Here is a 57,671-nt window from a genome sequence, read left to right as displayed (position 1 = left end):
CGGTAATCGAGGCGCGCAGGGATATCTTGCCGTGGATGGTCGGGGTGCTGAAGCCCTCGACATCACGATCGACGATAAACCCCTTGATCTTGTCGTCATGGGCGTCGGATTTCGCCCAGACGATGGCCAGGTCAGCGATGGGGCTGTTGGTGATCCACATCTTCTGGCCGGTCAGACGGTAACCGCCGTCGACCTTGCGTGCTCGGGTACGCATGCTGGCCGGATCAGAGCCGGAATCCGGTTCGGTGAGGCCGAAACAGCCCACTAATTCGCCGGTAGCCAACTTGGGCAGATAGTGCTGTTTCTGCTCTTCGCTGCCGTAGGCCTCGATGGGGTGCATCACCAAGGATGACTGCACGCTCATCGCCGAGCGATAGCCGGAATCGACCCGCTCGACCTCTCGTGCGATCAGGCCATAGGCGACATGGCCGATGGCGGAGCCACCGTATTCTTCAGCCACCGTCGCGCCCAGCAGGCCCATTTCACCCATCTCGTTGAGAATCTCGCGATCGAAGCGCTCTTCACGAAAGGCCTCGAGCACCCGTGGTTGCAGCCGCTCCTGACAATAGGCCTGGGCAGCATCCTGGATCTGGCGCTCGTCATCGGTCAGTTGCTGCGACAGCAGCAATGCATCATCCCATTGGAATCCGCTCATCGTTCTCTCCTCATTCTGTTCTGGCTCTACTCGCCGGTCAGCGTCTCGGGCGCGAGACATGCCAAAGAGTGTTCGAAATATTCAACTCCAATTTACACCACTCCCGGGTCTGCGCCCAGCCTTCCCGACATGAATTCGACCCGGCATTCATTTTCCATCGGCAACGCCATGACATATGCTATTTTTTGCATTCTCACATTGCCGCCACGCTCTGTTCATAAGCATAGCGTAGCAGCCCTGCTGGTTCGTCCGCTGCAAATACAACCACAAGGAATGGATACCATGTTCAGAAAGACCCTGCTATCTCTCTCCATCGCCACCATTACCCTTACCGCCCAGGCGCAGACCACGGTGGTCGACAACGCCAACGGCTATGGTTTCGATGCCAATCGCCAGCTCGTCACCTTTTCTACCCTGATTATCGAGGATGGCAAGGTGGTGGCCCGGGGCGGCGAACAATTGGCCGCGGACTATCCCCAAGCCGAGAGCACCCTCGACGCGGAAGGCAAGACACTTCTGCCAGGGCTGATCGATGCCCACGGCCATTTCATGGCGCTGGGTTACAGCTTGCTGGAAGTCGATCTGCGCGATCTCGAATCGGCCCAGAGGAGCGCGGACAAAGTGGCCGAATTTGCCTCACAAAATTCCAATCTCGAGTGGATTCGCGGCGGCGGCTGGAACCAGGTGCTGTGGGAGGAGCAGGAATTTCCCACCGCCAGGACGCTGGATGCGACGATTGCCGAGCGCCCTGTCGTGTTGAGCCGGGTCGACAAGCACGCCATCTGGGTCAACAGCAAGGCCATGGAACTGGCGGGTATCGATAAAGACACCCAAGCGCCGGAAGGTGGCGAGATCCTGCGCGACAACGACGGTAATCCCACCGGCGTGTTCATCGACAATGCTCAGCAATTGATCACCGATCAGATCCCCGAACGCAGCCAACAGGAAATGGCCCAGGCCTTCGATACCGCCGTTGAACATCTTCAGGAAGTCGGCATCACCGGCGTGCATGATGCGGGCGCCAGCGCACGGGAACTCGACCTATATCGGGGGCGGGACGAGGCCGGACAACTCGGTGTACGCCTGTACCCGATGATCGCCTCGAGCGATCCACAATTCGACGCCCTTCTCGACAAGGGCCCCCAGGATGATCCCGAGGATTGGCTCGATATCCGCAGCGTCAAGATTTACGCCGATGGCGCACTGGGCAGTCGCGGGGCCGCCCTGCTCAAGCACTATAGTGATCGCCCTGACTCAAAGGGCCTGATGCTGCAGGACAGGGAATCTCTGCAGACACTGGTCGACAAGTCCAGTCGCAACGGCTTTCAGGCCAATATGCACGCGATCGGCGATCGCGCCAATCGCATCGCCTTGAACATCTACGAGGAAAATCTAAAAAACGACCCGGACGCTCGGAAATTGCGTCACCGCATCGAGCATGCTCAGGTCGTGAACGTCAATGATATTCCACGCTTCTCGGCGCTCGGGGTCATTCCGTCGATGCAGCCGACCCACGCCACCAGCGACAAGAACATGGCGGGCGATCGTCTGGGCCAGGAACGGCTCGCCGGTGCCTACGCCTGGCGCTTCTTCCTCGACAACGGTAGCCGAATCGCTGCGGGTTCCGACTTCCCCGTCGAGCCGGCGGATCCCTTCTATGGCCTGCACGCCGCCGTCACGCGAGAAGACCGCGACAATCAGCCCCAGGGCGGTTGGCTGCCGGGCCAGAAACTTACCGCTACGGAAGCGCTGCGCGCCTTTACCCTGGATGCGGCCTATGCGGCCTATCAGGAAAAGAGTCTGGGCGGGCTGATGCCGGGGCAATGGGCGGATTTCATTCTGGTGGATACCGACATCATTCGCACTGATCCGCGGAACATCTGGCAGACTCAGGTCGCAGAGACCTGGATTGCGGGTGAGCAGGTATATGCAGCAGACAAGGCGGACTGATGGCGCCATCGCCATGACGACATGGTCATATTCCCGACCGGTAAAGCCTGAGATGCGGCGCTCGAGTCAAGGTGATGAGACATGAGCGCCGCGCGCAAGACGATCGTCATGATCCACGGCATGTGGGGTGGCGGCTGGTATTGGGACAACTACCGGCGCTTTTTTGAAGCCAAAGGCTATCAATGCCTGGCGCCGGATTTGCGCTACCACGATATGCCGGCAAATCAAATGCCCTTGGCCAAACTCGGCGCCACAGGCCTGCTCGATTATGCGGCGGATCTTGAAATCGAGATCCGCGCGCTGCCTGAGAAACCGATCCTCTTCGGGCATTCCATGGGTGGGCTGCTCGCGCAGATTCTCGCCAGTCGCGATTGCGCACAAGCGGCGGTCTGCATCACGCCGGCAGCCCCCGCCGGCATTCTCTCGCTGCGCTATTCTGTGCTCAAAAGCTTCTTCGGCATCTTTACCCGTGGGGCATTCTGGAAACACGCTCACCAGCTGGACTACGAGCGCGCCGTCTACGCAATGATGCACAAGCTCCCCGACGCCGAGCGCCGCGCCATCTACAACCGCTGCGGCTGGGAGTCCGGCAGGGTGATGGCCGAGATCGGTCTCTGGCCGCTAGGCTTTAAAGGCGCGCAGGTTGATGCTAGCCGCGTAACCTGCCCGATGCTCATCGTGGCGGGTGCTGAAGATCGCATCACCCCAGCCAGTGTGGTACGCAAGGTCGCGCAGAAATACCAGCCGCGAAGTACTTATATGGAATTCGCCGGGCACGCACACTGGATACTGAAGGAACCGGGCTGGGAAAAACCCGCGGCGCAGATCGCCGCCTGGCTGGAGGCGCAGTAGATCGACTAGCCCTAAAACCCATTGATGAAGATTTTCCCGATGCCGATGCAGGCCTTGCTAATCTGGATGACCCCTACTTGTAATACGGCCCAGGCACTTTCAAAGAATCTGACGGTCGTCACGGCCAACACCAATGAATTCAAGCGAGTTCACGGTCTGCGGGTAGAAAATTGGCTGGCATGCTGAATCCTGAGCGCTCATCTTCCTTTTCTACATCCCCCTCTCGCCACTCACTCTCATCGAAGCACAATTCGAGCTGTCGCACCTTTTGGCTCATATCATCGTAGAGGGCCTGTATCGCCAACGCCCTGAGCTCATCACGCCGGGGCAGGTGTGAAACGAGAATGGAGTAAGCGAGCAGGTAGGTGGTGGCGGGCAGTACCCACATCAACAGATTGGTATGGTCCAGGGACAGACGCAGGCAGGTAAGCGCGATCAGAATGGTCGGCCCGGTAGCGGCGATCCCGTGGGGTAGTCCAAGAAAGCGATTTTCCTTGAATATTTCGCGCTCGTAATCGCGTATTGAAGTGGCAGTCGGTTTCACGGTCGGCGTTCACAGTCGGAAGTGTTGCTGGCAGAATCCATGGCAAGGCCGAGCTCATCAAACCGTCTGTCATCGAGCGCGTGGTGCCAGTTCCATTCTCCAGTCCTATCTATTGCATCGACCGATTACGATAAAGCTTTATATGGAACGTTAGTTAAAGGCAAATATTACTTTTAATATGAAATTCGATCTCATTAACGCTGACGTCAATATCCGGAATTTGATCTTCATCCTGATAAATCGCCATGGCCATGAGACTCTCCCTTGGAATCGAGCAGGATGGTCGACAAAGCCAGTGCTTGTTCCAGCAGCTGGGCGATATGAATCGCCTGGCGGCCGCTGCCGTCTTGAATCTGGTGTCGACAGCTGGTGCCATCCGCGACCAGCACGGAGTCATTCTCCGCTTCACGGATTGCCGGCAGCAGTGACAGCTCGGCCATCTGCATCGAGGCATCAAAGTGCTCGACTTCATAGCCGAAGCTGCCCGCCATGCCGCAGCAGGAGGATTCGATGGTCTTGACTTCGAGGTCGGGAATCCAGGCCAGCACCTGCTCGATGGGCCGTACCGCATCGAAGGCCTTTTGATGACAATGGCCATGCAGCAACGCACGTCTGTGTTCTAACGGCTTGAATTTGAGAGGCAACTCATCCGCTTCCCGAGCCTTGACCAGAAACTCCTCGAATAGATAAGCGGACTCTGCGAGTGCTTGAGCCTCCTCGCCGAAACCGTATTGCAGGAACTCGTCCCGCAGCGTCAACAGGCAAGAGGGTTCGAGCCCGACGATCGCCACACCGCGTTCCACGAAAGGCATCAAGGCATCCAGGGTGCGGCGGGCCTCGGCTTTGGCCTTTTCAAACTGCCCCGAGGATAGATAGGTGCGACCGCAGCACAGCGGCCGCTCGCCTTTTCGCACGTTGAGATGCACTCGATAACCGGCCGCTTCCAATACCCGCTTGGCGGCACGCGGATTGTCGACTTCCATGTAGTTGTTGAAGGTATCAACGAACAGCAGCACCTCGCGAGACGCTAGCGACTGGATATCCTGAGCCTCGCGCAGAAAATCACCTTCAAAGACCGGTAACGAGCGCTGCGGCGCCAGCTTCAATGTGTGCTTGATGCGTCGCGATAGCCAAGGCCGGCCTTCCAGGGTATTGACCATGCCTCTGAAACGGCTGGCCCAGGGCGCATAGCGCGGCAGTTCGCCCACCATGCGATCTCGAAGCGACAACCCCTTGGTCTTGGCGCGGGCCGCTCGGGCCTCGATCTTGAACTTGGCCATATCGACACCGGTCGGACACTCTCGCTTGCACCCCTTGCAAGAGACGCACAGGTCCAGCGCCTCCTTGATCTCATCACCGGCCAGGCCTTTCTCACCCAACTGGCCGGACAGCACCAGACGCAGGGTGTTGGCGCGTCCACGCGTCAGATGCTGCTCGTTTTGGGTAATCCGGTAGCTCGGGCACATGGTCCCCGCATCGAACTTGCGGCAGTGGCCGTTGTTGTTGCACATCTCTACGGCCATCGCCAAGCCGTGGGTAGGATCACCGGCGCTGCCCGGGGCGCTCTGCTCGCCGGTCAACGGATCACGTTTGACGTTCCAGGTCGACCAGTCGAACACCGGCACAACCGGGATCGACTCGTAGTGCTTGGGAAAGCGGAAGTAGCGATGATCATCCATTTTCGGGGTATCGACGATCTTGCCCGGATTGAGGCGGTTTTCGGGATCGAACAGCCGCTTGACTTCGTGAAAGGCCTCGTTGACGACCTCGCCGAACTGCCAGGCCACCCATTCACCGCGACATAGGCCGTCGCCATGTTCCCCGGAATAGGCGCCCTTGTATGCGCGTACCAGCGCGGAGGCCTGTTCGGCGATCTCACGCATCTTCTCGGCGCCGCCCCGACGCATGTCGAGAATTGGCCGAACGTGCAGCGTGCCCACGCTGGCGTGGGCGTACCAGGTGCCCTCGGTGCCATGTTTGTGAAAGACCTGGGTCAGCTTGTCGGTGTACTCGGCAAGATGCTCCAGGGGCACCGCGCAATCCTCGATGAAGGAGACCGGCTTGCCGTCCCCCTTCATGCTCATCATGATGTTGAGCCCTGCCTTGCGCACGTTCCACAGGGCTTTTTGTGCTGAGGCCTCCGGCATCTCCACTACGCTGCCGGGCAGCCCCAGGTCGGCCATGAGTTCGCCGAGCCGGTGCAATGACTTCAACTGGGTCTCGTGATCTTCTCCGGAAAACTCCACCAGCAGCACGGCCTGAGGCTTGCCGATCAGCGCCTTCTCGATCACCGGTCGGAAGGCCGGATTTTCAAGCGACAGTTCGATCATGGTGCGATCGACCAGTTCAACTGCGCTCGGGTCGAGGGTGACGATGTGCTGGGTGAAGTCCATCGCCTGGTAGAAGGTCGGGAAATTCACCACCCCCAACACCTTGTATTCGGGCAGAGGCGAAAGCCTGAGCGTGATGCGCCGACTCACGCCCAGGGTGCCTTCGGAACCGACCAGCAGATGGGCCAGGTTTGTACGCCCCTGGGAATCATAGGGTTTGGGATTCTGGCAGTCGAACAGATCCAGGTTATAGCCCCCGACCCGGCGCAGTACCTTGGGGAAATGGTCGCGTATTTCCGGTGCGACGCCTTCGGCGATGGCACGTACTGCATCGGCCAACTCCCGGACTCGCCCCATCTCGGGAAGTTCGTCGACGAAACCGAAATGGCCTTCACTACCATCGGCCAGCACCGCATCCACCCCCAGCACGTTGTGCACCATATTGCCGTAGCGAATCGAACGCGAACCGCAGGAGTTGTTGCCGGCCATGCCGCCGAGGGTGCACTGCGCGCTGGTGGAGACATCCACCGGGTACCAGAGGCCATGAGGCTTGAGCCAGGCGTTGAGATGGTCGAGCACGATACCCGGCTCGACGACAACAGTGCGCGCCTCAGGGTCGAAGGCCACCACCTGGTTCAGCCAGCGCGAGGTGTCGATCACCAGCGCCTCGCCCACCGTCTGACCGCACTGACTGGTACCCGCCCCACGAGCCAGTATCGGCGCGCCGACATCCCGGGCGATATCCAGGGTCAGAGTAAGATCGCTCTGGTCACGCGGGATCACCACACCCACTGGCGTAATCTGATAGATCGACGCATCCGTCGAATAGCGTCCTCGGGAGGCGTCATCGAACAATACCTCACCCGCGATCTCACGCTTCAGGCGGGTCGCCAGATCGCCGCCCTCTCTAGCAGCGCTCATTTTCAAGCCTCCTGCCGAGATGGGCGCCGGGGGCAAGGCGAAGCGAGGGTCTTTTGCCATGGCCGGAAAGAGCTCCATGCAATTCCGGCATTTCCACCATCCATGGCGGGCAGATGGCAAAAGTAGCGCCCAGGGATGGGTTCACAGCGCCCTCGCGAAGGCTTGCCGACGGAAAAGCCCATCCTGCCCACCGAGGCTGTGAAAGAAAGTTTTTGATCACTTGGCCTCCTCAAGGGTGTGATGGGCAAAGTAATCCAGTGCCGCCGTCACACCGCTGGCCTTGAGTTCGACGCCGGCCAACTTCATGCCCGCTTCACAGCCCCCCAAGGTGGCGATCAGAGTGAGATCGTTGCAGTCGCCGAGATGACCGATGCGGAACATGCGCCCCTTGGCCTTGCCGAGACCCGCGCCCAAGGACAAATCGAAGCGCTCGTAGATGATCTTGCGCACCGCGTCGGCATCGACCCCCTCGGGCATCACCACGCCGGTCAATACCGGCGAGTAGACCGACGAATCCAGACACTGAATCTCGAGCCCCCAGGCCGCCACGGCGGTGCGCACCCCCGCCGCCCAGCGCTGATGACGAGCCAGCACATGCTCCAGCCCCTCTTCCAACAGCATGTCGAGGGACTCGTTGAGGCCATAGAGCAGATTAGTGCTCGGCGTATAAGGCCAATAGCCGTTCTTGTTGATTTCGAGAATCTCGTCCCAAGCCCAGAAACTCTTGGGTAATCGTGCCGTCTTGCTGGCAGCGATCGCCTTGTCGGACACGGCGTTGAAGCTGATTCCCGGCGGCAGCATCAGCCCCTTCTGAGAGCCCGAAATGGTCACATCCACGCCCCACTCATCGTGACGATAATCCGCACTCGCCAGCCCGGAAATGGTATCGACCAGCAACAAGGCCGGATGCCCCGCTGCGTCGATGGCGCGACGCACTGCGGCGATGTCGCTGGTCACCCCGGTGGACGTCTCGTTGTGTACCACGCAGACCGCCTTGATCCGATGATCGCTGTCTTCCTTGAGTCGCGTTTCGATCATGTCGGCCTGCACCCCCTGCCGCCAACCTTCATAGCCGGGCAGGCCGAGAAACTCTGGTTCCAGTCCCAGACGTTGCGCCATCTTTTGCCACAGCGTGGCGAAGTGACCAGTCTCGAACATCAGTACCTGATCGCCGGGCGACAGGGTATTGATGAGCGCGGCCTCCCAGGCGCCGGTGCCCGAGGCCGGGTAGATGATGACCGGGTTTCGGGTCTTGAAGACCTGCTTGATCTTGCCAAGTATCTCGCGCCCCAGGGCACCGAACTCCGGTCCGCGATGGTCGATGGTGGGTAGACTGATGGCCCGCAGGATACGATCCGGTACCGGTGACGGACCGGGGATCTGCAGAAAATGACGGCCAGCGGGATGAAAGTCGAGATTCAACATGACGAAAACTCCATGCTCGATTTTGTATTTTTGATAATGAATTCAATTAACGCCATAAAAAAACTATTTGATGTGTCCCGCAGCGCGGAGGTCCTCGATATCGTCAGATGAAAGTCCAAGTTGCGACAAGACCTCATTGGTATGCTGGGCAAACAGCGGCGCGGGACTGCGAATCTGTGATGGCGTGCGCGAGAACTTGCTGGGAAAGCCGATGGTCTTCATCCGCCCGATCACCGGGTGATCCATCTCCTGCACCATGCCGCGGGCCAGGTAATGCTCATCCCGCATGGCCTGATCGAAGTCGTTGATTGGTCCCGCTGGCACCCCAGCCTTGTCGCAGCGCTCGAGCCAGAAATCGGCGTCCTGCTCGACGAGTATCGCTTCGAGTAGCGCCTCGAGCGCCTCGACATGCTGCCCCCGATCGAAGTTGGTCAAAAAGCGCTCATCCGCCATCAAGTCCTCGCGCCCCAGCACGTCGCGGCAAAAGCGCTCCCAGGTACGCTGATTGGCGCAGCCCAGCATGATGTAGCCATCCCGGACCTTGACCGCCTGATACGGCGCCGAGACACGATGACGCCAGCCGGTCGCCTCCGGCACCTTGCCCTCGGCGAAGTAGGCCGCCGCTTCCCAGGTGAACCAGGGCAAGCCGCACTCCGTGATGGCGATATCGACATGTTGCCCTTCGCCGCTGTTCATCTTGTGAATGTAGGCGGCGAGGATGGAGTAGACCGCCGTGATGCCGGCGCCGATATCATAGACCGCGATGCCGGTCTTCAGCGGGCGACCGCCCTTCTCACCGGTCATGGACATCAGCCCGGTCATGCCCTGGGCGACCAGATCGAAGCCGCCCTTATGGCTATAAGGACCGGTCTGACCATAGCCGGAAATCGAGCAATAAATGATGCCGGGATTGATCCCTTTGATGGTGTCGTAGTCGATGGCCAGCGACTTGGTCACCCCGGGTCGATAATTCTCGACGATCACATCGGCTTCTTCGGCCAGGCGGTAGAAGAGCTCGCGACCGCGCTGCTCCTTGAGATTGAGCGAGATGCTCTTCTTGTTGCGATTGATCTGAGAAAAGCAGGTCGACTCGTCGTTGACATAGGGCCCCATCTGGCGACTGTCGTCGCCCCCATTGACTTTCTCGACCTTGATCACCTCGGCGCCCATGTCGGCCAGCACCATGGTGCAGTAAGGCCCGGCCATGATCTGGGAGGCATCCAGCACTTTCATATTCTGTAGAGGTAGCATGGCGCTTCTCCCTGATTGTTGTTTTATGAATACCTAACGCCCTATCCAGTCAAAAGGCACCTTGTTGACGAACTTATTGACTGCCGACTTGAAGTCGTCGCTCATGTAACAGGTGGAGACCCAATCATCGCCGGCTTCCAGGGCAACGCGTCGCTGCGCCTGCACACGCCCGATCAGCGCCTTGCTCGCCTGCAGGGTCAGCGGAGCGAATTGGGCGAACTCCTCGGCCAGAGACGTCACTTCATCGACGATCACGTCCGATGCAAAGACAGCGTTCACGAGCCCGGCCTGTTGGGCCTCATCGGCATCGAGCAAGTGGGCACGCATCAACACCTCCTTGGTGCGGGCAATACCCACCATATCGATCAGCCGCGATACGTTGGTGATCGACAGGGTATTACCCAGCGTCTTGGCGATGGGGACACCGAACTTCAGCGACGGCGTGCAATAGCGGAAGTCGCAAACCATCGCCAGGGCCGCCCCCCCGCCCACACAAACGCCCTCGATCAGAGCGATGGTCGGTTTGTTCAGCGTCTCCAGCTTGTCGACCACCCGCTCGATGCGTCGCTCGTAGTCCAGCGCATCCTGAGGCGTTGAAAAATGCGCGAACTGGGTGATGTCGGTACCCGCGACAAAGGCCTCGCCCCCCACGCCGTACAGCACCACCGCGCGCACGTCGTCATCCGTGCTCAGGCGATCGCAGTGCGCTTCCAGGGCGTCATACATCTCCCAGGTCATGGCATTGCGACTCTTCGGGCGGTTGAAACCGATCCAGGCCACTCCGCCACGCTGCTCGTAGATCACACTCTCGTTCATGAATTTCTCCATGGCTCTAGGCGCTGCTTACCCATACACGAAGTTGACCAGGGCTAGTGCAAAGGCCGGCACATAGGTATTGATCATCAAGATCAGGAACAGCACCCCGATGAACCACAGATTGACGCGGGTCGTGGCCCAGATATCCGAACGGGCGATCGAGCAGGAGGCAATCAATACGCTGGCCACCGGCGGTGTCTGCTGACCGATGGCCAGGTTCAGCGTCACGATCAGGCCGAAATGCAGCGGATCGATGCCCACCGCCGTCACCAGGGGCAACACGATGGGTACGACCAGGATGATGGCCGCGGCGGAGTGCAAAAAGATACCGAGGATCAGGAAGATCACGTTGAGCAGCGCCAGGATGACGTACTTGTTATCCGTCAAATCACTGATGGAGTTGGCCATCTGCTGGGGAATCTGGGTCTCGGTGAGATACAGCCCCACCACCGCGGAGCTGGCTACCAGCAACATGACCACCGCCGTCTGGATGCCCGCATCGATGCAGGCCTTGTAGAAGATCTTCAGCGTGAACTCACGATAGACCACGGCGCTGATGAAGATCGCCACTACCACCGCCAGTGCGGCCCCCTCGGTTGCGGTGACGATGCCGCCGAAGATGCCCCCCAGGATGATGACGGGGATCAGCAACGCCCAGATCGCGCCCTTGAAGGCCTCCCAGAGTTGCTTGGCCTGAAACTTTCCTTCGGAGGGAAAATCGTGCTTGTGGGCCAGGTAATAGCACATCGCGGCCAGCCCCATGGCGCCCAGCAGCCCCGGGAAGATACCGGCGATGAACATCTTGACCACGGACTCGCCGGACATCACGGCATAAAGAATCATGGGAATCGAAGGCGGTAGAATGATGGCCAGGCTCGCCGCCGATGAGGAGATGGCCGCCGAGAATTCCTTGGAATAGCCCTTCTTGCGCATCGCCGGAATCAGGATGCTGCCGATGGCCGAGACGCCGGCCACCGCCGAGCCGGAGATCTCGGCAAAGAAGATCGAGGCGCCGATGGTGACCATGGACAGGCCACCCTTGATGAACCCCACCATCGCCATGGCCAGATCGATCAAACGCCGAGAGATACTCGAGGCGTTCATGATGGCGCCGGCCAGAATGAATAGCGGTATCGCGATCAGCGGAAATTTGGTCGCCCCGTCGAACATCACCATGCCCACATTGGGCAGGGCAAAGGTGCCGAAACTGACGATAGTCGCCAAGGCGCCGACGATGCCAAGCGCCACGGCCACCGGCACGTTGATGAGGATCAGCAGTATCAGCCCCACGAACATCGATAGAATGATCATTGTTTGTCGGGGCTGATGCCCGCCTCCTCGAGTTCGTGATCGATGAAGCCCGCGCCTCGAGCGCTTGCGATCACTTCCGGCAAGCGCAACAACTGAGCGATGATGAACAGCGCAGACCCGATGGGGATGACAGACTGAGTAAGCTGCAACGAGATGCTGGTCAGGCTCACCAGGGTCGATCCCTCCAGAATCGCCACTACCTGATAGCCGGTGTAGGCGAGCAGCACGAAGAAGGCGATGGTGATCGCTTCCGCCAGCAGGGCCACCGGTAGACGAATGCTGGGAGGTGCCATGTTGATGATGCTCGGACAGGTGATGTGCGCACCCTTGGCCGCGGCCAGTGCCGCGCCATAATAGGTCAGCCAGGCAAGCCCCACTGAGGCTACCTCGTCGTACCAACTGAAGGGAGAACCCAGTAGACGTGACATGAAGCCGACGATCACGACCCCGGACAGCGCCACCACATTCAGGAAGACGATGAATTCCAGCAGCTTCTGATAAGCCGCCTTGATATTGCTCAAGGACACGATAGCCATCTCCAGAGAAGAAACGAGAAAGGGTCGTCTCACCGAATCATCAAAGGCCGGTGAGACGCCCTATTCACAGGGTCGAAAAATCTCAGCGCAGCGCGTCGACCTTCTCGATCATCTCCTTACCGCCCTCCACTTCGTTGCCGAACTTCTCGTAGATCGCGGCGGACCCATCGACAAAGGCTTGCGTATCCACCTTATTGATCTTCATGCCCGCCTCCTCGAACTTGGCGAGCAGGCTGTCGTCGAGTTCGGCGCCCTGCTCCAGTGCATAGGTCTCAACCTCCTCTGCGGTCTCGACCAGCACCTTACGAACATCCTCGGGCAGGCGATTCCAACTGGCGCCGGCCAGCACGTAAGCCGGGGTATAGACATGGTTGGAGAGTGAGAGGTAATCCTGAACTTCCTGGAAGCGCTGTGAGTAGATCTGAACCAAGGGGTTTTCCTGACCGTCCATGGCGCCGGTCTGCAGGGCGACGAACGCCTCGGAAAGCGCCATGGGAGCAGGATTGGCACCATAGCTCTTGAACATCTCCACGCGCCATACCCCGTTGGGCGTTCTCAGCTTGATGCCTTCGAGATCGGAAGGCACGTTGATCGGCCTGACGTTGTTGGTGATCTGGCGGAAGCCGTTCTCCCAGATACCGATGATCTTGTAGTTCTTGCCCTCCGCGGCTTCGTAGAGCGTGTCGCGCAGGAAGTCTTCGCGCACCCGACGCATATGGTCTCGATCCTCAATGAGATAGGGCATCTCGAAGAGCGAGAATTCCGGCGCCACGCTGCTCATGATGGAAGAGGGTAGCGCCAGGTCCAGGGTTCCCAGCTTGAGCTTGTTGAGCATCTGGGAGTCGGTTCCCAACTGACTGGAACCGTAGGCCGCCACATTGGCCTGCCCCTCCAGGCGTTCGTTGGCTAGCCGCACGAATTCATTGGCTGATTTTTCGAACAAGGAACCCGGCCCACCCACGTGGCCGAACTTGATCTCGATTTCGTTGGCGTTCGCCGCCTGGACACCAAAGACCATGACGGTCGCCGCTAGCGCTGTTTTTAGAAACTTCATGGTTTACTCCACTGATGATGTTGTTTTTATATTCGTACCGGTTGATTGAGATTTTACTTTTCCAACCGACTTGCACTGAGAATGAATTCAAAATTCAAAATTCGAAATTAAACTTTCGTCGAAACCTCTTGACTAGAACGAAACATTCACTGGCCCGTTGTCGCCTTCCAACTCCACCGTCAACGAATCCACCCTTTTCCCGCGACGTGCTGAAAGCACCCCGGGATATGACTATGATCGGCACGAGTCAGCAAAAACTTGACGCCATAAACCAGATCAGCCATGAAAATCACTTAGAACTGTTACTGTTGTTTACTTGAGAATTGCATAAAGCGATCGTCTTCAAGGCCACGAAATCAATCATCTGTACCCAATGAATTTTTGCATTCATAATGCTTTACACAATTAAGCGAACCTCGCCACGCTGTTTCCGACAGGGCGAAATATCTTTCGCGAGCATCAAGGAAGTGAGTATGAGCAAGATTCAATATCAGACCCTTTATCGCGAAGTCGCCGACCGTATTCGTGATCTGATCGAGCACGGCGATCTCGCTTCCGGTCAACGCATTCCCGAACGAGAGCTGTGCGAACAATTCGGTGTATCACGCACACCACTTCGTGAAGCGCTCAAGGTACTCGCTTCGGAAGGCCTGATAGAACTGTTGCCCAACCGCGGCGCGCGGGTCCGCCAGGTGACGCTCAAGATGATCAAGGACACCTTCGATCTGATGGCAGCGTTGGAAGGCTTGTCCGGCGAGCTGGCTTGCCAGCACATCAGCGACGAGGACATCGACAAGATCTGTGCCCTGCATGAGAAAATGCTTCAGCACTATCGAGATAGGGAGCTTGCCGAGTACTTCTTGATCAACCAACAAATTCACGAAAGCATCCTGATTGCCTCCGACAACGAGGTGCTGCAAGAGATGTACAGCAACCTCAGTCAACGCGTGAAGCGCGTGCGCTACTCCAAGAAGATGTCCGACAGCTTTTGGCAGCAGGCAGTAGCGGATCACGAGAAGATGATTGTTGCCCTGAAACAGCGGGATGGGCGGCAATTGGGACAGGTGCTACGCGATCACCTTTGCCACAAGCTCGAGGTCGCCTCGGTGGATGGCGCCATCGAGGACCGGGAAACGGCCTGAGCAAGAGCTATTACGCTCGAGAGGCGATCCTCGAACGCCTGGAGGATCTCGAGGATATCTATCTGGCCGAGCAAGCCCTTGAACAGGTTCGTCGCGGCGAGATGACAACCCATAATCTGGATGAGGTGGAGCGTAACCTTGGCTTGGCGGATTGATCTCACCGACGATGCCGTCAAGCAATTCTGCCGACACAAGCCACTGTAAGCCTGCCATCTTCCCATGGCCGATCCGCATTTCAGACTTTCCGCCAATCGTAGGCGCAAACGTTTGCGTACTACCCTATGCCTATAGTCGAGAAAGGGAATTCAAGTGAATGGCAGCCAATAACGCCCCACTGATGCAACTGCAGGGCATCGACAAGGCGTTCGCCGGTGTGAAGGTGCTGGCGGACGTCAATCTGGCGCTGTATCCGGGCCGGGTTCAGGCCCTGGCCGGCGAGAACGGCGCGGGCAAATCGACGCTGATGAAGATCCTCAGCGGTGTCTATCGCGCCGATGCCGGCAGCATCACACTGCGTGGCGAGAAAGTGCGCTTCACCACGCCGCGCCAGGCGATGGACGCGGGCATCGCCATCATCCATCAGGAACTGAACCTGATTCCGACGCTCTGTGCCGGCGAGAACATCTTCCTGGGGCGCGAACCGCGCACGCGGCTCGGAACCGTCGACTGGCCCCGATTGTATCGGGAGTCGAGCACGCTGCTCGAACGCCTGCAACAGCGGCTCGATCCACGCACCCCGGTCTCGCGCCTGAGCATCGGCCAACAGCAGATGGTCGAGATTGCCCGCGCCCTGTCCCTGGATGCCGAGATCATCGTCATGGACGAGCCCACCGACTCGCTCACCGATGTCGAGACCGATATTCTGGCCAAGGTGGTGGACACCCTGCGCGACGCCGGCAAGTCCCTGGTGCTGATCACCCACCGCCTGGGGGAGATCTTCCGCATGTGCGACGACGTCGCGGTGCTGCGCGACGGTCGGCTGGTGCATCAAGGGCCGACCGGCGAGTCGAACGAGGAGCACCTGATTCGCCAGATGGTCGGTCGCGAACTGGCCGATCGCTACCCCTATGAGCCGCCGACGCCGGGCGACACCCTGATCGAGGCGAGCGCGCTTGTCGCGCCGGGTGTCGAGGGCGTGTCCTTTCATGCCCGGGCCGGCGAGGTGCTGGGCTTCGGCGGCCTGATGGGGGCCGGGCGCACGGAAATGGCTCAGGCCATCTGCGGCGACGTCGCCATGCGCTCCGGTCAGTTGCGCCTGCGCGGTCGCAAGGTGCGTTTCGCTTCCCCACAGCAGGCATTGAGAGCCGGATTGGTGTATGTGCCGGAGGATCGCAAGCAGGCCGGTCTGCTGCTTGATCATTCGGTGGCCGAGAACATGTCGCTGACCGCCCTGCCCACCTTTTGCGGCCCCCTGGGCATCATCCGTCACGGCCAGGAGCGCACGGCGGTACGCGAGTATGTCGATGCCTTCCGCATCAAGCTGAGCGATCCCGGCCAGTCCACCGAGACGCTCTCCGGGGGCAACCAGCAGAAGGTCTCCCTGGCCAAGGCATTGATGTGCCAGCCGGACATCGTGATCCTCGACGAACCCACCCGGGGTGTCGATGTGGGTGCCAAGCGCGAGATCTACCTGCTGATCAACCGACTCAAGCGCGAGGGCAAGTGCGTGTTGCTGATTTCCTCGGAGATGACCGAACTGCTCGGCCTGTCCGATCGCATCATGGTGCTTGCCAATGGCCGTATCACCGGCGAGTTCACTCGCGCCGATGCCACCCAGGAGAAGATCATGACCGCCGCCGCCCATGTCGACACGCCTGTCGACGATCCCAAGGAGACGCAAGCCCGATGAGTGCCCTCGCGACCCACAATGTCACCCGCTTGCTGATCGACAACAAGGCGTTCCTGGCGTTGGCCTTGCTGGTGGCGGTCAGCGCCGGCATGAGCGATAACTTCCTGACGCTGGACAACATGCTCAACGTGCTGCGTCAGACCAGTATCAACGCCATCATCGCCATGGGCGTGACCTTCGTCATTCTCACCGCGGGGATCGATCTGTCGGTGGGCGCCGTGCTGGCCTTGACCGGCGCCTTCGCCGCCGCGATGACCGCCTCCGGTCTCGCCCCCTGGCTGAGCGTACCCGGCACCGTGGCCGCCGGCGCCGCCCTGGGCGCAATCTCCGGACTGTTCGTCGCCTATGGCCGCGTGCAGGCCTTCATCGTCACCCTGGTCGCCATGACCATCCTGCGTGGCGCCGCCCTGGTGTTCACCGACGGCCGGCCGATCGCCATCGGGGCCAGCGAGGCCGCGGACACCTTCTGGCAGCTCGGTGGCGGCTACTGGCTCGGCGTGCCGATTCCCATCTATCTGATGTTCTTCGTCTTCGTGCTGTGCTGGGGTGTTCTTCATCACACCCGCTTCGGCCGCCACGTCTATGCGGTGGGCGGCGGCGAGAAGGTCGCACGGTTGTCGGGCATCAACGTCAACCGCATCAAGATCAGCGTCTACGCTATTTCCGGCGCCTGCGCGGCGCTGGCCGGGGTGGTGTTGACCGCTCGTCTTGGCTCGGCCCAACCCACCGCCGGCACCGGCTACGAACTGGACGCCATCGCCGCGGTGGTCATCGGTGGCACCAGCCTGATGGGCGGTCGCGGGCGCATCTTCGGCACCCTGATCGGCGCGCTGGTCATCGGGGTGCTCAACAATGCGCTGAACATCATGGGCGTGTCGTCCTACTACCAGATGATCGCCAAGGGGGCGGTCATTCTGCTGGCCGTACTGATCGACAGCCGTACCAAAGCATCATCGTGAGAAAGACGATGCACAACAAGACCCAAGGAGCTTCATCATGAAGAAACTACTGCTCGCCTCCGCCGTCGCCGCCGGACTCGGCATCGGCACGACCGGTACCGCGATGGCCGACAAGATCGCCCTGGTCATCTCGACGCTGAATAACCCCTTCTTCGTGACGCTGCAGGAAGGCGCCCAGAAAAAGGCCGAGGAGCTCGGTCACGAGCTGATCGTGCTGGACTCCGGCAACGACGCCGCCCGAGAACTCTCCAACATCGAGGACGCCCTGTCCCGGGATGTCGACCTGTTGATGATGAACCCCACCGATTCCGATGCGGCGGCCTCCGGGGTGCGTACCGCCAACGCGCGCAACGTGCCGGTCATTACCCTGGACCGCAGCGCCAGCAGCGGCGACGTCGCCTCGCATATCGCCTCGGACAACGTCGCCGGCGGCAAGCTGGCGGGTGAATACGTCGTCGAACAACTCGGCGGCGAGGGTAAGGTGGTGCAACTCGAGGGCGTGCCCGGGGCCTCGGCGACTCGAGATCGCGGCGAAGGCTTCACCACCGCGATCGACAACGCCGAAGGCGTCGAACTGGTGGCGTCACAACCCGCCAACTTCAATCGCACCGAAGGCCTGAACGTGATGGAGAATCTACTGCAGGCCCATCCCGAGATCGATGCCGTCTTCGCCCAGAACGACGAGATGGCCCTGGGCGCTCAGCGCGCCCTGACCGCCAGCGGCAAGGAGGACATACTGCTGGTGGGCTTTGATGGCACCGATGCCGGCATCCAGGCGGTCGAGGACGGCAAGATGGCGGCCACGGTGGCGCAGCAGCCGGCACGCATCGGCGAGCTGGGCGTGAGCACCGCCGACAAGCTGCTCAAGGGCGAGAGCGTGGAGGACAATATTCCCGTACCGCTCAAGCTGATCACGGCAGAGTAAATACGCACGGTCATGATTCGTCTCAAGGACGTCGCCCGTCAGGCCGGCGTCTCGATCACCACCGTGTCGCATGTGGTCAACGATACGCGGCGCGTTGCCCCCGAAACCCTTGAGCGGGTGCAACGCGCCATCTCGGAGCTTGGCTATCGTCCCGACAGCGTGGCCCGCACGCTGAAGTCCAACCGCAGCCATACCATCGGCATGATCGTGACCACCGCCCACAATCCGTTCTTCTCGGCGGTCATCCGTGGCGTCGAGGATCACTGCTTCGCCAACGGCTACAGCCTGGTGCTGTGCAACGCCGACGACGTCGAGGAAAAGCAACTGACGTATCTCCAGACACTGCTCGACCGGCGTATCGATGGCCTGATCGTGATGACCTCCCGCAACGCTCCGGCCTTTGTCGAGGCGCTGAAACAGCAACGCTTACCCACTATCCTGATGGATGCCGCCCCCTCCGCGGACCAGGATATCGCAGTGGTCAACGACGATTCACGCCTGGGTGCCAAGCTGGCCATCGATCATCTGCTGGCTCAGGGGTTCGAGGATATCGCCTTGTTGACCGGCCCCGAGGATCACCCACGCTCCCGGGAGCGCCTGGCCGGCGCCCTCGAGGCACTGCAAGCCGCCGGGATCGGCATGCCAGTGGAACGCATCGTCACCACCAACCTGCTGGCGGATGGCGGTTTCAGGGCTATGCAGCGGTTACTCGAACATCGTCCCTACCCTCAGGCGATCTTCGCCTTCAACGACCTGGTCGCCATCGGTGCCATGCGGGCCGCGCATGAATGCGCCCTACGCGTGCCCGAGGATCTTTCGGTGGTCGGCTACGACGACATCGAGCTTGCCCGCTACCTGAGCCCGGCCCTGACCACCATCCACCAGCCCATCTACGAACTCGGCGCCACGGCGACTGCCCAGCTCATCGAACGTCTGGAACACGACCGCCCTTTAGACCCCAGCCTGTCGCTGGCGCCCCGGCTGGTGATTCGCGAATCGGTCACATCACGACTTTGTTGAGGCAGCGATATCAACGAGGAGATATCGATAGAACGCTCCCCGAAGGCGATGATATCGGCCGACCCATCAGTCCGATGATTCATTGTGGGATCGCTTGAAGATTCCCAGCGGTGGAAGGGCCTTGCATCAAGCCCTGAAAACGGGTTGTCCCTTCACCGCTCTGGAGCGTCTGGCCGGGGTCACCGGATTCACGCAGCACGATCTAAGGCGCATTCTTGGCATGCCGAGGAGCACCCTGCAACGCCGTGAACAAGCGGATCGATTCACACAAGCGGAAAGCGATCGCCTCTACCGCTTCGCCGAGATCTACGAGGCCGCACTGTCGCTCTGGCAAGGCGATCGCCAAGCCACTCATCGATGGCTAACCACACAGATCAAGGCCCTGGGATTTCAACGCCCTGTCGATTTGCTGCAAACCATGGCCGGCACCCAGCAGGTGCTTGATGTGATCGGACGCCTGCGTCATGGCGTAGTGACCTGATGGCGCTGGCACTCCCCAGCACCATCGCTGTGTGCGACACCCTCTACCTGATCAATCCAGCGCACGAGTTGTTCGAGTCGATGGTATTGGCGCGGAGACGTTGGCGATCACCATCGATCCACGCCTCACAGGCCGTTGATGCCGTCATGCACGATATCCGGCTTTCCAAACCCGCCCTTAACTCAGAGGGTGTTTACATTCATACACTGAGCCTCGCACCGGCTCAGGCACCCAACAAATGCGTAACTCCGCAAAGGCTCTTGATGCAATCTGGTGACGCTCACGGAGTAGCAATTCGGCTTTCATGTTGGCATTTGCGCCAACGATCTAGTTTGTTGTCAATTATACCAACATTCAATCTGCAATTATTTAAGGTTATGCAGGTGGCGGCCGATACTCTGATTCAAGAACAAATTCATCTGGGATAGAAAGCCTTGGAGCGCGGTATGCGTCATTCCTTTTTATCAACGCCCGACGCACATTGTCAGCCGGTGGAAAACGCCCACGCGGGCAATAAAGCCGCCCCGATGCAGAATGCGACTGTTGGCAAGAAACCTTCTGGTCGCAGGAGCGTACACAGCCTGGCGACGCTCTTGCTTCAGCCATTTATTGTCAATACACGCAATCCAGGACTGCTGCACGCTCAACTCAAGGCATTTTCAAAACAAGTGCCGCTGCTGTATTTCATTGTCAGCGTCAATGCGCTCATCCTGGCCTTTATCTACTACGGTAAGGCACCCGCTAGTCTCACGGTAATGGTGCCGGCATTCCTGGTGGGGCTGTGTCTACTGCGGGTTATCCATTGGCTCAGGTCAAAGCATCGCCCAGTAAGCGATAAAGCCGCGATTAGACGACTCTATGGCGTGGTCGTTCTCGGCAGTCTGTTGGGGGTGCTGTACCTAACCTGGGCGATTGCCCTTTATGGTTATGGCGATACCTACAGCAAGAGTCATGCGGTATTCATTGCCGCGATCACCATCATCGGCAGCATCATCTGCCTGATGCATCTCAGGGCCGCCGCCCTGTCCTTGATGGTGCTGATCGCCATCCCTTTCTCGCTATTTCTGATGCTGACTCAGGGAGCGGCCTTCGCGGCTATCGGGGCTAGCCTGCTTCTGGTATCCGCGCCCATGGTCTACATCCTGGTCGTCGTGTCGACGGATTTCGAGAGAATGATCAACAGCCAAATCGAAACCACGCGCCTCGACGACGAGAACTACCGTCTCGCCAATATCGACAGCCTCACCGACCTGCCTAATCGTCGATTTTTCTTTCAGCAACTCGACCAACTCTTGCAGAGCGCCAAGCGCGAGCACAAGGCCTTCGCGGTAGGGATCATCGACCTGGACGGCTTCAAGGCGGTCAACGATCTCTACGGGCATGCGGTCGGCGATCACGTACTCACCCAGGCCGGCAAGCGACTCGATGCGCTTTCCAGCGAAACAATCGTGATCGCCAGATTGGGGGGCGACGAATTCGGGGTGCTGATGACCGATGGTCATGAATCGGCCGATATCATCGCCTTCGGTGAGCGTATCTGCCGGATGTTACAGGCACCCTTTCGCATGCCTGGGGTTGTGGCCAATATTTCCGGTTCCGTGGGCTTCGCCCTGTACCCTGACGCCGGCACGACCTACGAGATGCTGTACGAACGGGCTGACTACGCACTCAACTATGCCAAAGAGACCCGGCGCGGAAAGCCGACGATCTTCTCGAAATCCCACGAGACCGAGATTCGTACCAGGAGCGCGATCGAGCAGGCGCTGCGTAGCGCAGAGCTCGACGCGGCAATGACGTTGAATTTTCAGCCACTGTTCGACGTGCACAAGCAAACGACGGTCGGCTTCGAGGCCCTCGCGCGCTGGCATCACGAGGAGCTGGGCAGCATCGCGCCCGACGTCTTCATCGCCATCGCGGAGCGCTCCGAGTTGATCAACCAGCTCACTCAGGTACTGCTTCGCAAGGCTCTCGCCGCCGCCACGACATGGCCCGAGGACGTCTACGTTTCCTTCAATCTGTCCGTGCGCGACATCCTATCGGAGGAGTGCATTTCACGGATCATCGAGATCGTTGCCGCGAGTGAGGTCGCCCCCGGTCGCATCAGCTTCGAGGTGACCGAGTCCGCCTTGATGGGGGATTTCGATCAAGCGCACGAGGCGATCGATCGGCTGCGGGCGCTGGGCGCAAAGGTGTCTCTCGACGATTTCGGCACCGGCTATTCGAGCCTCGGCTACGTGCATCGTCTGCCCCTCGATACCATCAAGATCGATCGCAGTTTCGTCACCGACATCGAGACACGCAATACGAGCAAGAACATCGTACGCACGATCCTCGATCTGTGCCGCAATCTGGAAATCGGCTGTGTGGTCGAAGGCATTGAAACCGAGAAGCAGGTCGATATTCTTCATGCTCTTGGCTGTCGGACAATGCAGGGGTATTTCTTCAGCAAGCCGCTAGCGCAGAACGATGTCCTGACGTTTCTGGCACGACAGGACGCAAGCGGCAAACTCAAGCAGGAAACCAGGCGTCATTTCGCCTCGCAGAGGCCCTGAAGTGAGCACCAAAGGCGACACAAAGTGAATACTGACCTCGATCAGGGTCAATCCGTCGGTTTTCGTGGCTGCTGATGTCGAATGGCAATCCCGATTGGCGACGGATTACTTGCTTTGCATCCTCAGGATTAGCTACTTTCTTTCTGCAGAGACATAATGCCTCCTGCAAATAGTCCCTTATTCGTCTTTCGGGAATGACGGATAGGGCGGTAACGACTGAATAGACTTCAAAGAAATGACCTCAAACACCCTCTCTTTCCAATCGCGATTACCGCGCGGCCACGCTGATTATTGCGACCCAAGCATTGAAGCGCTGTTCAAGCGTCATGGCCTGAGCGACTTTGAAACCCTCTGGAATGCCAGCGCCCGGGACGTGGATGTGCCCAATCATGAGCGCGGCGGTGTCTCGACGGTGTCGCTGTTGGAGCTCGAGGGGGAAGACGGCAATACGAGGCGTTTCTTCCTCAAACGCCAGACCAATCACTTGGCGCGCAGCCTGCAACGCCCGCTGGGTGAGCCGACATTTTCTCGCGAATGGCGTGCCATCCGCCATTACCATGCTCTTGGCATTCCCACCGTGAAGGCCGTCTGGTATGGCGAGCGCAAGAATACAATATCCCACCAATCAAGCCCCGCATCAGGATGGCGTGCCATCCTGGTAACGGCAGCACTTGAAAATCGCACGGACCTCGACCATTGGCATACAAGGTGGGAAACGCTGGATGACAATCTGCGCAGTCAGATCATCATGGCGAGCGCACAGCTCACTCGCCGGATTCATGCCAATGGCATGATGCACGGCTGTCTGTTTCCCAAGCATCTGTTTCTGAACGATCCTTCCAATGCGCCGTCGAACCCCATGAACGCCGTTATCATCGACCTGGAGAAGACACGGCGTTTCATATTGGAGCGCCATGAGCGCCTGCGCGATCTTTCAGTGCTATGGCGCCGCCTGACGCAGTGGCGAGAATCGGATTGGCGAGCGTTCCTGGCCGCCTACTGTGACTGCTCGCCAAGCGACGCTCAGGTGGATCGCTGGCTCGAGCGTCTGGATAAGCGTGCCAGTCGCCGTTGAATAGGCGTCTGGCCATTACGACAAGGCACATGGTTTGCCATGATCACCACCGGTCTTTACTGGTTCACTCAAGATTTGCGTCTTCACGATAACGCGGCGCTTCAGGAAGCCGCGCGGCGCTGCGATCGACTGCTGTGCGTTTACTGCATCGATCCGGCCTGGTTCGAGGCCGGCGAGTTCGGCTGCGTGCGCCTGGGTCGTCATCGCTGGCGCTTCTTGAAAGAGACCTTGCGCGACCTGGAACAAACCCTTGCCGCACATGGCCAGCGGCTAATCCTGCGTTTTCAATCCCCTCGACAAGCGCTAGACGAACTGATTGCCCACGACGATGTGAACATGGTGGTTCGTAGCCAAAGTGCTGACTGGTATCTGAACGATGACTGGGCGGTTTTGCAACGTCGTTGGCCTGATGTCGAATTCGCGGAGCGGGTCACGCACACGCTCTTCGCTCAAGACGACCTGCCCTTCGCGCTGGCGGAACTCCCCGGCACCTTCACGCAGTTTCGCAAGCGCGTCGAGCCCTTGGCCATCAAGGCCCCATTGGCGACGCCGAAAGCCCTGCCTCCGCCGATCGATATGTCGGGGCTTTCACAGCCAGACTTGCCCGGCGCGATAGACGATCCCGACTCACTTTTCCAAGGCGGTGAACGTGCCGCTCGTACGCATCTCGGGGCTTACTTCAGCGGGCCTGCGGCCTCACGTTATAAAGAGACACGCAATGCGCTGGAGGGTTGGAAAAACTCGTCCAAGTTCTCTGCCTGGCTGGCCAATGGGTCGCTATCCGTTCGCGAGGTAATCGCACATTTAAGGCGCTTCGAGCAGGAGGTCGAGTCCAATGAGTCTACGTACTGGATCTACTTCGAACTGCTGTGGCGAGAGTTCTATCAGTGGTATGCCCATGCTCACGGTGTCCGGTTGTTTGCCTTGCGTGGGCTTAAAGCCGAGCCCCCTGCCCCGGATCACGATCGTGAGCGTTTCGCCTCCTGGTGCCGAGGCGAGACGGATTTACCGATCGTCGATGCCTGCATGCACGAACTCAACGCGACGGGCTACATGACCAATCGCGGTCGCCAGCTGGTGGCCAGTGCCTTGATCAATGAATTGAACCAGGACTGGCGCTGGGGAGCGGCCTACTTCGAGAAGCAACTGGTGGACTACGATGTGGCCTCGAACTGGGGCAACTGGCAGTACCTGGGCGGCGTCGGTGCCGATCCACGCGGTCTGCGCCGCTTCGACCTGGCCAAACAGACCGCCCAGTACGATCCCGAGGGCACATTCATCGCTAGATGGCTGGCTGGGTGAGCACGATATGCATCGAAAGCCCCATTTGCCTACCAAGACCTGCCCGGTCTGCGAGCGCCCTTTCGCTTGGCGCAAGAAATGGGCGCGCAACTGGGACTCGGTGGTGTACTGTTCCGAGCGCTGCCGGCGGCGGGGTAAATAGGCAGCCCCCGCTCACGATTAACCAGCCTCCGGCTCGTGGATAATGATTTCCACCCGCCGATTGGCGGCCCGCCCTCTTTCCGTGTTGTTGTCCTTCAAGGGTTGCGTATCGGCATAGCCCACCGCACGCAGCCGCGAGGACTCGATGCCCGCCCGGTTGAGGTAGCGCAGGATGGCCGTGGCGCGCCCGCTGGAAAGCTCCCAGTTGGAGGGAAAGCGTTCCGTCCTGATGGGCACGCTATCGGTGTGGCCTTCCACGGAAATGGTGCCCTGGTAGCGCTTGAGTGTCGCGACCAGTTCCTGCGTCACCGCCTCACCGGCATCCGTCAGCGCCGCATCCCCGGAGTCGAACAATAGATGATCCTGAATGCGTAAATTGATGCCGCCCTTGACCCGGGACACCTCGACGCCCTCGATCGCCGGGAGTTCCTGCTCGGATTGGCGCACCTGCCACTGCCCCGCGATCTGAATCGCCGCCGCCTGGGCTTCCGCGCTCACCTTCAGCGTGCGTGCCACCTTCAGCGAGGCCGCAATCGTCTGGGTTTGAATGAGTCGTGACCACGCAACCGATCGAGCCGCCGCGATGGCTTGATCCGTTATCAGTTGCGATCTGGCTACCCGGCGTGCCGCAGCGATAGCCGCGTCACTTGGAACTGGCGTGCGGGTGGGAGCAATCGCGACGAGGGTGGCGGCTTGAAGGGCCTCCGGTAGCAAACTTGGCGCATCGGTGACGCGGCGTGCCGCGTTCATGGCCTCGGATGATATAGAAGATTGGGTGACCGCAGGCTTGCCAGGGGTCGCAGCGGTACCATTCAGACTCAGGACCAGCACGAACAGCGCGACCAGCAGGGTCATGATGTCTATGTAGCTGATCATCCAGCTATCGCCCCCGCGATCCTCCGCATTCAGAGTCAGCAGCCGATCATGGCTCATATGCTCGCGATTCATCTCAAGCATTGAGCGGCACACTCTTGTTATCAGCCTCGTTACCCGCCAAGGGCTCGGCGGGATCTCGAATCTCGTCCTGATAGTTGGCGATGAAGGAGTTCAGTGTCTCCTCGACGAAGGACGGCAAGCGACGCTTGGCGATCAACGAGACCCCCTCAAGCACCATATTCATGGCGATCAGGCGCTGCTCCGTGCGACGTTCGAGTTTGACGGCAATCGGCTTGCAGATCAGATTCGAGATCAGAATACCGTAGAAAGTGGACAGCAGCGCCACGGCCATGCCCGGACCGATGACGGCAAGATCGCCGGCGTCCATGGTCTGCAGCATGTTGACCAAGCCCACCAGGGTGCCAATCATGCCGAAGGCCGGCGCATAGGCGGCCATGGTGCGAAAGATCTGTGCCTCGGCGAGTTCCCGAGCCTTCAGACGGGCAATGCGCCAGCGCAACAGATCCATGATCTCCGCTTCCTTGGTATTGTCGATCACCAGTTGCACACCGGTGCGCAGAAACGGATTGCGCGTCTGGCCAAGCGCACGCTCCACCGCACGAATATCGCCCTGGAACCACAGCCGGGCCATGGCCACCAGTTCGCGAACGTCTTCCTCGACGTAGCTGTTCTCGCGCTGGAAAACCACCCCGATTATCCGCACCACGCGAATCACTTCACGTAATGGATAGCTGATGAAGGTGGCCGCCAGGGTGCCGGCGATGACGATCATCAACCCCGGCAAATTGATAAAGCTCATCGCCGTATCGGCGCTGAGCAAGAGGACACAGGCCAGCAGCAAAAGACTGGCAACGATACCGATCAGCGTGGAAGCATTCATGCGGAGCCTGGGCCCTTCGATGGGCAATCGCTTGAGGAATGCGACCATCATAGCGATGCAGCCAAGAGGCAAAGCGATGAAAAGGCGCTACATTTTGTGCGTTCTTTGTGACTAGATACGCGGTTATGAAAAGAGGTGTGACGCACTTGTTTCTTGCACTACACATACGTCACACTAGGTGTTATACAAACAGGATAGGAACATCTTGTTGAGGATTTTCAAGAACGCATGGTTTGCGCGATTTGCGCGTAAGCAGGGAATATCTGATGCAGCCTTGTTTGAAGCCGCTCATAGGGTCGAGAAAGGATTGATCGATGCTCATCTTGGAAGCGGTGTGATCAAGCAACGAGTAGCACGATCAGGACAAGGCAAGTCTGGCGGATATAGGGTGATTCTTCTTTATCGCCAAGCGGAGCGAGTATTCTTCGTTTATGGCTTTGCAAAGAGCGATAAAAGCAATCTTGCCATTGATGAAGAAAATATTTTAAACATGCAGCGAAACATGTGCTCGATATCTCTGAAGCGCATCTGGCAAAGATGATCGAGAAAAAGCAATTCATGGAGGTGTTTGGTGATGACTAAAAAATACCGTACCGAAGCATTTGCAGCCATCCATGAAACCATGGAGGCTTTGCACGAAGCTGGAGCTGTCGACAAACAGACAATGCGTGAATTCGATAGCGCCTGCCTGACTCCTGTCACTCCTTTAGCGCCTGCAGAAATTCGTGCGATCCGCGAACGCGAAAATCTGTCGCAACCTGTTTTTGCCCGATACCTCAATGTCAGCAAAAACTTGGTTTCTGACTGGGAACGTGGTGTGAAGAAACCCGGGGGGCCCGCACTCCGTCTACTTGTCGTTATACAAAAGAATGGCGTGCAGGCAATAGCTTAATCTATTTTTCTGCCGAGAATTGAGCCCGTCTAGCCTCGAACGACATCAACTCGCCTTGTTCAAAGACCTAGCACAATCCTCTTCAATAAACCCCCAACAGCATCCTCGCGCCATAGCCCCACAACAACACCGTGGCGCCCAGCAGCACCTCGAGGACCAGCACGCCGATCGCCAGGGTCGAGCCAGTTACGATGAAGCCTTCTTTCCTGTCGATGCCCAGAAAATTAGGGATGCCCAGATACAACAGATAGCCGCTGTAGCAAAGACCGATGGTTCCCGCCAGCAAGCACAACCAGATCAAGGGATAGAGCGCGACAAGACCACTCAGGAACATGGGCGTGGCCACATAGCCGGCAAAGATGACGCAACGACGCTTGCTTGGTGGCGTAGCATAACGTTTGGCCATCCAATGGATCACATTCCCCATGAAGATGACCGCAGCGATGATGGCAAGATAGAACACGATGCCGGCGTAGAAGGCATCGTCCAGTTTGAGCTTGATGGCGTGGCCTTCACCAAGACTCCAGCCGACTTGCGTGGTACCGATGAACGCGCAAATCACCGGGATCGCCGCCAACCCGAGGACATGATGCGCGTAAAGATGGGTGATCGTTTCTCGTTCGCTTTGAATCTGCTTCCATTCGCGATTGGGATGGGCCATCAGACCCCATACGTGGGTCAGCATAGAACTCGTCCTCTATAGCACTGCTTGCTTACCGAAACGATGTGCCTATCAGCGCCGCCATCGCCTCTTGTCATTCAACAGTATAGAAGACATGCAGAAAAATGAATCCTCGACATTGCGCCCTCTCATTGGGCAATCACCACCTCTACTGCCTGCCCACGTTGTTGCGCCTCTGCCAATAACGCTTCCTTGAGCGCCTGCTTGGCGTCGGCATCTCCATGTACCAGACGCACCTGGCGCGGCCAATGGCGCATGCGGCGAATGAAATTGACCAGGTCCTGCCGATCCGCATGGGCCGAATACCCCGACAGACTCTCGACGCCGGCACGAACGGTATAGCGCTCCCCGTCCAGTTCCACCCAGCCACCTCTTGGGCCATATCGCTGGATGGCGCGTCCCGGCGTGCCTTCCGCCTGATAACCGACAAAAAGCACGTTATGGCGCGGCTCCTCGATCATCGCCTTGAGGTAGTTGACGATGCGCCCACCGGCCGCCATGCCGCTGGCCGCCAGCACCACCGCCGGCCGCCCGGTCTTGGCCAAATAGGCAACGGTGCGTTCATGCTCGTCGTGGGAGCTAACGGTATAAAGGCTATCGAAGTCCAATGGATGCCGATCGTGCGCGACCCGGCGACGTGCCTCCGCGTCCCAGAAAGACGCCAGCGCGCGATACACCTCGGTAAAGCGCGCCGCCAAAGGCGAATCGACGATGATCTCGAGCTCATCCCAAGCGCGTCCGCCAACAGTGCGCTTACTCTTGATGCCGTCATGGATCAACCCTTCCAGCTCGTAGAGCAGCTCCTGGGTGCGCCCGATGCTGAAGGCCGGAATCAGCACCGTGCCACCATCGGCCAGCGCCCGCTCCAGGGCGGCCTTCAGGCGCGAACGGCGATGGCGACGATCCTCGTGCAATCGGTCACCGTAGGTGCTCTCCAGCACCACCACATCCGCGCGATAGGGCGAGCGCGGCGCCGGCAACAAGGGTGAATAGGGCGCCCCCAGATCACCGGAGAACACGATGCGCTGCGCCTGCTGCGTTGTTGTTGACATCGCCTTGTCGAGTATATCCACCTCGACGTAGGCGGAACCGAGGATGTGCCCTGCTCGCTGTAACTTGATGCGCACCCGCAGATGCACATCATCGACGAGCGCGTACCATTGCCCATAGGGCAAGGGCACCAGATGATCCTCCACCCGGGTCAAAAATCGCTCGATCAGTGCCCGGACCCGGGTAAACCCCACCTTGAGGGCATCCTCGATCACCAGCGGCAACAGCTTGGCCGAGGGCTGGCTGCAGAGTATCGGGCCTTCGAATCCAGCGGCGAGCAGATACGGCAGCCGTCCAATGTGATCGATGTGCACGTGGGTCGCTACCAGGGCCAGGATACCTTCCAACGAAAACTCGATCCGGTGGCGCGCCAGATTATCCTCACCGCCCTCTTCACCCTGAAACAAGCCGCAATCGACGAGCAAGGAACGGCCGTCGCCAAAGTGAAGCTGATGGCAGCTACCGGTCACGCCCTCGACGGCGCCGTGGTGGGTAAAGTCGATGTTCACGTTTAAACGTCTCTGGGGTCGTTGACTAGAAAATGCAGCCCAGCGACTTATGGCTGCTGGCGATGCCTATGTTTCCTATCTATCGGGAAAAAAGCCCACGGCGTGGCACCTGAGGTGATTGAACGGGCTGTTAACGATATGGATCAAGCCCATTAGTGCGGAACATGGACTCAACTGGCAATTGTGATTCCTACCGCCGGTTTGCAAATGGTCACCAGCGCTCAGCCCTTCGGCATTGTCTACGAATGTGCTGGCGCTGCTGTTGCAGCCGCGACCAATGCTGCTCTTTCAGACCCGCGCCATGAAGACGCTCTTGCAGGGCTTGCGAATCAACAAGCGCCGCCAGGGCGCCAACCATCTCGGTTATCTGACGTTTGACGAAGGGGTAACTGAACCCACACTCCTCGGCAAAGGCTTGCCAGTCTCTCGGCAGTAATTGCATCGAATTGAACTGATGACCGATCGACAACGCCAGATCGGCGTTGTAACCCAGCACGATAGTGCCGACCAGATCATAGGCCGGTGCCATCCGCCATCTCCCTCTGTCATCCTGCAGGAGGGAAATATTCTTGGCATGGCCGTCGCTATTGCCCACCAAGACATTGAATATCTGCCAGCGCAAAAGATGCAGTACCGAGTTGGCGGAAGGCCGACACGCTTCCCGCACCGCCTGCACGCACTGACCAAAGCGTGGACCATTGAATGCCTGGTATTTCTGCGTCCGCGCAAGCCCCATTGCCTGACAAAGATCCTCCTGGTGTATCCGCTCGACATGCCCGGCTTCTTGGCTCCGCCTATCGTATCGCTCGATCATCAGGTAGGAATTACGCCCCGCATAACGCACCTGAGTAGCGGGACAATCCAGACCGACCATAGCCGCCAACGTGTTCAGATAAAGCTCATTGAGAACCACCTGCTCACGCCCCTCGACAGCGAATTTGAGGATATGCGAAGAAGCCGCCGCGCCCAGAGGCAGATACAACTCACCCTCTCGCAATAGCACCGGTATCTTATCCTGAGCTCCAGCGAGGGAAAGCCGTGGGCGCTCATCAGGATCCTCGGTGTCCATCATCACTGAGTAACGTTCCTGAAAAATCGCCCACTGTTCCAGCCTGTCCAGAGAAAGGCGCCGATAATCGCCGAAACGTTCCGGCGTTCGCCCTTCCGGCAGGATGACGAGAGCCCCCGCACAGTCGCCGCCTATGGCGGCCAAAAGCGAAAAATCATCATCGGGAATGCCCAGACGCTTGATCAGCGCTCCACGAGCCTGCTCTTCCGGCAACAGATTACCAAACCAGCGATGGGCCAGCGGGTTCTCGGGTGGCCAACTCGCCTGGCTCAAGGGCAGGCTATGCGAGATGGCATGGCCGTTCGCTTGCCAACGTGATTCATACTCGAAACCGATCGAGCGGCCATCACCGCCTCGCCATAACGTTCCTACCTGCTGATCGTTCCACCAGACATGCAGTGCCGCTTCACCTTTCACGTATCCTCCTCGGGTGGATAGGCGACGAGCATAATACCCAGGGCATCGAGAACCGCCATGACGCGAACGAGGGTGCAGGTGTCACGACCATTTTCCAGCTCGCTAAGAAAACGAACACTCAGTCCGCACAGCCCGGCCAAGGTGGCAAGCGTCAACCCTTGCTGCTTCCGTGTACGACGAATCAGCTGTCCAAGGCGTTTCGCATCATGAATCTCGATCGTATCCATCCTGATTCCTGAATATCGATATATTTTCCTTATAAGGAAAATTCTATTAGGAACAACGTGAACATCAGCCGCTGTTTCCCTATAGGAAAAATAATGCAGCTAGAGATGGCCAGTACAGCATATTTTCCCTGTAAGGAAAATCCTTATTTTCGACAGGAACCGTGCCCCAACACGCAAGGAGCCCCGACATCGCTGCCGGGGCTCCTTGCCAGGGCGAAAACATGTTCTTTTAATTGTACATGTTTTCGCCCTAGCCTATACTTTCTCGATGATCAGTTCTGCTGGAACCCCACATGAAAATCGTCTCTTTCACCGAAGCGCGGAATAGCCTGAAAAAAGTCCTTGATGATGTGGCGAATGACGCCGATACCACCTTCATCACTCGGCGCGATGCCCAGGACGCCGTGGTCATGTCCTTAGAACATTACAATAGTCTTATGGAAACCGTGCATCTTTTACGTTCACCAGCCAATGTCGCGCACCTGAATAAATCCATTGCCCAGTACAGGGCAGGCCAAGTGACACAGCGAGAACCAGCCGATGACTAGTCGGCTGCTCTGCTGGACCGACGAGGCTTGGAACGACTATCTCTATTGGCAAGGTCAGGACAAAAAGACGCTAAAACGCATCAACAAACTCATCAGCGATGCGAAACGAACTCCTTTCGAAGGTATCGGGAAACCGGAACCGCTCAAGGAAAACTTGTCCGGGTTCTGGTCCAGGCGCATAGACGATACCAACCGTCTTGTCTATGTGGTGGACGACAACACCATCACGGTGATTTCGTGCAGGTATCACTACTAGGCGCTGTCTGAACGTGGTATGAACCGTCCCATTGTATGGGATCAGTTCAGACTTCACATCCCCCGGGTATTCCTCGTCTACTCTCTCTGCCCCCTCTCAAGAAGCCGGCCGACAATCCCGCAATGCCTCGACCATGTTCACCAAGGCCCCCTCTCCCTGCTCCCCGTTAGTGACCTCGAACCACCACTGCGCATGCACAGCGCGCACCTGTACCGGAATATGCCCCAGCTCCAACACCTGCGCCATGGCGAGTCGATGTAGCCCGCGATTGACTTTCACGACATGACCCTGCCGGTCGATCGCCACCCCCAAACGATCCTTGCCCAACGTCCTATCGAAACCGTGACGCTGCATGTCCTTCATATAACCGACATAGACGTTCAGGTACGCCAGTGCCTTGTCCGGGGTGTTGAGCAGAATGCCCTTGTGGTGCGAACGAAATGGCTTTCCTTGCTCGATACGTTGCATGAGCCGATAGTAGGACGCACTCTCGATCAGATCATCCTGGTGTCGCCAGATATCCTCGATGAATCGGTAGCGATGCCCCGTTCGAAAATCAAAACACTTATAATCCCAATCACCGCCCCAAATGAACTGGTTCAAGGCCGTGCGGCGCTCGGACTTGACCGGAAACGAGCGCCGAATGGATATCTGCTGAATCAAGGCGTTCGGATCGACCTGCAACTCAAGCTTGTTGCCCAGATATGTCTCGACGCTTCGATAGGGCAAACCCATGGCCTCCACCTGCCGGGCAAACCGCTTCTGCTTGAGCCAGCGCTCGAGCAGACGATCCTCCAGCGGCCGGAGTACACGTATCTCGAAAGCCGAGCGCAGGGTATAGGCCCAGCGTGAGCGCAGCATCGCCCAGCGCAGTTCAGGATCATAAAGCGCCGGATGAACGGGTTCCCCGCTGGGTGACCTGGGCATTTTTTCTATCGAGGACATCAGAGGCGGTCTTACTGAATAAGATTATTAATCAAGCTAATCATTAGGATAATTTAACACACAACGCTGCAACCTGGGGTGTCAGGGTAATTTCCCGACAGCAATGTCGGAGCTCCTTGCATATGAATAAAACATAGCAGCGTCTTTTTCCTCGAGTCACCGGCGTTATGGAAGACATTGATATCTTCAGTATTCGAGGCAATGATAGAAGCGTGGTAACGAAACGCCTGGAGTTTCCCTTGCGCCTTACTGATGATCAAATACGCACGATCAAGCAAACGACCTCAGAGATCTTCGGCCCTGGGGTACAAGTGCGCTTATTCGGCTCCCGGCTGGATAACAGCGCAAAAGGAGGCGATATCGACTTGCTGGTAGAAAGCGAGCACTTGATTGACGAGAAATTAGCCAAAGCGCTCACCTTAACAGCCCGGCTTCAGTTACGGCTGGGGGATCAACCGTTTGATGTACTGGTCGTCGACCCTGGCGTTAGACTCAATGCGGTACACCAGCAGGCATTACGCACAGGTCAGTCATTATGAATGAGAAAACGTCGACGCTTCGGGATTTACTGCCAATTGACCGTTTACTCTGGACGCTGGCGATCGTGCAGCGCGAAGGCAAGCACTTGCATTATAGCTGGCAGACATTGTTCGAACGCCAACCACCGATAGACGCAAACTGGGTCGAGAAACTGGAGGATCATCCAGATGATGCCGTCAAGCTCGAGGCATTTGTTTCTCGCTATGGCTGCATGCAGGACACGATGGCCGACAAGCTGGTACCGCGCTGGTTGGAGAGTTTGGCCGAGAGGACTGGAAGCCAGATTGAGAACCTTAATCGAGCCGAGCGGCTTGGGGTCATCGATAGCGCCAAGGGCTATACCCTCATGCTGATTGGCACCTACAATAATTTGCGCAACTACACATATGAACGCCTCGATATCGAGCAGTCACAATTACCGCCTTCTCTTTAATCTTTTCCTTACATTTGCCACTTGCCTGTAAAAGCGAACAACTTGAATGCCTTCGCCCACACCCTCAAATCAGCCTCCCTTGGCGGCCATTGCCATTCGTCAGGTGGAAAAAAGCACCGGGGCAAGTCGTAATGCTTTCGAGCAGGCCACGGCACTTAAAGAGCTCGGTTATCGTGTGGTGGTACTCGCTGAACGCGGCACACCCGACCTGACGGCACAGTCGGGCGCAGGGTTCGTTCGCTTGTGCCGCTGGCCGTTAAAGGGTCCCTTTAGGCGTTTCTGGTTCAATCGGCGCGTGCAGGCCTGGTGCAGGCGTCATCGACCGGCGCTACTGGTAAGCCATGGCGATGCGGAAAGCCGGGATGTCATCTACATGCACAATTGCGTGCATCTGGCCAGCCAACGCATCAATGGGCGCGAACTACTCAAGAATCACGAGGTGGCCGCCATCCACGACCACGTTCTGTCGCAGACACACGTCAAGCGCGTGGCCGTCAATTCTCGAATGATGGCCGAGGACCTCAAGATCCGCTACGGCCTGGCCGCCGACCAGCTTGAAATCAGTTATCCGGGATATGACCCGGAGCAATTCAACCCCGCGAATGCCCGCCATGATCGTCAGTCCGTTCGGCATTCTCTGGGTGTCAGACACAACGAATTCCTGATTGGTCTTATCACCTCGGGCAATTTCCAGAAGCGCAACGTCGCGGGATTCGTGGAAATCGCCAGTCGCCTGAATCAACAGCTACCCGATCGCTGCCGCTTCCTTGTCGTGGGCAAGGACGATGCAGGCCCCTACCAACGACAGGCGGAAAAACGTGGCCTGGGCGATCGTTTCATATGGCGCTCCACGGTACCGGATATCGAGCGCCTTTATGGCGCCCTAGATGTCTTTGCTCTCCCCGCGCACATCGAAGAGTTCGGTCGTGTAGCGCTGGAGGCCATGGCGTGCGGCACGCCGGTACTGTTATCTGCTTGGGTGGGGGCCGCTGAATTGATCGAGAAAGACTTCCCCGATCTGGTACTGGATGACAATACCGACACCTGGGCCTCGCGAATCGCCGCGTTGCTTGTAAACAATGAGCAAGAAGAACTAGGATCACGCCTGGCTGAACTCGCGACGCACTATTCGCATCAGGAGCAGTACAAGAAGCTCAAGGCCTCGTTCCAGTCACTGAATACCGGCGGTCAAAACGGGAATTAGCCCTATGCTCCAACTGCAAGACGATCAACTGATTGGACGAGGCACCGAGCGTTACTGCTACCGGCATCCTCAAGACCCGACCCGCTGTGTAAAGGTCGCGCACAACTTCAAGAACAACAAACAGCAGAATCAGAAAGACTACGAATACTTCAGCGTACTGGCGCGACGCGGCATCGACTGGTCGCATCTACCGCGCTGTTACGGCTGGGTAGAGACTGATCAAGGCGAAGGATTGGTGTTCGATCTTCTTCAGGATGGCCAAGGGATACCACTCCCCCGCCTGGACATTCTACTCGATAACGGCCAGCTCGACGGGGAGATGATCGCCGGCCCGCTAGCACAACTGCGCGATTATCTGTACGCCAACCAAATATTCACAAGCGACCTACGCGCCAGCAACATCGTATGCAGTCTTGAGAAAACGCCACCCCATTTGTTCCTGATCGATGGCATCGGCGATCGTGACTTCATCAAACTCGCCTCGGCGATCAAACCGCTGGCATACGCCAAGATCAATCGGCAGTGGACGCGATTCATGAAGCGCATGGAAAAACAGCAAGGGATTTAAGCAAAAAAGCGCGTCACAGCCGCTACGACACGCTCCAAGACATCGTCATCCATCCCGTGCCATAACGGCAAGCGAATGAGCCGGTCGCTCTCACGGGTGGTGTACTCATCTGCACCGATGAAAACTCCCCAGCGCCTTCCCCCCCGAGAAGTGTGCAAGGGCACATAATGAAATACCGCGCCCACACCCTGTTCTTTCAAGAACGCCAACAAGCCGGATCGCTCCTCGACATCCTTGACCTTGATGTAAAACATATGCGCATTGTGCCGACATGTCACAGGGATCTCGGGTAGCTGTAAAATGCCGCGTTCGGCAAGCGGCGAAAGCGCCTTGCTGTAATACTCCCAGGAGCGACGACGGTTGGCGTCTATCTCATCGACGGCCTGTAATTGCCCCCACAGATAAGCGGCTTGCAACTCACTGGGAAGATAGCTGCTACCGACATCAACCCAGGAATATTTATCGACCATACCGCGAAAGAATTGGCTGCGATTGGTGCCCTTCTCTCTAAGAACCTCGGCTCTCTCCACGAAACGTTCGTCATTGACGATCAGCAACCCACCCTCGCCGCCGCTGGTATAGTTCTTGGTTTCATGAAAGCTATAGGTGCCCAGATGGCCAATGCTGCCAAGGGGTCGCTCTTTATACGTTGACAGCATGGCCTGCGCCGCGTCCTCGATAACGAAAAGGCCATGATGTGCGGCGAGCGACATGATGCTATCCATCTCACAGGCCACCCCCGCATAGTGCACCACGACAATGGCCTTGGTACTGGGTGTGATAGCGGCTTCGATGCACGCTTCGTCAATGTTCATCGTGTCGGGGCGGATATCGACGAAAACGATCCTCGCTCCCCGAAGCACGAAGGCGTTAGCCGTACTGACGAAGGTATAGCTTGGCATGATCACTTCGTCGCCAGGTTTGATATCGATCAGTAATGCCGCCATCTCCAAGGCGTGGGTACAGGAAGGGGCCAGGAGCGCTTTATGGCAGCCGAGGTGGTCACGAAACCACTGCTGGCAGCGTAGCGCGTAGTCGCCATCTCCGGATATCTTGCCACTGCGCATGGCATCCAGCACAAAAGCATCTTCCCTGCCCGTGTAGGCAGGCTTGTTGAACGGGATCATTCGTTTCGCTCTTCCAGAAATTGCCTTTCGAGGGTAAGGATATCCTTTTTCCTATCCTTCAAACGCCGAGCCGGGCTACCGAAATAGATTCCCCAAGGACGGGTACTCTTGTTCACCAAGGTCATGGCGCCAATAGAGCAGCCTTCCTTGACCTCCACACCGGGAAAGATGATCGATCCGGCGCCGACGATCACGTGCTTTTCCAGCACCACGCGGCTGAAGAACTCATTCTTGTATTTCTTATCGACCAGGGAGCTGACCATGGTCTCGCCGCTGTAGTCATCCGACTGGGAAAACACTTTCGTGCCATAAGCAAGACCGCAGAAATCCGCCATGAAAACCCCTGGCTGGCCCCCGGCCACCAGGCATTGCGCGGAGATATGACAGAATCTTCCAATGCTGACCCTACCGGATATCACGCAAAAATCATCAATCCTAGAATGATCGCCTATTTCAATAGCCTCAGCATCGTAGATACTCGCCTTGTCGCTTATCTTGACGTCCTTGCCGAGTTTCTTGAAACCCAGCGACTCAAGCGCTTCTCGGGTAAGATATGCCATAAATCCCTATAAAATGTCCTTGAGTTGTTGCACCAGTCTTTCCCTGGAAAAATACGACTCAATGATTTTCCGGTTATGCCTGGCAGTGTCGTCGTCTAGCGTCGAAAGGCTCAGATTCTCTACATCGAAAACGTCGACCCCCAGATTTTCAAACATCGACCAGGGAGTGATGTCGCTGCGCATGTATACTTTCTTGCCGAGCCCCAGCAAGGTGATGAGATTGCCCATGGCCTGCTGGCGGCGATGGGCGAAGACCGCAATGTCCACCTCATTCAGTAGTTTCAGATACTCCTCTAGCGGCAGAAAATCGGTAAGCGCGAGGAAGTCATCACCAAAAAGTCTTTTGCCTTCTTCGATGACTTTTGATGCGTACTCTTCATTCCCATAAGAAAGCGGGCAGATAATTTTTGCATTACCGCCAGGCAAAGCCGCCAGACGCTCAAACGCATCGAAATGCTCGTTACTTTTACTCGCCGAGTTACCCACCAGCACCGTAACCTTGGTATTTCTCGAAGGCTCTTCTTTTAGTTTCAAAGGCTTATACAGATTGCTCGGATACACGAAGCTTTCGACATACTCGCCCTTAGCCGCGTACCACTGTCGCACCAGCTCAACATCGCCAGGAATATAGGTTACCAAATGCCCAATATTCTTAATGACCTTGCGGCGGCACCGCTCGATGAATCTTTTTTCCAATGTCGTCTTTTTATTCTTGTAGCTGTATAAATCACCGCCCCACATGACCCAATAGCATCGGCTCAACAGCTTGGGGCTCAATGCAAGTAGCAGCACCACATACTTGTTGAACAACCCATGCAATACTATCTGGTCGTATTGACGCATTCGGAAATATAGCTTGAAAAAGCCGAGCTTACCCCTCTGCTGTTCGGTATCACTGCCTTCACGGTAAGAATAGCGTGGCGTATTTTCTATGAGGTAAAAATGATTGTTCGAGCTGTCGATGTCATCACGCACCAGTTCAATGAACGCGGGAATGAATTTATCCATGTAGCAGACATGAAGTACCCGTTTAGACATTGCCGCGCTCATTGACGATCAAACTTTCGAGATATTGCCCATAGCCGTTTTTCTTGTGCTTGGCAGCCAGTCGCTTTAAATCGTCGCGTGTTAGCCAGCCGCGAAGAAATGCGATCTCCTCCAGGCATGCCACCTTGAGTCCCTGGCGCTGCTCGATGGTTTGTACGAACATACCGGCATCCAGCAGGCTTTCGTGAGTGCCCGTATCAAGCCAGGCGAACCCGCGACCCAATAACTCGACATTCAGATCGCCGCGCTCAAGATAGACTTGGTTGATGCTGGTGATTTCCAGTTCACCGCGATGAGACGGGGCAATCTGCTTGGCAATTGCCACGACATCGTTATCGTAAAAATAAAGCCCTGTCACGGCGAAGTGAGACCTGGGTCTTAGCGGCTTTTCTTCAATGGAAAGGACTCGCAGGTCGGTATCGAACTCAACGACACCAAAACGTTCAGGGTCCTTGACTTGGTAACCAAATATCGTGGCGCCGTGAGGCCGTTCTGCCACCTCGAGCAGCTTGGGTGTGAATCCCTGCCCATAGAAGACATTGTCTCCCAGCACCAGGCAGACCCGATCATCGCCGATAAACTCCTCAGCAATGATAAATGCTTGAGCAAGCCCGTCAGGCTGCGGCTGTATGGCGTAACTCAGCTCAATACCGAACTGATGACCATCGCCAAGCAGGCGCAGGAAACTGTCATTGTCCTCGGGCGTGGTGATGATCAGAATATCGCGGATACCCGCCAACATCAGCACGGAAAGCGGATAGTAGATCATCGGCTTGTCATAGATGGGCAGCAGTTGCTTCGATATGCCCAAGGTGATGGGATAGAGCCGCGTGCCGCTACCACCCGCCAAAACGATACCCTTCATGGCCTGCACTCGCCTGCAGCACCAAGGCGCTCACGCTGATAGGTGTTGTTCAATGCCCTCTCACACCAATCCAGATTGCTCAAGTACCAGCTCACCGTCTTACGAAGCCCGCTTTCAAAGGATTCGGTAGGTATCCAGCCCAATTCCCGCTGAATCTTTCCCGCATCGATGGCATAGCGAAGATCATGGCCGGGCCGATCGCTTACCGAGACAATCAAATCACGGTAGTTCGCAACGCCTACTGGCTTGTCTGGCGCCATCTCTTCCAGTAAATCGCATAGTGCCAGTACCACATCGATATTCCGCTTCTCGTTGTGCCCGCCAATGTTGTAGGTGTCACCGATTTTTCCATTGCTCATTACCAGGCAAAGGGCACGCGCATGGTCGTCCACGTACAGCCAGTCGCGCACCTGTTCGCCTTTTCCATAGATAGGAAGCTCCCTACCTTCCAGGGCATTGAGAATCATCAGCGGGATAAGTTTTTCCGGGAAATGATAGGGACCGTAGTTATTGGAGCAATTGGTCACTACCGCAGGGAAATCATAGGTGCGTTGCCAAGCCCGTACGAGATGGTCAGCGCTCGCCTTACTGGCAGAATATGGCGAACTTGGCCTGTAAGGCGTCGTCTCGACGAACAATCCCTCAGGCCCTTCAAGATCGCCGTATACTTCATCGGTCGATATATGATGGAAACGAAATCCAGCTTTACGCTCGACATCCAGCCCCTGCCAGTAGCTTTTGGCCACATCCAGTAGCGTATAAGTACCCACAATATTGGTTTCAATGAAGGCTGCTGGCCCGTCTATGGAACGATCGACATGACTTTCGGCGGCCAGGTGCATGACGGCATCGGGTCGATGTGTGGCAAACACCCTCTCCAGCGCCTCCCTGCTGCATATGTCTACCTGCTCGAATGTGTAACGACCGCTACCGGATACCGACCGCAACGATTCAAGATTACCGGCATAGGTCAGTTTGTCCACGTTCACGACACGACACTGGGTGTTAGCAATCAGATGTCGAATCACAGCCGACCCGATAAAGCCGGCACCGCCGGTGACGAGAATGGTTTTTATAGCGCTATTCATATAAAACACGATAGGCCTAGGCTCCAGGCGCTGCACTATTGAATTGAAAGGTTTCTGGGTTGTCAGTGACCCGTGTAGCCCATAGCCTATAGTGTCTCTTACGGAGTCAACTTACACTTGCCGGTAGAAGCGAACAGCCACGATGCCCTCTTCCAAGCCACCAAGCCAGCCGCCCGTGGCAGCCATTGCCATACGTCAGGTGGAAAAAAGCACCGGGGCTTCGCGCATCGCGTTCAACCAGATGGCGCTCCTGAGCAGGATGGGCTATAGCGTCGTCGTATTGGCTGAAAAGGCCAATACGGACCTGATCGATGCGCATGGCGCCAACCTCGTTCGACTCCACCGCTGGCCTTTCAAGGGCGCCTTTCGTCGCTTCTGGTTCAATCACCGAGTCCACGCCTGGTGCAAACGCCACCACCCCGCACTGCTGGTTAGTCATGGTGACGCCGAGAGTCACGATGTCATTTATATGCACAACTGTGTCCATCTCGCCAGCAAGCGCATTCATGGCCGCGAGCTACCCAAAGGACATGAAGTCGCCGCCATCCACGACCATGTCTTGAAACAGGATCGATTCCGGCGTGTCGTGACCAATTCGCAGATGATGGCCAACGACTTCAAGACGCGTTACGGCATCGACGATGACAAACTCGAGGTAAGTTATCCAGGTTACGATGCCGAGCAATTCAACCCTGCTAAAGCGAGGAGCGAACGCCACGCCCTGCGGTCAGCGTTGGGCGTCGGTGAAGACGAGTATCTCGTGGGTCTGGTGACGTCCGGCAATTTCAAGAAACGCAATGTGGCCGGATTTGTGAAGATCGCTGCCCTTCTGAATGAGCGCTTACCCAAGCGTTACCGTTTTCTGGTGATAGGCAAGGATGATGCCTGCCTTTATCAGCAACAAACAAAAGAGCTCGGCGTCGATGGCCGCTTTATCTGGCGAACGACCGTGGCGGACGTCGAGCATCTCTATGGTGCCCTTGATCTCTTTGTGCTCCCGGCACATATCGAAGAGTTCGGCTGCGTGGTACTCGAGGCAATGGCCTGTGCCACGCCGGTGATCGTGTCATCCTGGACGGGTGCAGCGGAACTTCTCAAGGGGCAGCAGTACGGAGAACTGGTACTCGATACCTATGATCCCGAAGACTGGGCTCTGCGTATCGAAACGGTATTGAACAACGATCCACAAGCGCTTGGGCATCGACTCGCGCATCTCGCCACCCAGTACTCCCACGAACACCAGTACGCGGCACTCGAAGCCTCTTTCAACTCGTTGATTTTCGATAGCCCCCAAAAAGAATGCAATGCCGGTGTTGTCTAGCGCAGGGTCAGTTTTCGTCGGCGACGGAGTTTGGGCGCCCGTAAGGCCATGCGAATTCGCTGCGAGAGAGGCAAGGACTTCTTCAGTCCCTTCATATCGATGGGCCAAGGGGTTCTTTGCGAATACGATACAAAGAGTTCTTGCAATGGATGAGTACACCCAGGATGCCAAGGCTTCGTCGAGCCAATGAAATGAACGATTTTTGGACGCTCAACGGCCTCTTTCAGCTCGGAAGAATACGGCTGCAAATGGTGATACCCCTTTTCTTGCGCGGCATACGCTGTTGGCTGGAAGTTCCATGCCATAGGAAGCCTCTTCCAATCCTTTGCCAACACGTGATTGAGCGCATCCTGATCAATAAGCTTTAGTGTATCTTTTTTCTCGTTGATGTAAGTCAAAGCCTGCTCATCAACATTTCTGATCGCCCACTTATCCAAATCGACAAGCAAAATCCCTGAATTGAAATAATCCTCTACGCCATTCCGAGTAGCAAGGTTTCTAGGATTACACAAATCCATGACCGCACCAGCGATGCATCCATCCAGAGGCATAGACCACAATTCAGCAAGATCGCCCAGGACCAGCACATCACAATCCAGGTAGACCAATTTTTCAATCGTCTTGGGAAGATAATGATGCATCGTCAAACGTAGTAATGAAGCAGCACCAAAACGGCCCAACTCGAGCCCATTCGAAACAGTTTCGTCTAGCTCGAGAATATCAATGCGGGCACCAGCATCTTCTGCAAGCTTGTACAAACCGGCGTGCGTCTCGTTACTCAAGCCGGTTGTCAGCCAATGAAAGTGAAGCTGATGCGGTGTCGAGCAGTTCGCGATAGCGGAGGCCATCGCAACGGCCCCGTACCTGGCATAGGTTTCATCGGCACAGAAAACGACATCGATCATGAGATCCGCTTATCTCTCGCATCCACATCGAATAGATAAAAGGTCAATCCCATACCACCTAGCAAAATATAGAAATACATGCCTGTTCTAAAAATTAGATAGGATTCGAAAAAATTCACTATCGCAAAAAACACAAAAGCGGAAAGCAACCCCAGGAAAAGAAAATCATGCTTTGCCTTCGACAATTTCACGATGCCTCTAATAATACAAAAGGTAAGCACGGCAAAAATCAGTACGCCTATCAAACCATAGGCCAAGGCAATTTCGATATAGGAATTATGAAAATGACCATACATATCTTTTATCCAGTCTGGAAAAGGCCCCTCATCGATTAAGGGCTTACGGCTCTGAGGCCCCCAGCCGGTCAGCGGTCGCTCGCCAATTTTTTCTAGAGCGTAGGTCCATGTATGTAAGCGATTGCCGATGCTGCTATAAGAAATGTCATCCATATTCCCTTGAATAGCGGAACTGATTACTTGCCTTTCCTCTTCTTCAAACCGCTTCTCAATAAACGGCTTGAATGCTACAGCACCTAATCCTGCTGCAACCATAAAACCTAGTAATATTGCCGTCATCTTGGCTTTAGACAGCTTGAATCGACCCGACTTGAAGCTCGTGTATATCACGATAATTGCTACGCAAAAAAGCGTGACCGGAATCGCTAACCAGACAGCACGTGTCTGAGTGATGATAACCCCGATAATAGAAACAACCGTAATTATTAGCGCCAAGACCGTTTTTGAGTACGACGCCTTTATAAAAACCGAATGCAACAACCAAAAAAAACCTAAAAATAATGAAAGCCCAAAGTAGACCGACGTATGCTGCGCATTCTTATAACTAAAATCAACGCGATAGCCCTTCAACCCTAATTGCCAGTCTAGAATACTGGAGTTGAATACGAGAGAAGCAAAGAAACCTGCACATAAAACGACCAGCAAGTATAAAACCGAACGAGTCGATCCCTTTAGCCACCACGCTATCGCTATGCATAGAAAAAGCTTAGCCATGTGCCGGCCCGCTTTTACTTGGCTATCGGAAAATTCGGGGAAACGCTCAGCAGCAAAAAAATACACGCCTATCTGTAAACCTAAAAAAACTAATAATAGTATGAATATTTTATGTCGCTTAAGGTGTTTGTCAGGTTCCGAAAACCAGGCAATCACAAAGCAGAGAATGAACAGTGATTCTCCGGCACGGGAGATATCCAGATCAATCAGCCAGAAGAACGCATAAATTGAAATTGCCAGCCAGCCGAGCCAATAATTTTTTTGTCGCCAACCGTCTAAATTAATACTGCTAATCATCGAATTTACTGTTCTGTTGCTTTGATTTTTTCTAACATTGATTCTTGAAATTGCTGCAAGCGTGCTGGTGCTCCAAAAAATGTTCAACCACTTTACATGGGAGGAAGTCTTGTAGCCATGCATCGTTAACAACCGGCTTTGGACCTTGCAGACAATGTCGAATTTTTTCAGCGAGCCCTTCTTCGCTATGTTCTGCAATTGCATTTTCAAGATCACCCTTGAGCACTTCGCGAATCCCCCCCGGACAATCCACGGAAATGACCGGGGTGCCACACGCAAGCGCCTCGGTAAGCACAATGCCCATGCCTTCCACGATTGAGCTAAGGACAAACAGTCGCGCATGACGCATCCAAGGGTAAGGATTGTCACGCTGCCCAACAAAAAGCACTTTCTCGGCAACGCCTAGCGATTTGGCTTTCTTCTGCAAGGTCTCTCGCAATGCCCCATCCCCCACGATAACAAGCAGTTCGCGCGGATTCGCAGACGCGTAAGCCCTGAGCAGGAGATCATGATCCTTTTGTGTGACTAAACGTGCCACATTGACGATGTAGGGTTGCGAAGGCAATGCCGGCTCATCTTCCTGCATTCGCTGGCGAATTCTCGCTACAGGGCAAGGATTGACGATGATTGATAACGACGCAGGTCGAACATTCCATTGCTCCAGGCTTAAGCGAATATTATCAGCCACACCTCGTGACACAGCGACAAGATGCTTGCCCGGAAACAGGCATCTGGCAAACAGCTTCTGCTTCCAGGACGTCTCTTGAATCGGCAGATTGTTTTCCATGACGAATCTTGCCCGATCGTCACGGTAGCTCCAGACAAGCTCGAAGGTCCCTAGGCCACGAAATATGATGCGATCAAGACGCCCATGTTGTCGTTCGAATCGCCAAAGCCACGCCTTCAATAAGTACCCCCCTAAAAACCCCGTCCATACGAAATGCGAACGGCGGATCAACGGGTTAAGCAATAGGCGTGAAATCAGCTCTATCAGGAGCCCGAGCCCCGTCAAACGCTGTATCCAGCGTAGAGGAAATACGTGAATCTTTACATCTGGATGCTCGGGAGCCAATCCCTTCTCGCGTTTGCGATACACCATGAGATGACTTTCATGGCCTGCCTCGGCAAAAGCATCGGCCAGATTGACAGCAACACGCTCCATGCCCCCTATTTTGAGACTTCTTACTATTACCAAGGTGCGCAAATCTATTGTCTCTGCTTCATAATCAGCTACTGAGCGTTATCGCGCCCCAAACCCCGTGAAGATCGTCTTGATAGTCTTGAATACGATCAACACATCGAGCCAAAGCGAAAAATGCTTGATGTAGTAAAAGTCATATTGCAACTTCGCGGTCATGCCATCCACTTCTGCCGCATACCCCTGCTCCACTTGCGCCCAGCCAGAAATTCCTGGTCGTACAATATGTCGATAGCTGAAAAAAGGCACGTCTTTCTCATACCATGAAGAAAGTTCCATGGACTCGGGCCTCGGACCAATAAAACTCATCTCTCCTTTGAGCACATTGAGTAGCTGAGGTAATTCATCCAAGCGATATTTGCGTATGATCCTGCCTACTCGCGTAATACGCGGATCATCTTCACCTTCGGTAAAACCAAGTCCTTCTTGGTCACAGTACATGCTGCGAAATTTGTAGACTTTGAAAGGTATTCCCCGATACCCCATACGTGGCTGTATGAATAACGCAGGACCAAGACTATCCAGTTTGATCGCTACGGCACACACGAGCATGACGGGTGCCAGTAATGGGAGCAATAAAAGGGCACCGAAGAAATCCACTATTCGCTTTAGCCCACCATAGAATGATGATGGCAGCAGTGACCCGAATTCGTTCTCGGAGAGGTGATCAATGCGAACCTGGCCAGTAATCGACTCTTTGATCTGTTTGATGTGATAGACCGGTATGTGACTGAGCGTACATTTAGCCAAAAACCTCTCCCATTCTGGGCCAAGTTCTTCTGCACGCAGGTCCGCAACGATTCCATCGAAACGTGTTCCAGTCAGCTCGGGAGCTTTCAAATAGCGCAGCTCAACTTGGTGAATCGGTTTGAGTTTCAGTGCTGCACCCAAAGGTACTACCGCCAATTTTAGTATTCTGTAGCGTCGCCCGATGAAATACCCCGCATAGAACCACATCAAACAAAGCAAATAGCCGCTGAGCATTACTTGGCGAGTATACGCTTCACGAGTAAAAAAGAGGATGGCAACCGAAATTAGAAAGACAGTCGAGACGGTTGGAAAAATATAGGCTGCTACTTGGGCTCCTGGAAAGCGCATCATGCGTCTTAGAGTCAAAACGATAGCAAAAAAAGACAACGCTATCGCAGCGATGGTGTTTCTTCGCACATCCGGCAAGTAGAGCCAGAACTCCCAACCCCAGCGTTCAAGAGAAGGTAAAAAGATGACAAAAGGCAAACCAACCAAAAGCTGAAAGGGTAAGCCCAGCAATAGCTTTTCGTACCACCGAGAATGGCGGCGTTCGAAATTGGTTTTCACGCAGGCTCCGACAGCAAAATTTCGCACCTATTATCAAATATGGTAATAACCGCGGTACCATTCTACAAAGCGGCGAGCACCCTCCTCGACTCCTACCTTGGGATGATAACCGGTTGCTTGATATAGTCCCTCTGTATCCGCCCAGGTCCGCTGCACATCGCCGGGTTGCATTGGCAGGTAGTTACAGTTGGCCTTCTTGCCTGTCGCTGTTTCCACCGCACGAACGAAATCCATTAAGCTAACGGGGCTGCCATGACCGATGTTATACAGCGCATAGGCGGCGTTACTGCCATCCGACGTTGCCATAATTGGATTCCAATCGTTGTTGCGCTGAGGAATGACGTCCATGATACGAACGACACCTTCAACGATGTCATCAATGTACGTAAAGTCACGAGACATGTCGCCGTGGTTATACACGTCAATAGATTTGCCCTCAAGAATATTCTTGGTGAACTTGAACATGGCCATATCTGGCCTCCCCCAAGGGCCATACACGGTGAAGAAACGCAGCCCGGTAGTAGGAATATCGTAAAGATGCGAATAGGTATGCGACATCAGTTCATTGGCCTTCTTTGTCGCTGCATACAGACTGACGGGATGATCGACATTATCTGCTGCCGAAAAGGGTAATTTGGCATTCATGCCATAGATCGAGCTGGATGAGGCGTAGACCAGATGCTTCACCTTGGAATGTCGGCAGCCCTCCAATATGTTCAAGTGCCCGGTCAGATTGGAGTCGGCATACGCATGAGGGTTTTCCAATGAATAACGTACCCCTGCCTGCGCCGCGAGATGGATCACAATATCGAACCGATGCGTATTGAACAGCGTTGCTATGGTATCGCGATCGGACAAATCGATCTTTTCAAAGCGAACGTTATCTAGATCAGCTAAATCATCGAGGCGTGCCTGCTTGAGCGACACATCATAATAATCACTCAGATTATCGATACCGACGATCTGATGCCCTAGGTCAGATAACCTTTTTGCTACCGCATGACCAATGAAACCCGCCATGCCTGTAATCAGTAATTTCATAAAAAATTCTACTGCCTGTTAGCGTGCATATTTGTAAGCCAAGCGTTTAACGAGGCTCGGCGAAAGTCGTAATGCACATTTCAGTATTAAATTACGATGAAAGGTATAAAAGCCAAGAAAGCCAATACTACGTTGGAATTGGAGTAGTTTCGCCTCGTGTTTAAAATACTCCCAACCTCGGCGCTCTACCAATCCAGTCCCTGTTCTCATCTTCAACAATAAATCAGGCAAATTCGCCAAATTATAGCCTTTTTTAATCAGCAATGACCATAAAGCATAATCTTGTCCCTTCCACAACGGGGGGTAGCCACCTACCGCCAATACCACATCTTTTCTAAAAATCGCCAGGGGATGACTCAGAGGTGATCGACTTCTTGCTAATCGGACAATATCACAATGATTCTCAGGCAGGTAACGGATATTGATGACACTATTAAAATTTTCATCCCATTCTTCAAGAATCGCGCTCGATGCAGCAATATCTGGATTGCTTTCCATAAAGGAAACTTGTTTTTCGAAACGCTCAGGCAAGGCTATATCATCCGTGTCCATGCGGGCTACCAACTCATGGCGACACTGCTTTAGCCCCGCATTCAATGCTGCCCCCAAGCCAACGTTTTGCGGTAATTCAACAATGGTCATGACCTCATCTAAACGTTTCGTCCAATCTTGTACTACTGCGTTCAAATCGAATGTTAGAGGGCCATCTTTAACCAGCACAATTTGATTCGGTTTAAGTGCTTGATCATCCCATATACTATTTATAGCCTGGCGAAGGTATTCGGGGTTTTCTCTATGGTAGACGGAAATAAGAACAGAGAAGGTCATTCAACACTCTCTACAACTTCAAAGTACCTCTCTTGATATTGACTTGACATTGCTTTCGCACTAAGAAAGTTATCGACTGTTTCTAAACTTGCCATTGACATCTCATTTCTATTTCTTATTGCCATTTCGTGCAAAGCCTTAACCAGGTTATTCTGGCTACCTAGCTTATAGCCAACACCAATTTTATGATTAAGCGAAAGTATCTCTTGATGCGGTTCAATATCAGAAAGTAAAACTGGCAAGCCGCAAGCCATAGCTTCCAACACAGCGTTGGGCATTCCTTCTGCCTTAGAAGATGAAACGTAATAATCAGCTGCTTTTAAATAATCTGAAACATTCCGCACTCTGCCTGCCATTTGGATGCTATTACAATCAGAAATGAGATCAAGGCATTCCCTTTCCAGCTCGCCTGAACCCAAGAAAACCAGAGTATTTTTCTTACCCATCTCACTGGCTTTCCATGCATTAATGAGTTCTAAGGGATTCTTTCTTGAAGAAATATGACCAGAGCATATCCAAATATTCTCAGTTCCATAAAAACCAAGTTTTTTCTTGAATAGATTTTTTTCGCAACTCATCCGAGAATGATACAGGTCTTGATCAACCCCATTCCGTATCACTGCCAAATTTTTTATAGTAGTATTTTCTCTTATGTTTTGAACTACTGCATTAGAAACGCCTACACACAAATCTACTTTTTCAAGGGCTTTAATATGTTGCTTAGCCATTAAATACCCTAATGATCGTCCATAAGTCATAGGGTAATCAAGTTGTATAAAATTTCTTATAGTCGCAACTTTAGGTAGTGAGTAATCCATTTTTGAAGAAAGTACATCTGCTCGAATCCCTTGAGTGTGCAAAACCTGCGGCCTTATCCTCTTTACCATGCTTTGCAAATTGTTTTTCAAAAACAACGTACCTTTAAAGCGTGAGAGATTAAGCGACTCGACTTCAATACCAAGTTTTTTAAAATCATTCCAGTAGCTATCCGCTGGTTCAGGAGAAAGAGTAACTACTATTGGATCAAAGCAACTGCGATCTAAGTTTTTTACTATATTGTATAATTGACTGGTAGGGCCACAGCGCTTTAGCGTGCTAGCTACATATAAGATCTTATTCATAAAAATCCAGTAATATTTAATAAGCAACAGACAAGGAGTCTAGCCACATGGAAAATCGGCATCAAAGTTTTAAACTAAAAACTTAGTCTTTGATCATACATTATATCAAGCACAACTTGTAAAAATAGCAACTAAAAGTATTTAAACTTTTTAGCCAAGTCGCATTCTTATCTATAAGGCCTGTGCTCTACTTATTTCTACAACATAAAGTCTTTTTATAAGCGGCATTATTTCGCAGATAAATCATCGAATAAATTAAAAACACTAAGGAAAAATCATTGCAAATTCGAAATATGTAGCCCTCACTCGATTAAATAAGGCCCTATATAGGCACTTTCATTTAGTCGTAGTTCGTCAGTTTGAGCAGTAAGTGCTATTAAAAAACTATCAGATCTACCTTTCAATTGATTTTCTACTTTCAGTAAAACGAGAAAATAGAAATTCTAAACGAAAATACCAAAACTTGGTTTTTAATGTAATTCCAAAATAGAATAAAAAAAATAAAATCACCGGGCATCCACTCAGCCAACTGACGTAAAATATAGTATTGTCAAATGAGCGATACCTCAGCATTAGCAAAATTAAGACTGAGCCAGCGCTCCAACCTACATCTCTGTTATGATTAGAGTTATTTATTGGCATTTTGAAATACTGGGCCAGTCAGAATTTTGACGTAAATAAAGTTAAAAGAGAACGCTATAAAACTATTACTTTGGCTATTTTTTCTACGCACACTTCCACAGAAAATCGTTGCGAATACTGTGCGAGAGCATTGCAATCGTGCTCTTCGTTTATTTTTTTATACATCGCTACTGAAAGTGCCTTAACAGATCCATTTGGTACAAGATAAGAGCTATCGAGGTCTTCTAGAATCTCTCTCGGACCGCTTCGACAGTCGAATGCCAAAACAGGGGTTCCACAGGTTAAGGCTTCAACAATTACATTGCCAAAGCCTTCCCAGCGCGAGCTCAACACATAGAGTCTTGCTTTAGAAAAAATAGGATATGGATTATCCAAGAATCCAGGCAAGATAACCTTTTGTTCTAGATTTTTATTCTTTATTTTTTCTTCAAGCTTTTCTCGCTCCGGACCTTCACCCAAAATAATTAGCTTAGGAGATTCATTGCTTTGAAAGGCATTAGCGTATGCGTCAATTAGAAGATCAAAACCTTTTTGATAAACCAAGCGACCGGCAGAAACGATGAAGCCTTGATCATCAAGTCGATCTTCTATATACCTCGGTAACTCTTCTTGCGTACTGTCTATTATGCTGTCTTTGTATATAGGGTTATATATTACTTCTATCTTATTTTTATCCACAGCTTTGTGACTAAGCAAGTAATCCTTGACACCCTCTGATACGGCAATAATCTTATGTGAGAGAGTACAAAAAAGCTTCACTAGCGGCTTTTCCAACCGAGGAAAATACGAATTGGTTATTGCATTTTCTGTACTCAAATCATTGTGCACAGACGTAATGATCTTTGAAACACCCGTTATGCGTCCTGCCATAGCGCTAATCAGATTTGGCCCAGTTAAGCCAGACAAGAGTACTCTAGGACGAATTTTCAATATTTGAAAGACAAATGGGAAGAAAGCAGTTCTCATGCGAACGTTAAGTTTTATTATTTTTACATTTTTAGATACATCACTCTCATAAGAACCGCCCTTCAGGCAGACGAGATAAACCTTGAATCCTTGGTTTGCTAATCCATTTGCGTAATCTACGAATACCCGCTCCGCACCACCATTTCCTAAGGTTGGTATAAAAAGCATTATTTTCATTTTTTTTCTTTAATGTCATTCAAGGCAATACGCAAAATTTCAAGATTTTCAAAACCTATCTTTTTCATTTTTGCGGGTATATTTAGTTTCGAAATGGATTCATCCTCCAACATAGACCTAAGCCAATCTGTTTTCTCCAACTTGCTCCTCTCACGAAAAACAAAATTCTCTAGATCAAGCATCTCAAAAAGATCCCTGCCCTTACTATTCGACATAGGCCATTTCTTAGGCGATTCAAAAAACAGGACCGGGATAGTTTTTTGAATTAAACAAAAAATGGAACCATGGAAGCGATCCGTTACAAAAGCATCCACTTGAGCATGAAGTGCAAGGACTTCTTGAGGGCTGAATCGGGGAGATAATACACGACTTGTATATTGCGTAGAATGACCATTCCAATCCCAGACCTCATAACCGAGCTCATTTAAGGCCTTGTGTGCACATTCAGATAGATCACGTGGTAATGCAACACCGGCCACTGGGCGAGAAGCCGGTTTAAAAGGAGGAGTAACATGTAATAATTTTTCAAGCCCATTCATAAGCGTAGGGTCTGGTATCTTTAGAACAGTGCGTTTGCTACCGACCTTCTTCTCAAGCTCTTTTAAAGTAACCTTATCTCTTACACTAAGTAAATCGAAATCGCGTAGATGACCTATTCTCTCCTCTTGCTCCCGCTTTTGTTTTTCAGTGAGATTACCTAAGGGATCCATTGATGCGGAAATAGAAACTTTCGTGCTTTTCATCTCCCCTGGCAAAAAATATAAATTGCTTCCTTCAGGGGAGTAGCTTCCATGCCTTAATTCCCATACCGTGTCGCTACCAACGAAAATCATGTCGTAGTTGCGTTTCTTGAGCCAAGTCATCGCTTTTGGAGAAGAGTTGGTTATACAGGCTTCTTTAGATATCGGCAGACAACATTTTACAAAATTATCTAGTGTTTTTTTCTTTTCCAAATGGCGCTTATTGATACGCAGTGGTCGCAACCCTACATATTTTCTGAGCTCCATAAATTGCATTTTTCTTGCTTGATAATCAATCACCTCTACTTGAGCATCAGGGTAAAGCTTTTTAGCGATTTCTACGACACACCATGCTTGAATAACTGATCCCAAGTTTACAACCCGGTGATAAGTTAAAACTCCTATCTTCAAAACACACCTCTGGGTTTGAAAGTTTCATACGAATCAACCATTGCCGTCCAAAATGGCTCACTCAGATGCTATATTAACCACTATACTGTACGCAGATGTTAAATCCTCGGCCATATTTTCAGGTATTAGATGTGCTGCAGAGTTGCTAACAGTTAGCAATGGATAACGCCCTTTGATCCCTGTCCATTGATCACGTGATACATTGGGCCAATCGATTTCTTTTCCGTAGACTTCATTGGCTTCCACAAAATTCCCGGTGCCTTTCCTGCTACCCCCTATCCCATACTCAAAGAAGATAGAATCCGGATGATCTATCCATATATCAGGTAGCAATTTGCATTGTCTAGTGTCCTGATGAGAATCTCGATACGGCCTTGCCGACAAGCAATATTCTTGAGCAACATTGCTTTTATTAAACTCTTCGATGATGTTTTTAACTATTTCTTTTCTTTCCTTTTCACTTTTGGCAACACCACCAAATCGCTCATCGTTTATATAGATTCCAGACACATAGCGCATTCCAAATGCATGGCTTTTGCTGAAATCGATTGGCTGTGAAACTATGGCGTCCTTGATCTTTGGCGCGGAGCCGGATACCTTCTTCAGTAAAAAATCAGGAACAGTCTTTTTGATTACAGCCTTGAGTTGATTGCGAATCATCATGTTACTTGCAGCACGATCCGTTTGCCACCCATGGGATTTTAAGAAGGCCCCAACATCTATCATCTGCTTGTAAGGTGACTGTCCATGGTCAGAGACCACCACCGTGTGCTTAGGTTTAATAGTATCGGTGAGTCTGCGCAACTGTTCATCGAAATGCTGATACAACTCTGCGATGTCTTTCTGCAGCTTGCTCCATTTTTCTTGTGGCTGGTCGATCATCTTTTCGATCTCGCTCATAGCAAGATATTGAATACGCGTGGTACCCATGAACGCAATGAACCCAATATCCACTGCATACTTTTCATTCAAGCTGCAGTATGATCTAACACGGCGTTCTGTCATTAGCCTCAGGCGTCGGATAAAGGATTCTTGATCGCGTATTCCAGATGCCACATAACGTGTGTCGAATATATACTCCTGAGCTTCTAAGATTGTCGCTACTTCTGAGGGGCTACAGGCTTCAGAAGGTATTCCTTCTTTCTTACCCAACCCAGCACCTGCCCCAGAAACAAAAAAACCATCTACTTCAGGCGCCGGGGAGGTCGTCGGGATATTCATGAAGCCAACCCGCAAGCCCATTTCGTTCAATTTCTGCCAAAGAGGAATAGCACCAGCGGTTGCATAATCATTCAGGCGAAAAGATTGCGTTGCCTTACACTCCTTTTCGTCACTTAGTACCGGTTTAGTATAGAAGGCGCCAGTTTCTTTGCCGGATTTTCCGCTAAGGATCTTCGCCCACCCGCGCTCCCAGAGATCTTCTTCTACAGGAACACAAGTAGAACCTTTGACGAGACTCTGTAAAAATGGCATAGGCATTTCATTAATAATTCGGTAATCACCGCCATCTATACCAATTATCAGCAACTTCATTTATTTACCTCATAATTTAAATCGAAATGCCAAACTATATATTCCTGTCTTTTTCCACAATTTAATGCAGAGAAGAACATTCCATACCGCGGTGGTAATCATTGTTGCTATCGCAGCGCCGACCATGCCAAGAAAAGGGATTAAGATAAGATTGAATACAACGTTGAGGATGGCAGCAACTACGACACCCCGAACGGTATCTTTCTCATTGCCTGTCATGTTCAACAAAAGAACTACGGAACCTAATCCTGCATTTATTAGCTGGCCAACACACAAAATGGCCAATGGAGGGTATGCGTCAACAAACTCGTTCCCGAAGACCTGTAGTAAAAAAAATTCGCCAAATACAATAAATACTGCTGCCACTGGCAACGCAGTTGCAAGGATTATTTGAGCGCTTAACGTTATCATCTTTTGAAGCTGAACACTGTTTCCTTGCTTATATAGCCGTGTGACGTACGGTGCTAATACCATATTGATGGAAGTTAACGCGAATGCTACCAGGAGGCTTCCTTGAGCGGCTACTTTATACAAACCGACTTCCTCACTTCCGCCCAAGAACCCAAGCATTAGAATATCTGTTTGCCTATTGATTACCTGCATGCCAGCAATCAATGCAAATGGCAAAGCGCTGCCAATCCATCTCTTTGTCTCATAGCTAGCATCTACGGACTTAACTTCAATTGGAATTTTTTTTTGCAGCATGATGCTGCCAATAACGAAGGTGGTAAATGAGGCTATTACATTCAGCATCATTGCGCTGGTTGATTGCAATGCTCCATAATACCCTGCTATGAGGACCAGCAACAGAAATAGTCCAGGACGTATTACCATTTCTGGAAGCTGACCTAAAATCACTGATCGAATACCACGCAATACCGCCCCACGTATATTGCCCAAGGCAATAAAAGGAATCAGCAAGGCCGCCCAAGAAAATACTTGTATACTTAAACTATCAACATTCGAGTTACCATATAAAAATAACCATAAAATTAAAACCGTGAATATAATTGTTGTGACGATAACAACTGACTGATTTGCCCTTTGGAGAATCCCTTTGAAGAGCTCCCATTTATTATCCAGTTGGAAGCCCGCAATTTCCCTGACTATCAACTGAGGAATTCCTAGCTGCACCGGCACGGCCAAGAGGGTTGCTATAGAGTATGCAAACGCATATATACCATATCCATCTGGACCTAGTGAGCGAGCTAGAACAATGCTTATAAGAAGTACTACAAGAACATTGAACACCTTAAGTAGCACACTAGATCCGCTTGTCTTTAAAATATTCAATTTTGAATTTTTATTACCAAACAAAGTAAACTCGTGCCTTGAAGTATTTACATGGGAAATTTAAGTTTTTTGAAAGCATCTTGGTCGAAGTGCTTCCCAGACAGCGAGAGCATTTGCCTGGGAAAGCGCTTTAAGAAATCTATACCGTGAGAGTATTAGCCGAGCAGGTCTCATCCAGGGAGACTTTTTTCTACTTGCGCCGAATTTCACCCTTGAACTCTTTCTCCCTTTCAGACAATTCAAGGCAAGATACTGAACCTTAGCGAGTTTTTCTGCTGCCTGATTGATGGAAAAATAGACCAAGACATCGGCATCAAAAAATATTATTATTCGTCTCGTCGGCTATCTTATCTATATCGACGCTTGATGAGACGGTAGGAAGTTTCTCCTTTTATTTTTTGCAAATATCCATTTTGTTCGGCTTTTACTTCTTCCTCTACTAAGTGACTATTCGAAATTAATCACGTGATCAGTTCCGTAGCCATCGAGCAAGCGGCACACCTCATCACAGAGTCGGTCAAACGAGAGGTACGCACTCAGTGGCAGCCAGGCGTACTTCATCTGCCGCCACAGAATCTCGATCAGGTTCAACTCGGGCGAATAAGCCGATAGATAGATCAGGTGCACACGATGCGACATCCATTCCACCATCTTCCGCCTGAAGGTTTTGGAGCGATGCATGCTGGCATTGTCGAGCACCACGACGGCGAAGGTATCCGGGTCTTTCTGGACCACAAACTGGTCGAACGCTTCGATGACCGTCTCGGTGGTTACCGGTTCGGTGGTGGTGTGGGAGACCAGTTTCCCGGCTCGGCTGAGGAACCCCAGTACGTTCAGCCTTCTGCTATGTGAGTACGCGGTCACCTCGCAGGGCTTGCCGATGGGGCTCCACGCGTAGGGCACCGACGATGATTGAGAAAATCCTGATTCATCAAAGTAATAGAGCTCGTGCTCGCCCTGATCTTCCCGCTGGTGAAGCGCCTTGAGAAGGCCCTGCGTGTTGCGGAAATCCGTTTCGTCACGCCATGCTTTCAGTGAATGCCGAATGCGCTTGAAGCTAAAGCAATTTTTTTTTCAATGCCCGGCGAAGGGTCACCGTGCTGACGGTCTTACCGGTCGCTTCTTGCAGCCGAGCTTGCAAGGATCGAATCTGATGAGGCTGCTCGGCAACCAGTTCCTGCAGTCGCTGGTAGTCGTGCTCATCCAGGATCGGCGTGCGGCCACTGCGGGGCTTGTCGATCAGCCCGTCGAGGCCCGACGCTTCCCACTGCTTGAGCCACCGTGATACGGCATCGCGCCGAACTTGTAGTATTTCACTGATCTGATTGATGGTATGGCCTTGATCACTCAGCAGGACAGCGTGCGCACGGCGACGTAGGGCGCACTTCTCACCTTGGTGATAGGCGGAGGTCAGCATCTGCTGTTCCGAGTCAGTGAGAGGGGTAACGAAGCGCCTTGCCATGGTGCCGTCCGCGTCAGGGATCTTGACATGAATCTTACGCGAAAACTTTAGATCAGGCACTTAGAATGATCACTTTCGCATGCTTATTTATTAGCTTATCTTAATTTTCGAGCTTCAGATATCGGCTGGTGATATTGGTATCGAATTCAACGGCATACATGTCACGATCCTCGTATTATATATATCGCTATAATACTCAAAGTAGCACTCTCACGTATATACAGGTAGCCACGGTGTTAAAGCCCCATAGTTCGAGCTAAGCTAAATAAAATGGGGTTAGCCAGTATCTTTCAGGCTACCGCGAACCAAACTTGCAAACTGCATGAAGAAAACACCCATGATCGCTAGCGTTCCACCCAGCACTATTCCCAGCGCCAGAATCAATTTACTGCTCGTACCGGTAGGGTCAAGACTCTGCACCGACGTCTGGCTGATTTTACCCTCGCTAAGATCGGCAAGCGATGCTTCCAGCTCAGCAATGCGCTGCATGGTTCCCGCAACGACTTCTGCCGCA

The 57,671-nt window shown here is 54.0% G+C and carries 55 protein-coding genes and 2 pseudogenes (1 of these 57 running past the window's edge); 22 read left to right on the top strand and 35 right to left on the bottom strand.

Annotation, left to right across the window (positions count from 1 at the left end):
- Window positions 1–655, bottom strand: partial view of an acyl-CoA dehydrogenase gene (locus ACPF7Z_RS15665; protein WP_425194190.1) — the 5' portion only. Its footprint begins 524 nt before the window's first position; only the first 655 of its 1,179 coding nucleotides appear in the window; its start codon is at window positions 653–655; its stop codon lies beyond the left edge, outside the window.
- Window positions 656–937: 282 nt separating this feature from the next.
- Here ACPF7Z_RS15665 and ACPF7Z_RS15660 point away from each other — a divergent pair, with 282 nt between their 5' ends.
- On the top strand, window positions 938–2,605 hold the full coding sequence (locus tag ACPF7Z_RS15660; RefSeq protein ID WP_425194189.1) for an amidohydrolase: 1,668 nt from the start codon (window positions 938–940) through the stop codon (window positions 2,603–2,605).
- Between the two features lie 81 nt (window positions 2,606–2,686).
- On the top strand, window positions 2,687–3,457 hold the full coding sequence (locus ACPF7Z_RS15655) for an alpha/beta hydrolase (RefSeq protein WP_425194188.1): 771 nt from the start codon (window positions 2,687–2,689) through the stop codon (window positions 3,455–3,457).
- A 139-nt stretch (window positions 3,458–3,596) separates the two neighbouring features.
- Here ACPF7Z_RS15655 and ACPF7Z_RS15650 read toward each other — a convergent pair whose 3' ends face one another.
- The 8 genes from ACPF7Z_RS15650 to ACPF7Z_RS15615 all read right to left on the bottom strand — a co-directional run bounded on the left by ACPF7Z_RS15650 (window position 3,597) and on the right by ACPF7Z_RS15615 (window position 13,645).
- Window positions 3,597–4,001, bottom strand: a complete 405-nt coding sequence (locus ACPF7Z_RS15650) for a hypothetical protein (RefSeq protein WP_425194187.1) — start codon at window positions 3,999–4,001, stop codon at window positions 3,597–3,599.
- A gap of 227 nt (window positions 4,002–4,228) precedes the next feature.
- Window positions 4,229–7,252: an FAD-binding and (Fe-S)-binding domain-containing protein gene (locus tag ACPF7Z_RS15645; protein ID WP_425194186.1), complete on the bottom strand. Its 3,024-nt coding sequence runs from the start codon at window positions 7,250–7,252 to the stop codon at window positions 4,229–4,231.
- Between the two features lie 216 nt (window positions 7,253–7,468).
- Window positions 7,469–8,677: a pyridoxal-phosphate-dependent aminotransferase family protein gene (locus ACPF7Z_RS15640; protein WP_425194185.1), complete on the bottom strand. Its 1,209-nt coding sequence runs from the start codon at window positions 8,675–8,677 to the stop codon at window positions 7,469–7,471.
- 63 nt (window positions 8,678–8,740) lie between these two features.
- A complete protein-coding gene (locus ACPF7Z_RS15635) occupies window positions 8,741–9,928 on the bottom strand; it encodes a CaiB/BaiF CoA transferase family protein (protein WP_425194184.1) in 1,188 nt (395 codons plus the stop codon).
- 33 nt (window positions 9,929–9,961) lie between these two features.
- Window positions 9,962–10,744 carry an enoyl-CoA hydratase/isomerase family protein gene (locus tag ACPF7Z_RS15630; protein WP_425194183.1) on the bottom strand — a complete coding sequence of 261 codons (783 nt, stop codon included), beginning with the start codon at window positions 10,742–10,744 and terminating at the stop codon, window positions 9,962–9,964.
- A 27-nt stretch (window positions 10,745–10,771) separates the two neighbouring features.
- The gene (locus ACPF7Z_RS15625; protein WP_425194182.1) at window positions 10,772–12,055 is read right to left on the bottom strand and encodes a TRAP transporter large permease; all 1,284 of its coding nucleotides are present in this window, start codon (window positions 12,053–12,055) and stop codon (window positions 10,772–10,774) included.
- Window positions 12,052–12,591 carry a TRAP transporter small permease gene (locus tag ACPF7Z_RS15620; protein ID WP_425194207.1) on the bottom strand — a complete coding sequence of 180 codons (540 nt, stop codon included), beginning with the start codon at window positions 12,589–12,591 and terminating at the stop codon, window positions 12,052–12,054. Before ACPF7Z_RS15620 ends, ACPF7Z_RS15625 begins: the two co-directional genes overlap by 4 nt.
- An 82-nt stretch (window positions 12,592–12,673) precedes the next feature.
- Window positions 12,674–13,645, bottom strand: a complete 972-nt coding sequence (locus ACPF7Z_RS15615; RefSeq protein WP_425194181.1) for a TRAP transporter substrate-binding protein — start codon at window positions 13,643–13,645, stop codon at window positions 12,674–12,676.
- Window positions 13,646–14,118: 473 nt separating this feature from the next.
- Between ACPF7Z_RS15615 and ACPF7Z_RS15610 the strand changes: the two genes are divergently transcribed.
- The 11 genes from ACPF7Z_RS15610 to ACPF7Z_RS15560 all read left to right on the top strand — a co-directional run bounded on the left by ACPF7Z_RS15610 (window position 14,119) and on the right by ACPF7Z_RS15560 (window position 25,092).
- Window positions 14,119–14,787, top strand: a complete 669-nt coding sequence (locus ACPF7Z_RS15610; RefSeq protein WP_425194180.1) for a GntR family transcriptional regulator — start codon at window positions 14,119–14,121, stop codon at window positions 14,785–14,787.
- A complete protein-coding gene (relB, locus tag ACPF7Z_RS15605) occupies window positions 14,727–14,942 on the top strand; it encodes a type II toxin-antitoxin system RelB family antitoxin (protein ID WP_425194179.1) in 216 nt (71 codons plus the stop codon). The genes ACPF7Z_RS15610 and relB overlap by 61 nt, the downstream gene beginning before the upstream one ends.
- Window positions 14,943–15,100: 158 nt before the next feature.
- Window positions 15,101–16,636 carry a sugar ABC transporter ATP-binding protein gene (locus tag ACPF7Z_RS15600; protein WP_425194178.1) on the top strand — a complete coding sequence of 512 codons (1,536 nt, stop codon included), beginning with the start codon at window positions 15,101–15,103 and terminating at the stop codon, window positions 16,634–16,636.
- Entirely contained in the window at window positions 16,633–17,595 is a 963-nt protein-coding gene (rbsC, locus tag ACPF7Z_RS15595; RefSeq protein ID WP_425194177.1) for a ribose ABC transporter permease, read from the top strand. Before ACPF7Z_RS15600 ends, rbsC begins: the two co-directional genes overlap by 4 nt.
- Before the next feature lie 37 nt (window positions 17,596–17,632).
- The gene (rbsB, locus tag ACPF7Z_RS15590) at window positions 17,633–18,520 is read left to right on the top strand and encodes a ribose ABC transporter substrate-binding protein RbsB (RefSeq protein WP_425194176.1); all 888 of its coding nucleotides are present in this window, start codon (window positions 17,633–17,635) and stop codon (window positions 18,518–18,520) included.
- 12 nt (window positions 18,521–18,532) lie between these two features.
- Entirely contained in the window at window positions 18,533–19,540 is a 1,008-nt protein-coding gene (locus ACPF7Z_RS15585) for a LacI family DNA-binding transcriptional regulator (RefSeq protein ID WP_425194175.1), read from the top strand.
- Window positions 19,541–19,661: 121 nt separating this feature from the next.
- Complete coding sequence (gene parS / locus ACPF7Z_RS15580; protein ID WP_425194174.1) at window positions 19,662–20,021, top strand: type II RES/Xre toxin-antitoxin system antitoxin; 360 nt, start codon at window positions 19,662–19,664, stop codon at window positions 20,019–20,021.
- A gap of 446 nt (window positions 20,022–20,467) precedes the next feature.
- Window positions 20,468–22,573, top strand: a complete 2,106-nt coding sequence (locus tag ACPF7Z_RS15575; protein ID WP_425194173.1) for a putative bifunctional diguanylate cyclase/phosphodiesterase — start codon at window positions 20,468–20,470, stop codon at window positions 22,571–22,573.
- A gap of 235 nt (window positions 22,574–22,808) precedes the next feature.
- Window positions 22,809–23,648, top strand: coding sequence for a lipopolysaccharide kinase InaA family protein (locus tag ACPF7Z_RS15570; RefSeq protein WP_425194172.1), 840 nt, complete (start codon window positions 22,809–22,811; stop codon window positions 23,646–23,648).
- 39 nt (window positions 23,649–23,687) lie between these two features.
- On the top strand, window positions 23,688–24,950 hold the full coding sequence (locus ACPF7Z_RS15565; RefSeq protein ID WP_425194171.1) for a DASH family cryptochrome: 1,263 nt from the start codon (window positions 23,688–23,690) through the stop codon (window positions 24,948–24,950).
- Between the two features lie 7 nt (window positions 24,951–24,957).
- On the top strand, window positions 24,958–25,092 hold the full coding sequence (locus ACPF7Z_RS15560; protein ID WP_425194170.1) for a DUF2256 domain-containing protein: 135 nt from the start codon (window positions 24,958–24,960) through the stop codon (window positions 25,090–25,092).
- 17 nt (window positions 25,093–25,109) lie between these two features.
- Here ACPF7Z_RS15560 and ACPF7Z_RS15555 read toward each other — a convergent pair whose 3' ends face one another.
- Both ACPF7Z_RS15555 and ACPF7Z_RS15550 read right to left on the bottom strand, forming a co-directional pair.
- Window positions 25,110–26,048 (bottom strand): OmpA/MotB family protein, encoded by a 939-nt coding sequence (locus tag ACPF7Z_RS15555; RefSeq protein WP_425194169.1) that lies wholly within the window; start codon window positions 26,046–26,048, stop codon window positions 25,110–25,112.
- A complete protein-coding gene (locus ACPF7Z_RS15550; protein WP_425194168.1) occupies window positions 26,041–26,868 on the bottom strand; it encodes a motility protein A in 828 nt (275 codons plus the stop codon). Before ACPF7Z_RS15550 ends, ACPF7Z_RS15555 begins: the two co-directional genes overlap by 8 nt.
- A gap of 205 nt (window positions 26,869–27,073) precedes the next feature.
- On the opposite strand from ACPF7Z_RS15550, the gene ACPF7Z_RS15545 reads away from it, so the two are divergent.
- Both ACPF7Z_RS15545 and ACPF7Z_RS15540 read left to right on the top strand, forming a co-directional pair.
- Window positions 27,074–27,409 (top strand): type II toxin-antitoxin system RelE/ParE family toxin, encoded by a 336-nt coding sequence (locus ACPF7Z_RS15545; RefSeq protein WP_425194167.1) that lies wholly within the window; start codon window positions 27,074–27,076, stop codon window positions 27,407–27,409.
- 33 nt (window positions 27,410–27,442) lie between these two features.
- Window positions 27,443–27,760 carry a helix-turn-helix domain-containing protein gene (locus tag ACPF7Z_RS15540; RefSeq protein ID WP_425194166.1) on the top strand — a complete coding sequence of 106 codons (318 nt, stop codon included), beginning with the start codon at window positions 27,443–27,445 and terminating at the stop codon, window positions 27,758–27,760.
- 82 nt (window positions 27,761–27,842) lie between these two features.
- Here ACPF7Z_RS15540 and ACPF7Z_RS15535 read toward each other — a convergent pair whose 3' ends face one another.
- From ACPF7Z_RS15535 to ACPF7Z_RS15520, 4 genes are all read right to left on the bottom strand, one after another.
- On the bottom strand, window positions 27,843–28,445 hold the full coding sequence (locus ACPF7Z_RS15535) for a Yip1 family protein (RefSeq protein WP_425194165.1): 603 nt from the start codon (window positions 28,443–28,445) through the stop codon (window positions 27,843–27,845).
- Window positions 28,446–28,570: 125 nt separating this feature from the next.
- Entirely contained in the window at window positions 28,571–30,001 is a 1,431-nt protein-coding gene (locus tag ACPF7Z_RS15530; RefSeq protein ID WP_425194164.1) for an MBL fold metallo-hydrolase RNA specificity domain-containing protein, read from the bottom strand.
- 211 nt (window positions 30,002–30,212) lie between these two features.
- Window positions 30,213–31,487 (bottom strand): type II toxin-antitoxin system HipA family toxin, encoded by a 1,275-nt coding sequence (locus ACPF7Z_RS15525; RefSeq protein ID WP_425194163.1) that lies wholly within the window; start codon window positions 31,485–31,487, stop codon window positions 30,213–30,215.
- On the bottom strand, window positions 31,484–31,714 hold the full coding sequence (locus tag ACPF7Z_RS15520; protein WP_425194162.1) for a helix-turn-helix domain-containing protein: 231 nt from the start codon (window positions 31,712–31,714) through the stop codon (window positions 31,484–31,486). The genes ACPF7Z_RS15525 and ACPF7Z_RS15520 overlap by 4 nt, the downstream gene beginning before the upstream one ends.
- Before the next feature lie 293 nt (window positions 31,715–32,007).
- Here ACPF7Z_RS15520 and ACPF7Z_RS15515 point away from each other — a divergent pair, with 293 nt between their 5' ends.
- Together ACPF7Z_RS15515 and ACPF7Z_RS15510 are read left to right on the top strand one after the other, a co-directional pair.
- On the top strand, window positions 32,008–32,262 hold the full coding sequence (locus ACPF7Z_RS15515; protein ID WP_425194161.1) for a type II toxin-antitoxin system Phd/YefM family antitoxin: 255 nt from the start codon (window positions 32,008–32,010) through the stop codon (window positions 32,260–32,262).
- The gene (locus ACPF7Z_RS15510; protein WP_425194160.1) at window positions 32,255–32,518 is read left to right on the top strand and encodes a Txe/YoeB family addiction module toxin; all 264 of its coding nucleotides are present in this window, start codon (window positions 32,255–32,257) and stop codon (window positions 32,516–32,518) included. Before ACPF7Z_RS15515 ends, ACPF7Z_RS15510 begins: the two co-directional genes overlap by 8 nt.
- Window positions 32,519–32,614: 96 nt before the next feature.
- On the opposite strand, the gene ACPF7Z_RS15505 is transcribed toward ACPF7Z_RS15510, so the two are convergent.
- Window positions 32,615–33,445 (bottom strand): hypothetical protein, encoded by an 831-nt coding sequence (locus ACPF7Z_RS15505; protein ID WP_425194159.1) that lies wholly within the window; start codon window positions 33,443–33,445, stop codon window positions 32,615–32,617.
- Between the two features lie 185 nt (window positions 33,446–33,630).
- Here ACPF7Z_RS15505 and ACPF7Z_RS15500 point away from each other — a divergent pair, with 185 nt between their 5' ends.
- Genes ACPF7Z_RS15500 through ACPF7Z_RS15485 form a run of 4 tightly spaced genes read left to right on the top strand, consistent with a single transcriptional unit; the run spans window position 33,631 to window position 36,208 of the window.
- Window positions 33,631–34,002, top strand: a complete 372-nt coding sequence (locus tag ACPF7Z_RS15500) for a nucleotidyltransferase domain-containing protein (RefSeq protein ID WP_425194158.1) — start codon at window positions 33,631–33,633, stop codon at window positions 34,000–34,002.
- A complete protein-coding gene (locus ACPF7Z_RS15495) occupies window positions 33,999–34,436 on the top strand; it encodes a hypothetical protein (RefSeq protein WP_425194157.1) in 438 nt (145 codons plus the stop codon). Before ACPF7Z_RS15500 ends, ACPF7Z_RS15495 begins: the two co-directional genes overlap by 4 nt.
- Window positions 34,437–34,482: 46 nt before the next feature.
- Window positions 34,483–35,640 (top strand): glycosyltransferase family 4 protein, encoded by a 1,158-nt coding sequence (locus ACPF7Z_RS15490; protein ID WP_425194156.1) that lies wholly within the window; start codon window positions 34,483–34,485, stop codon window positions 35,638–35,640.
- Between the two features lie 4 nt (window positions 35,641–35,644).
- Window positions 35,645–36,208, top strand: coding sequence for a YrbL family protein (locus ACPF7Z_RS15485; protein WP_425194155.1), 564 nt, complete (start codon window positions 35,645–35,647; stop codon window positions 36,206–36,208).
- Here the strand turns inward: ACPF7Z_RS15485 and rffA are convergent.
- From rffA to rfbB, 6 genes and pseudogenes are all read right to left on the bottom strand, one after another.
- Window positions 36,205–37,335, bottom strand: coding sequence for a dTDP-4-amino-4,6-dideoxygalactose transaminase (gene rffA, locus ACPF7Z_RS15480; protein ID WP_425194154.1), 1,131 nt, complete (start codon window positions 37,333–37,335; stop codon window positions 36,205–36,207). The genes ACPF7Z_RS15485 and rffA overlap by 4 nt on opposite strands.
- The gene (locus ACPF7Z_RS15475; RefSeq protein ID WP_425194209.1) at window positions 37,332–37,670 is read right to left on the bottom strand and encodes an acyltransferase; all 339 of its coding nucleotides are present in this window, start codon (window positions 37,668–37,670) and stop codon (window positions 37,332–37,334) included. Before ACPF7Z_RS15475 ends, rffA begins: the two co-directional genes overlap by 4 nt.
- Before the next feature lie 30 nt (window positions 37,671–37,700).
- A pseudogene (locus ACPF7Z_RS15470) lies at window positions 37,701–37,895 on the bottom strand (acyltransferase); the annotation flags it as partial.
- A 6-nt stretch (window positions 37,896–37,901) separates the two neighbouring features.
- Window positions 37,902–38,933, bottom strand: a complete 1,032-nt coding sequence (locus ACPF7Z_RS15465; RefSeq protein ID WP_425194153.1) for a TDP-N-acetylfucosamine:lipid II N-acetylfucosaminyltransferase — start codon at window positions 38,931–38,933, stop codon at window positions 37,902–37,904.
- Complete coding sequence (gene rfbA, locus ACPF7Z_RS15460; protein WP_425194152.1) at window positions 38,926–39,807, bottom strand: glucose-1-phosphate thymidylyltransferase RfbA; 882 nt, start codon at window positions 39,805–39,807, stop codon at window positions 38,926–38,928. The genes ACPF7Z_RS15465 and rfbA overlap by 8 nt, the downstream gene beginning before the upstream one ends.
- On the bottom strand, window positions 39,804–40,895 hold the full coding sequence (rfbB, locus tag ACPF7Z_RS15455) for a dTDP-glucose 4,6-dehydratase (protein WP_425194206.1): 1,092 nt from the start codon (window positions 40,893–40,895) through the stop codon (window positions 39,804–39,806). The genes rfbA and rfbB overlap by 4 nt, the downstream gene beginning before the upstream one ends.
- A 142-nt stretch (window positions 40,896–41,037) precedes the next feature.
- Here rfbB and ACPF7Z_RS15450 point away from each other — a divergent pair, with 142 nt between their 5' ends.
- Window positions 41,038–42,216 carry a glycosyltransferase family 4 protein gene (locus ACPF7Z_RS15450; RefSeq protein ID WP_425194151.1) on the top strand — a complete coding sequence of 393 codons (1,179 nt, stop codon included), beginning with the start codon at window positions 41,038–41,040 and terminating at the stop codon, window positions 42,214–42,216.
- Here the strand turns inward: ACPF7Z_RS15450 and ACPF7Z_RS15445 are convergent.
- From ACPF7Z_RS15445 to ACPF7Z_RS15385, 13 genes and pseudogenes are all read right to left on the bottom strand, one after another.
- Window positions 42,213–43,121, bottom strand: a complete 909-nt coding sequence (locus ACPF7Z_RS15445) for a glycosyltransferase family 8 protein (RefSeq protein ID WP_425194150.1) — start codon at window positions 43,119–43,121, stop codon at window positions 42,213–42,215. The genes ACPF7Z_RS15450 and ACPF7Z_RS15445 overlap by 4 nt on opposite strands.
- A complete protein-coding gene (locus tag ACPF7Z_RS15440) occupies window positions 43,118–44,551 on the bottom strand; it encodes an O-antigen ligase family protein (RefSeq protein ID WP_425194149.1) in 1,434 nt (477 codons plus the stop codon). The genes ACPF7Z_RS15445 and ACPF7Z_RS15440 overlap by 4 nt, the downstream gene beginning before the upstream one ends.
- Entirely contained in the window at window positions 44,460–45,632 is a 1,173-nt protein-coding gene (locus tag ACPF7Z_RS15435; protein ID WP_425194148.1) for a glycosyltransferase, read from the bottom strand. Before ACPF7Z_RS15435 ends, ACPF7Z_RS15440 begins: the two co-directional genes overlap by 92 nt.
- A 36-nt stretch (window positions 45,633–45,668) precedes the next feature.
- Complete coding sequence (locus ACPF7Z_RS15430) at window positions 45,669–46,943, bottom strand: exopolysaccharide biosynthesis polyprenyl glycosylphosphotransferase (RefSeq protein ID WP_425194147.1); 1,275 nt, start codon at window positions 46,941–46,943, stop codon at window positions 45,669–45,671.
- A 33-nt stretch (window positions 46,944–46,976) separates the two neighbouring features.
- Entirely contained in the window at window positions 46,977–47,984 is a 1,008-nt protein-coding gene (locus ACPF7Z_RS15425; protein WP_425194146.1) for an NAD-dependent epimerase, read from the bottom strand.
- Between the two features lie 18 nt (window positions 47,985–48,002).
- A complete protein-coding gene (locus ACPF7Z_RS15420; RefSeq protein WP_425194145.1) occupies window positions 48,003–48,812 on the bottom strand; it encodes a glycosyltransferase in 810 nt (269 codons plus the stop codon).
- Window positions 48,809–49,933, bottom strand: a complete 1,125-nt coding sequence (locus ACPF7Z_RS15415; RefSeq protein ID WP_425194144.1) for a glycosyltransferase — start codon at window positions 49,931–49,933, stop codon at window positions 48,809–48,811. The genes ACPF7Z_RS15420 and ACPF7Z_RS15415 overlap by 4 nt, the downstream gene beginning before the upstream one ends.
- A 696-nt stretch (window positions 49,934–50,629) precedes the next feature.
- Window positions 50,630–51,718, bottom strand: a complete 1,089-nt coding sequence (locus tag ACPF7Z_RS15410; protein WP_425194143.1) for a glycosyltransferase — start codon at window positions 51,716–51,718, stop codon at window positions 50,630–50,632.
- A complete protein-coding gene (locus ACPF7Z_RS15405) occupies window positions 51,715–52,869 on the bottom strand; it encodes a polysaccharide pyruvyl transferase family protein (RefSeq protein ID WP_425194142.1) in 1,155 nt (384 codons plus the stop codon). Before ACPF7Z_RS15405 ends, ACPF7Z_RS15410 begins: the two co-directional genes overlap by 4 nt.
- 57 nt (window positions 52,870–52,926) lie before the next feature.
- Complete coding sequence (locus ACPF7Z_RS15400) at window positions 52,927–54,402, bottom strand: alkaline phosphatase family protein (protein ID WP_425194141.1); 1,476 nt, start codon at window positions 54,400–54,402, stop codon at window positions 52,927–52,929.
- 9 nt (window positions 54,403–54,411) lie between these two features.
- Complete coding sequence (locus tag ACPF7Z_RS15395) at window positions 54,412–55,719, bottom strand: flippase (protein WP_425194140.1); 1,308 nt, start codon at window positions 55,717–55,719, stop codon at window positions 54,412–54,414.
- Window positions 55,720–56,142: 423 nt separating this feature from the next.
- Window positions 56,143–57,157, bottom strand: a protein-coding gene (locus ACPF7Z_RS15390) for an IS630 family transposase (RefSeq protein WP_425194139.1) whose coding sequence is annotated in 2 segments (ribosomal slippage) — window positions 56,143–56,769 and window positions 56,771–57,157 — 1,014 coding nt in all. Because the reading frame shifts where the segments join, the coding sequence is not laid out codon by codon here.
- 276 nt (window positions 57,158–57,433) lie between these two features.
- Window positions 57,434–57,671, bottom strand: a pseudogene (locus ACPF7Z_RS15385) (lipopolysaccharide biosynthesis protein); the annotation flags it as partial.

Origin of the sequence: Halomonas sp. GXIMD04776, assembly GCF_049808615.1 — a bacterium.
Classification (GTDB): Bacteria; Pseudomonadota; Gammaproteobacteria; order Pseudomonadales; family Halomonadaceae; genus Modicisalibacter.
This window is presented reverse-complemented; position numbering and strand designations above follow the sequence as displayed.

Bases quoted from the DNA above. Each gene is read 5' to 3' on its own strand.
- ACPF7Z_RS15660 (WP_425194189.1), top strand. From the start codon at position 938: ATGTTCAGAAAGACCCTGCTATCTCTCTCCATCGCCACCATTACCCTT.
- ACPF7Z_RS15655 (WP_425194188.1), top strand. From the start codon at position 2,687: ATGAGCGCCGCGCGCAAGACGATCGTCATGATCCACGGCATGTGGGGT.
- ACPF7Z_RS15645 (WP_425194186.1), bottom strand. From the start codon at position 7,252: ATGAGCGCTGCTAGAGAGGGCGGCGATCTGGCGACCCGCCTGAAGCGT.
- ACPF7Z_RS15640 (WP_425194185.1), bottom strand. From the start codon at position 8,677: ATGTTGAATCTCGACTTTCATCCCGCTGGCCGTCATTTTCTGCAGATC.
- ACPF7Z_RS15635 (WP_425194184.1), bottom strand. From the start codon at position 9,928: ATGCTACCTCTACAGAATATGAAAGTGCTGGATGCCTCCCAGATCATG.
- ACPF7Z_RS15630 (WP_425194183.1), bottom strand. From the start codon at position 10,744: ATGAACGAGAGTGTGATCTACGAGCAGCGTGGCGGAGTGGCCTGGATC.
- ACPF7Z_RS15625 (WP_425194182.1), bottom strand. From the start codon at position 12,055: ATGATCATTCTATCGATGTTCGTGGGGCTGATACTGCTGATCCTCATC.
- ACPF7Z_RS15620 (WP_425194207.1), bottom strand. From the start codon at position 12,591: ATGGCTATCGTGTCCTTGAGCAATATCAAGGCGGCTTATCAGAAGCTG.
- ACPF7Z_RS15615 (WP_425194181.1), bottom strand. From the start codon at position 13,645: ATGAAGTTTCTAAAAACAGCGCTAGCGGCGACCGTCATGGTCTTTGGT.
- ACPF7Z_RS15610 (WP_425194180.1), top strand. From the start codon at position 14,119: ATGAGCAAGATTCAATATCAGACCCTTTATCGCGAAGTCGCCGACCGT.
- ACPF7Z_RS15600 (WP_425194178.1), top strand. From the start codon at position 15,101: ATGGCAGCCAATAACGCCCCACTGATGCAACTGCAGGGCATCGACAAG.
- rbsC (WP_425194177.1), top strand. From the start codon at position 16,633: ATGAGTGCCCTCGCGACCCACAATGTCACCCGCTTGCTGATCGACAAC.
- rbsB (WP_425194176.1), top strand. From the start codon at position 17,633: ATGAAGAAACTACTGCTCGCCTCCGCCGTCGCCGCCGGACTCGGCATC.
- ACPF7Z_RS15585 (WP_425194175.1), top strand. From the start codon at position 18,533: ATGATTCGTCTCAAGGACGTCGCCCGTCAGGCCGGCGTCTCGATCACC.
- ACPF7Z_RS15575 (WP_425194173.1), top strand. From the start codon at position 20,468: ATGCGTCATTCCTTTTTATCAACGCCCGACGCACATTGTCAGCCGGTG.
- ACPF7Z_RS15570 (WP_425194172.1), top strand. From the start codon at position 22,809: ATGACCTCAAACACCCTCTCTTTCCAATCGCGATTACCGCGCGGCCAC.
- ACPF7Z_RS15565 (WP_425194171.1), top strand. From the start codon at position 23,688: ATGATCACCACCGGTCTTTACTGGTTCACTCAAGATTTGCGTCTTCAC.
- ACPF7Z_RS15560 (WP_425194170.1), top strand. From the start codon at position 24,958: ATGCATCGAAAGCCCCATTTGCCTACCAAGACCTGCCCGGTCTGCGAG.
- ACPF7Z_RS15555 (WP_425194169.1), bottom strand. From the start codon at position 26,048: ATGCTTGAGATGAATCGCGAGCATATGAGCCATGATCGGCTGCTGACT.
- ACPF7Z_RS15550 (WP_425194168.1), bottom strand. From the start codon at position 26,868: ATGAATGCTTCCACGCTGATCGGTATCGTTGCCAGTCTTTTGCTGCTG.
- ACPF7Z_RS15540 (WP_425194166.1), top strand. From the start codon at position 27,443: ATGACTAAAAAATACCGTACCGAAGCATTTGCAGCCATCCATGAAACC.
- ACPF7Z_RS15535 (WP_425194165.1), bottom strand. From the start codon at position 28,445: ATGCTGACCCACGTATGGGGTCTGATGGCCCATCCCAATCGCGAATGG.
- ACPF7Z_RS15520 (WP_425194162.1), bottom strand. From the start codon at position 31,714: ATGGATACGATCGAGATTCATGATGCGAAACGCCTTGGACAGCTGATT.
- ACPF7Z_RS15515 (WP_425194161.1), top strand. From the start codon at position 32,008: ATGAAAATCGTCTCTTTCACCGAAGCGCGGAATAGCCTGAAAAAAGTC.
- ACPF7Z_RS15510 (WP_425194160.1), top strand. From the start codon at position 32,255: ATGACTAGTCGGCTGCTCTGCTGGACCGACGAGGCTTGGAACGACTAT.
- ACPF7Z_RS15505 (WP_425194159.1), bottom strand. From the start codon at position 33,445: ATGCCCAGGTCACCCAGCGGGGAACCCGTTCATCCGGCGCTTTATGAT.
- ACPF7Z_RS15500 (WP_425194158.1), top strand. From the start codon at position 33,631: ATGGAAGACATTGATATCTTCAGTATTCGAGGCAATGATAGAAGCGTG.
- ACPF7Z_RS15495 (WP_425194157.1), top strand. From the start codon at position 33,999: ATGAATGAGAAAACGTCGACGCTTCGGGATTTACTGCCAATTGACCGT.
- ACPF7Z_RS15490 (WP_425194156.1), top strand. From the start codon at position 34,483: ATGCCTTCGCCCACACCCTCAAATCAGCCTCCCTTGGCGGCCATTGCC.
- ACPF7Z_RS15485 (WP_425194155.1), top strand. From the start codon at position 35,645: ATGCTCCAACTGCAAGACGATCAACTGATTGGACGAGGCACCGAGCGT.
- rffA (WP_425194154.1), bottom strand. From the start codon at position 37,335: ATGATCCCGTTCAACAAGCCTGCCTACACGGGCAGGGAAGATGCTTTT.
- ACPF7Z_RS15475 (WP_425194209.1), bottom strand. From the start codon at position 37,670: ATGGCGGATTTCTGCGGTCTTGCTTATGGCACGAAAGTGTTTTCCCAG.
- ACPF7Z_RS15465 (WP_425194153.1), bottom strand. From the start codon at position 38,933: ATGTCTAAACGGGTACTTCATGTCTGCTACATGGATAAATTCATTCCC.
- rfbA (WP_425194152.1), bottom strand. From the start codon at position 39,807: ATGAAGGGTATCGTTTTGGCGGGTGGTAGCGGCACGCGGCTCTATCCC.
- rfbB (WP_425194206.1), bottom strand. From the start codon at position 40,895: ATGAATAGCGCTATAAAAACCATTCTCGTCACCGGCGGTGCCGGCTTT.
- ACPF7Z_RS15450 (WP_425194151.1), top strand. From the start codon at position 41,038: ATGCCCTCTTCCAAGCCACCAAGCCAGCCGCCCGTGGCAGCCATTGCC.
- ACPF7Z_RS15445 (WP_425194150.1), bottom strand. From the start codon at position 43,121: ATGATCGATGTCGTTTTCTGTGCCGATGAAACCTATGCCAGGTACGGG.
- ACPF7Z_RS15440 (WP_425194149.1), bottom strand. From the start codon at position 44,551: ATGCATGGCTACAAGACTTCCTCCCATGTAAAGTGGTTGAACATTTTT.
- ACPF7Z_RS15425 (WP_425194146.1), bottom strand. From the start codon at position 47,984: ATGAAATTACTGATTACAGGCATGGCGGGTTTCATTGGTCATGCGGTA.
- ACPF7Z_RS15420 (WP_425194145.1), bottom strand. From the start codon at position 48,812: ATGACCTTCTCTGTTCTTATTTCCGTCTACCATAGAGAAAACCCCGAA.
- ACPF7Z_RS15415 (WP_425194144.1), bottom strand. From the start codon at position 49,933: ATGAATAAGATCTTATATGTAGCTAGCACGCTAAAGCGCTGTGGCCCT.
- ACPF7Z_RS15410 (WP_425194143.1), bottom strand. From the start codon at position 51,718: ATGAAAATAATGCTTTTTATACCAACCTTAGGAAATGGTGGTGCGGAG.
- ACPF7Z_RS15400 (WP_425194141.1), bottom strand. From the start codon at position 54,402: ATGAAGTTGCTGATAATTGGTATAGATGGCGGTGATTACCGAATTATT.